Annotated in this window: 39 protein-coding genes and 4 pseudogenes (1 of these 43 running past the window's edge); 23 read left to right on the plus strand and 20 right to left on the minus strand. The window is 39.1% G+C overall.

Annotated features, from left to right (window positions below; genetic code table 11):
- Positions 1-209: 209 nt before the first annotated feature.
- Positions 210-2,000 carry a hypothetical protein gene (locus FTT75_RS06045; RefSeq protein ID WP_257230340.1) on the plus strand — a complete coding sequence of 597 codons (1,791 nt, stop codon included), beginning with the start codon at positions 210-212 and terminating at the stop codon, positions 1,998-2,000.
- Between the two features lie 92 nt (positions 2,001-2,092).
- Here the strand turns inward: FTT75_RS06045 and FTT75_RS06050 are convergent, their stop codons facing one another.
- The 4 genes from FTT75_RS06050 to FTT75_RS06065 all read right to left on the minus strand — a co-directional run bounded on the left by FTT75_RS06050 (position 2,093) and on the right by FTT75_RS06065 (position 7,882).
- Complete coding sequence (locus FTT75_RS06050) at positions 2,093-2,962, minus strand: phosphoadenosine phosphosulfate reductase family protein (RefSeq protein WP_004668057.1); 870 nt, start codon at positions 2,960-2,962, stop codon at positions 2,093-2,095.
- Positions 2,955-6,404, minus strand: a complete 3,450-nt coding sequence (locus tag FTT75_RS06055; RefSeq protein WP_180186069.1) for a hypothetical protein — start codon at positions 6,402-6,404, stop codon at positions 2,955-2,957. Before FTT75_RS06055 ends, FTT75_RS06050 begins: the two co-directional genes overlap by 8 nt.
- Before the next feature lies 1 nt (position 6,405).
- Positions 6,406-7,290 carry a DUF4007 family protein gene (locus FTT75_RS06060; RefSeq protein WP_180186070.1) on the minus strand — a complete coding sequence of 295 codons (885 nt, stop codon included), beginning with the start codon at positions 7,288-7,290 and terminating at the stop codon, positions 6,406-6,408.
- Between the two features lie 328 nt (positions 7,291-7,618).
- Positions 7,619-7,882, minus strand: coding sequence for a hypothetical protein (locus FTT75_RS06065; RefSeq protein WP_180186071.1), 264 nt, complete (start codon positions 7,880-7,882; stop codon positions 7,619-7,621).
- A gap of 309 nt (positions 7,883-8,191) precedes the next feature.
- Here FTT75_RS06065 and FTT75_RS06070 point away from each other — a divergent pair, with 309 nt between their 5' ends.
- From FTT75_RS06070 to FTT75_RS06090, 5 genes are all read left to right on the plus strand, one after another.
- Positions 8,192-8,683 (plus strand): hypothetical protein, encoded by a 492-nt coding sequence (locus FTT75_RS06070; RefSeq protein ID WP_180186122.1) that lies wholly within the window; start codon positions 8,192-8,194, stop codon positions 8,681-8,683.
- A gap of 2 nt (positions 8,684-8,685) precedes the next feature.
- Positions 8,686-10,869, plus strand: coding sequence for a hypothetical protein (locus tag FTT75_RS06075; protein ID WP_005094674.1), 2,184 nt, complete (start codon positions 8,686-8,688; stop codon positions 10,867-10,869).
- A complete protein-coding gene (locus FTT75_RS06080; RefSeq protein WP_180186072.1) occupies positions 10,866-13,829 on the plus strand; it encodes a tyrosine-type recombinase/integrase in 2,964 nt (987 codons plus the stop codon). The genes FTT75_RS06075 and FTT75_RS06080 overlap by 4 nt, the downstream gene beginning before the upstream one ends.
- A 389-nt stretch (positions 13,830-14,218) precedes the next feature.
- Positions 14,219-15,613: a GntP family permease gene (locus tag FTT75_RS06085; RefSeq protein ID WP_373686580.1), complete on the plus strand. Its 1,395-nt coding sequence runs from the start codon at positions 14,219-14,221 to the stop codon at positions 15,611-15,613.
- 58 nt (positions 15,614-15,671) lie between these two features.
- Positions 15,672-16,133, plus strand: coding sequence for a MaoC family dehydratase (locus tag FTT75_RS06090; protein ID WP_180186074.1), 462 nt, complete (start codon positions 15,672-15,674; stop codon positions 16,131-16,133).
- 110 nt (positions 16,134-16,243) lie between these two features.
- On the opposite strand, the gene FTT75_RS06095 is transcribed toward FTT75_RS06090, so the two are convergent.
- From FTT75_RS06095 to FTT75_RS06145, 13 genes and pseudogenes are all read right to left on the minus strand, one after another.
- Positions 16,244-16,945, minus strand: coding sequence for an IS1 family transposase (locus tag FTT75_RS06095; RefSeq protein ID WP_004282344.1), 702 nt, complete (start codon positions 16,943-16,945; stop codon positions 16,244-16,246).
- 72 nt (positions 16,946-17,017) lie between these two features.
- Positions 17,018-18,718, minus strand: a complete 1,701-nt coding sequence (gene dld, locus FTT75_RS06100; RefSeq protein ID WP_180186123.1) for a D-lactate dehydrogenase — start codon at positions 18,716-18,718, stop codon at positions 17,018-17,020.
- 231 nt (positions 18,719-18,949) lie between these two features.
- Positions 18,950-20,095 carry an FMN-dependent L-lactate dehydrogenase LldD gene (gene lldD / locus FTT75_RS06105; protein ID WP_180186075.1) on the minus strand — a complete coding sequence of 382 codons (1,146 nt, stop codon included), beginning with the start codon at positions 20,093-20,095 and terminating at the stop codon, positions 18,950-18,952.
- A gap of 3 nt (positions 20,096-20,098) precedes the next feature.
- Positions 20,099-20,842: a transcriptional regulator LldR gene (gene lldR / locus FTT75_RS06110; RefSeq protein WP_180186076.1), complete on the minus strand. Its 744-nt coding sequence runs from the start codon at positions 20,840-20,842 to the stop codon at positions 20,099-20,101.
- 17 nt (positions 20,843-20,859) lie between these two features.
- Positions 20,860-22,524, minus strand: a complete 1,665-nt coding sequence (lldP, locus tag FTT75_RS06115) for an L-lactate permease (RefSeq protein WP_180186077.1) — start codon at positions 22,522-22,524, stop codon at positions 20,860-20,862.
- 1,075 nt (positions 22,525-23,599) lie between these two features.
- Positions 23,600-23,710, minus strand: a pseudogene (locus tag FTT75_RS16020) (HNH endonuclease); the annotation flags it as partial.
- Positions 23,711-23,985: 275 nt separating this feature from the next.
- Entirely contained in the window at positions 23,986-24,771 is a 786-nt protein-coding gene (locus tag FTT75_RS06120; RefSeq protein WP_180186078.1) for a 3-hydroxybutyrate dehydrogenase, read from the minus strand.
- 37 nt (positions 24,772-24,808) lie between these two features.
- Positions 24,809-25,080 (minus strand): annotated as a pseudogene (locus FTT75_RS06125) (GntP family permease); the annotation flags it as partial.
- Between the two features lie 11 nt (positions 25,081-25,091).
- Complete coding sequence (locus FTT75_RS06130) at positions 25,092-26,321, minus strand: transposase (protein WP_180000912.1); 1,230 nt, start codon at positions 26,319-26,321, stop codon at positions 25,092-25,094.
- Between the two features lie 118 nt (positions 26,322-26,439).
- Positions 26,440-26,609 (minus strand): annotated as a pseudogene (locus tag FTT75_RS06135) (GntP family permease); the annotation flags it as partial.
- Positions 26,610-26,904: 295 nt separating this feature from the next.
- Positions 26,905-30,207: a DEAD/DEAH box helicase gene (locus tag FTT75_RS06140; protein WP_257230341.1), complete on the minus strand. Its 3,303-nt coding sequence runs from the start codon at positions 30,205-30,207 to the stop codon at positions 26,905-26,907.
- Positions 30,208-30,488: 281 nt separating this feature from the next.
- Positions 30,489-30,792: pseudogene (locus FTT75_RS15965) on the minus strand (hypothetical protein); the annotation flags it as partial.
- Positions 30,793-31,448: 656 nt separating this feature from the next.
- Positions 31,449-33,149, minus strand: a complete 1,701-nt coding sequence (locus tag FTT75_RS06145) for an NAD-dependent malic enzyme (RefSeq protein WP_074383716.1) — start codon at positions 33,147-33,149, stop codon at positions 31,449-31,451.
- Positions 33,150-33,515: 366 nt separating this feature from the next.
- Between FTT75_RS06145 and FTT75_RS06150 the strand changes: the two genes are divergently transcribed.
- The 17 genes from FTT75_RS06150 (at position 33,516) to FTT75_RS06230 (ending at position 53,849) form a co-directional block, all read left to right on the plus strand.
- Complete coding sequence (locus tag FTT75_RS06150; protein WP_005094689.1) at positions 33,516-34,478, plus strand: alpha/beta hydrolase; 963 nt, start codon at positions 33,516-33,518, stop codon at positions 34,476-34,478.
- Between the two features lie 347 nt (positions 34,479-34,825).
- Positions 34,826-36,337 carry an aldehyde dehydrogenase family protein gene (locus FTT75_RS06155; RefSeq protein WP_100329688.1) on the plus strand — a complete coding sequence of 504 codons (1,512 nt, stop codon included), beginning with the start codon at positions 34,826-34,828 and terminating at the stop codon, positions 36,335-36,337.
- 405 nt (positions 36,338-36,742) lie between these two features.
- The gene (gene ribBA / locus FTT75_RS06160) at positions 36,743-37,858 is read left to right on the plus strand and encodes a bifunctional 3,4-dihydroxy-2-butanone-4-phosphate synthase/GTP cyclohydrolase II (protein WP_005105068.1); all 1,116 of its coding nucleotides are present in this window, start codon (positions 36,743-36,745) and stop codon (positions 37,856-37,858) included.
- A gap of 18 nt (positions 37,859-37,876) precedes the next feature.
- Positions 37,877-38,347, plus strand: coding sequence for a 6,7-dimethyl-8-ribityllumazine synthase (gene ribE, locus FTT75_RS06165; protein ID WP_004280926.1), 471 nt, complete (start codon positions 37,877-37,879; stop codon positions 38,345-38,347).
- Positions 38,348-38,351: 4 nt separating this feature from the next.
- Entirely contained in the window at positions 38,352-38,801 is a 450-nt protein-coding gene (gene nusB / locus FTT75_RS06170) for a transcription antitermination factor NusB (protein ID WP_004728813.1), read from the plus strand.
- 18 nt (positions 38,802-38,819) lie between these two features.
- Positions 38,820-39,737 (plus strand): thiamine-phosphate kinase, encoded by a 918-nt coding sequence (gene thiL, locus FTT75_RS06175; protein ID WP_180186079.1) that lies wholly within the window; start codon positions 38,820-38,822, stop codon positions 39,735-39,737.
- Entirely contained in the window at positions 39,715-40,236 is a 522-nt protein-coding gene (locus FTT75_RS06180; RefSeq protein WP_180186080.1) for a phosphatidylglycerophosphatase A, read from the plus strand. The genes thiL and FTT75_RS06180 overlap by 23 nt, the downstream gene beginning before the upstream one ends.
- A 20-nt stretch (positions 40,237-40,256) precedes the next feature.
- A complete protein-coding gene (gene glmU / locus FTT75_RS06185; RefSeq protein ID WP_180186081.1) occupies positions 40,257-41,621 on the plus strand; it encodes a bifunctional UDP-N-acetylglucosamine diphosphorylase/glucosamine-1-phosphate N-acetyltransferase GlmU in 1,365 nt (454 codons plus the stop codon).
- A gap of 11 nt (positions 41,622-41,632) precedes the next feature.
- Positions 41,633-43,471, plus strand: a complete 1,839-nt coding sequence (gene glmS / locus FTT75_RS06190) for a glutamine--fructose-6-phosphate transaminase (isomerizing) (protein WP_180186082.1) — start codon at positions 41,633-41,635, stop codon at positions 43,469-43,471.
- 154 nt (positions 43,472-43,625) lie between these two features.
- Positions 43,626-44,429, plus strand: coding sequence for a TnsA endonuclease C-terminal domain-containing protein (locus FTT75_RS06195; RefSeq protein WP_180094616.1), 804 nt, complete (start codon positions 43,626-43,628; stop codon positions 44,427-44,429).
- Positions 44,413-46,575, plus strand: a complete 2,163-nt coding sequence (locus FTT75_RS06200) for a Mu transposase C-terminal domain-containing protein (protein ID WP_180094618.1) — start codon at positions 44,413-44,415, stop codon at positions 46,573-46,575. The genes FTT75_RS06195 and FTT75_RS06200 overlap by 17 nt, the downstream gene beginning before the upstream one ends.
- Before the next feature lie 33 nt (positions 46,576-46,608).
- Positions 46,609-48,291 carry an AAA family ATPase gene (locus tag FTT75_RS06205; protein ID WP_180094620.1) on the plus strand — a complete coding sequence of 561 codons (1,683 nt, stop codon included), beginning with the start codon at positions 46,609-46,611 and terminating at the stop codon, positions 48,289-48,291.
- A gap of 2 nt (positions 48,292-48,293) precedes the next feature.
- Positions 48,294-49,826 (plus strand): TnsD family Tn7-like transposition protein, encoded by a 1,533-nt coding sequence (locus FTT75_RS06210; protein ID WP_180186083.1) that lies wholly within the window; start codon positions 48,294-48,296, stop codon positions 49,824-49,826.
- Positions 49,827-49,937: 111 nt separating this feature from the next.
- On the plus strand, positions 49,938-51,536 hold the full coding sequence (locus tag FTT75_RS06215) for a Tn7-like element transposition protein TnsE (protein WP_180017877.1): 1,599 nt from the start codon (positions 49,938-49,940) through the stop codon (positions 51,534-51,536).
- Between the two features lie 275 nt (positions 51,537-51,811).
- Complete coding sequence (locus tag FTT75_RS06220; RefSeq protein WP_373686581.1) at positions 51,812-52,090, plus strand: transposase; 279 nt, start codon at positions 51,812-51,814, stop codon at positions 52,088-52,090.
- 39 nt (positions 52,091-52,129) lie between these two features.
- Positions 52,130-52,321, plus strand: coding sequence for a hypothetical protein (locus tag FTT75_RS06225; RefSeq protein ID WP_180186068.1), 192 nt, complete (start codon positions 52,130-52,132; stop codon positions 52,319-52,321).
- A gap of 157 nt (positions 52,322-52,478) precedes the next feature.
- On the plus strand, positions 52,479-53,849 hold the full coding sequence (locus FTT75_RS06230; protein ID WP_180186084.1) for a phosphomannomutase CpsG: 1,371 nt from the start codon (positions 52,479-52,481) through the stop codon (positions 53,847-53,849).
- Between the two features lie 72 nt (positions 53,850-53,921).
- On the opposite strand, the gene galE is transcribed toward FTT75_RS06230, so the two are convergent.
- The 3 genes in view from galE to FTT75_RS06245 are tightly spaced (each overlapping or abutting the next) and all read right to left on the minus strand, a layout consistent with a single transcriptional unit that may run on beyond the window.
- Positions 53,922-54,938, minus strand: coding sequence for a UDP-glucose 4-epimerase GalE (gene galE / locus FTT75_RS06235; protein ID WP_180186085.1), 1,017 nt, complete (start codon positions 54,936-54,938; stop codon positions 53,922-53,924).
- On the minus strand, positions 54,931-56,598 hold the full coding sequence (gene pgi / locus FTT75_RS06240; protein WP_180186086.1) for a glucose-6-phosphate isomerase: 1,668 nt from the start codon (positions 56,596-56,598) through the stop codon (positions 54,931-54,933). The genes galE and pgi overlap by 8 nt, the downstream gene beginning before the upstream one ends.
- Positions 56,598-57,671, minus strand: partial view of a nucleotide sugar dehydrogenase gene (locus FTT75_RS06245; RefSeq protein WP_180186087.1) — the 3' portion only. Its footprint extends 183 nt past the window's final position; the window shows 1,074 of its 1,257 coding nt (coding positions 184-1,257); its start codon lies beyond the right edge, outside the window; it ends in the stop codon at positions 56,598-56,600. The genes pgi and FTT75_RS06245 overlap by 1 nt, the downstream gene beginning before the upstream one ends.

Consider the following 57,671-nt stretch of genomic DNA (forward strand, 5'->3'; position numbering starts at 1 on the left):
TGTTCAAATGGCGATTCAGCGTTTAATTGGTTTTGGGAAAAAAGAAGAGTTTAAGGAAATTTTGGCAATTTTAAGAAAGCAGAATCCTGATAGGATAAGGGTTCTGTGAAATTTGTCGTGTACAGAGTAAAAGTTTATATAACTTTATAGAAACAACATTTGCGATTAAACCTGACTTAGATTTAAAAACGCTGTATCAAAAACTCGTGATGCCAAGTTATGGTTTAAATGACTGTTCATTTGCGCTCATTCTAGGTATCTACCTTGCGCAAGAAACACCACAATATAGAATCCTTCATCAAGGTAAACCAAAGAATCTTGCTGAATGGCTGAACTTAGTTCTGAATAAAAAAACAGGGACTTTACTCAATTTAGATATTTTGGCACATACTCAATTACAAAAAATGGAAATGAGTACACGTGATGAATGGAATCTACTATTCAAACAGTGGAGCCAAGAGTCAAATCCTAAGAAAATGATTGATATCTTTCAATCTATTGAAAATAAAAAGAAAGTAGACCCGATTCCGTTAGATTTAGAAATTCAATATAATTTGTTATTCGATAAATTCAAAACAACCTATGAAGAGCATAAGAAACAACAGGATAGATTTGATGCTACTTTTACCCAAATGCTAAGAGGTCTTGAAAGCTCAGATATCCGAGACTATAGCAAATTATTACAAGCAACTTCAGCTTTAATTAAATTTGCCAAAGACCTTGATCTCAAAAAAAGTCATATTGAATTACCAACAAAATCAACCTCTTTAGTTGAATACATTTCACAAGGCAAAAACACATTATCAGTCAAATTTAATCGTTTTTTTGATAATCTTGTTCTAACCTCACATCATGAAATTATTAACTTCCGTGAAAAATCGGAACAATATCAACGTGCTTTTATCACCTTACAAATGCAACAAGAGGCAAATAAAGTACAAGATAAAACAGCTCAACTGATTCAAAGAATTGAAGAAAAAGAACGTTTTAAGTATCTCTTGCAAGATATTGAGAGCTATATTCATACTTCACCAAATAAAACAATGAAAAAGAAAGAGCTTGAAACATTAATCAAAGAAGGTGATCGTCTTTTAATTGATATTGACAATAAACCCTCTATTTTTGATTCAGTACAAACCCTTGTTGAAAAACAAAATGGAATTCGGACTGTACAAAATGATTTTAGACAAAGAATTACTGATGTCAGTCAACAATTTGCAAATTTGTATGGTGGTTTTAATGAATTAAATGACCTCAAAATTCGGTTATTGGATGCTGAAGAATTATTAAAATTCTTTGTATCAACAGAGGAATATGACGAGATTTTAAAAATCCAAAAACAGCTTCAATTCGCTTTTGATCGTACGCAATCCTGGATTACCCAAGGTTTACCGAGCCAAAAAATGTTCGCTTTTTTAAATCAAACGATAGTTAAAGATCAGGAAGCTATGATGGCTTATTTGAGTGAACAACAGATTGATGCAGAGTGGGATTTTATTGAGGAAATTTTTGAACCTATTCGTAATGGCTATGTTAAAAAGGCACGATCAACAGCTGAACATTGGTTAACACAAACACAAAATGAACTTTCTTTCACACAGCAGGATATTTCTATTCTGCGGAAACTCGTTGATAAAGTTGAAGTGGCACCAGAAATTTTTGATGAAGATCAAATAATTCTTTTGCACTCTTTAAAGGATGAAATTCGTCATCAATTTAATCAATGTCATATGCAGATGTTCCAACGTTGGTTTGTAAATCTTGAAAGTGAATTTATGTCAACATCTCAAAATCAAACAGGGTTAATGCAATTACGTACTAAACTCAAAAATGTTCCCCACATAATTTTGCCATTATTAGATGAACAAGAACAAAAGATCATCACATTGCAAAAACAAATAGCTTCTGCTTTAGATCTTATTTCATTAGAGGATTTAGCTGAACGGATTAATACCCTAAGTCCAGACTTAAAACAAAAACTACTAAAAATGTTAAATTAAATAAAGCCCGTACTCAGCTAGATACTGAGTACGGGCTTTATATTATTTCTATCTAAATCAATATGAGACTGAGATTTTTATTTAGTACTAGCCTATTTATAACATGTTACACATGCCCCACCACCTTCAATATCATCATATACGGCATCCAAATCGACCATTTCGATTAACTGATCATCATGCAATATATTACGACGGCGTTTTTTCTTAAACTTTTCCATCTTTTTTTCATGGTCTGCTTTAATTTGAGCAATACGTTCAGGATCTTCAAGGGTACTTAATGGTGTGTCTTTTCCCATCCAATAATAAGTTTCACCATTCGCTGATTTGTCATCTTCAAACTGCTTCTCATACGCTTTTGCTTCTTCAAATTTTTCAGGATGGCGCTCTTTTAAACGTACCCATTCAATTTTCCGTTGATAGAAACAAAATGTGCACCCGCTGCGCGAACGCCACTCATAATATTTTGGTAATCCTAAACCTGTACTTTCTAAGAGAGCAATAATATCTTGCTTCACTAAACCATCTTCAGCAAATGGCATCTTAGTCGTCAAATATTTTTGGGTAGGAACATATCCTTCACGCCAAGGTTCATCTGCACGAATACCAACATAGCTAATAATTTCATAGCCATCATCTAAAAATGGTTTAACCCACTGCTCAAATGGAACCAATTTCATCTGTACCGTACACCAACGTTGATGTCCTGAAGGTAGGAAATGATTGTATTCTTTTAACCAATAATCAAAATCTTTATCAGAACCTAAACGCAAAATTGGCTTACCTAAATAAGACTCTAACTGATTAAGATATTCCATGACCTCAGGAAGTTCTTTTCCTGTATCCGTAAAGAAATATTCGATATCTAGTTCAGGATAGTGATCTCTCATATATACCGCGAGAGCTGCACTATCTTTTCCACCCGAAAGACCAAGGACATGCTTTACTTTTCTGTCAGACATGTTCGCCTCCTTTCTCAGAATGTGCTAAATCTAGATACTCTTTTAATAATTCATATAAAAGAATCGCTTTAGTATCTTTATTTAAATCACGACTATCTAGATATTCTTTAAATGAACCTATCGCAGACGATACTTTTTCCTCTGTTTCAGAGGTAATGCGTACATCCCTATTATATTCCTCAAAGCCTTGAGATGTATTCACAATTATCGCTAAATGTTTTTGCTCTTCTAACGTATTTAACTCAGGATGACCATTTTTGACAAAAAAGCAGAGTTGTTTAAATCGCTGTGCATAATTTGAAATATTTTGAGATGCCTTCTTAAGACTATCATCTGTCCAATCTCGCTCAGGCATTTGAGACAACAATGTAATAACATTGCTGATCCATTGTTTAGATGCTTCATTACTTTTCGTTAAATGAAAGGCAAATTTTTGTAACTGCCAATCCGCAGCGGAATGACTAATAATCTCCGCTTGGGCAAGTAGTTCAGGTGTCAAATTTCCTAATTCATGGATTAACTCAGCTTCGAATTTTTGTAATAAATGAGATTTAGCCTGATCTAACTCTAAAAACAAGTTAGTCATATCTGATTGAATAGAATCATTTTTTGCGTGTCCAGCATCTAACAAATCATATAAATCATCAAATAACAATTTAAAAGGATCATCTGCTGTTAAAATAACAGCGCGCAATTTTTGTGTTTTTTCACTAAAAAAATTAATATTACGTGAATGCTTAACCCATTTTGACTTTTTCATTAGTGCAGAAACAATAAAACGAGCTACTTGTAATGCTGAAGCCTCTATCGGTTTTCCATAATTTGCCTCAATACTATTTGCTAAAAGATCAATAAACTGTTGTTTCTCAACCTGACCTTTTACATATTTTACTGCGATTTCATGAGGACGTTTGATCAACTTATTGATGAATTCCTCATCCATATCACTAATAAAACGGAACTCATTCGTTACATCTTGATCATAAAATGCAAGAGTGTCTTTCTTAGCTTGCAATAGAGCGAGTGCAAATATAGGTAAAACACCCTGTGGTAAACCAAAGGGTTCAACCGTCCATTGTGCTTTATCATAAAAGTCTGCAAGGGTGATTAAACCTTTACTTTCTTTAATAACCTTAAACCCGTCTTCCAACAGAATATGCGAATTTGAGTCTTTCGCCTCATGCTGTTTTGGAATTACAAAAGCCCATTGCTGTGTTTCAGTATTAAACTGATGAAGACCTAATCGCTTCAAACAAGACAAATAAATTGCTTTCTCAGCCGGAAATTTCTCAATACCAAGGTTTTCCATTTCTGAACTATGAAGCATTTTTTCTAAAAGTTTTCTTCGCCCCGAAGCTGCGGAACTGGAAATTTCATTTCTAACTACGAGTTCATTAAATATTTTAGGACATCTATTAAACATATTATCTGATATATCAGATGCGATAACAGATAGCTGTTTCTTCTTGTATTGCTTACCTAAATGATACCAATTAACAGAATCAAAAGACTGGTTAAACAATTTATCTAATTGCTGATAAACATGATTATATCGTACATCAAACTCTTTGTTTGATGATGAATCAAACATCAACATAATTTGGTCTTTCTTGATCTGTTGTAATACAAACAGCTCTCTAGCCCAAATATCAATTTCTTTATAATTTTCTGTTTTAGCTAAAATATATTTTGGGAATTTTTTAGAGATCTCTTGAATGTCCTTCTCAGATAAAGACTCTTGAGCTAAAAGAATAAAATTAGCAACTGCCTTATTCACACTATTATTCGCTATAGTGTGTAAGTTAGTTAATGAATGAATTAAAAATTTCCCCATCCATCGCATAATTCCTTTTTCTTGATAATGCCTTTTTGCCAGTACAATATTTTCTTTATAACCAGTCAAATCCAAATAGTTTTGATTTTCACTCAAGCTTTGTAACTTTGAATTTACCAATTCTTGGATATTAATAGATGAGGAGTTCACAACTACATAAGATTTTGTTGTATTCAAGAATCTTAAAATTTTCCAATCCACTAAAGTGTCTAAATAGACATCTATCAATTTCCCTTGAGTTTCATCACTATAAAAACTGTATTTCAGTAAGTCTCTAGTAGGATAAATACCTAAAGACTTCCCGAAAATATTCATCATAGCTATAGATTTAATAAGGTTAAAACATAATTGTGCTTGTGCAATAGTCTTATTTTCCTCATTTAGTTTCTTACTAGCTAAAGTTAGAGACTGCTCAACAATACTCCAATCATGTCCCTCTTTTGAACTCAAAATTTGGTGTTCTAAGTTATGACTTAGGTAATCCCATAAATCAACAATTGAATACTTTTGTTCAAGTAAAGTATTTGCATCAAAGAATTTTCTTAAACTATAAGGCTCTGCGGACATCAAAAAGCTGAATATACTTCGTTCATTTTGACTAAAACTACTTTTAGCAACGGCGCCTAATAAAACTGACGTCAGAGGATGTAATGGCAATGAGTTATAAAAATACTCTTTAACTTTTGGACTATGATCAAGCAATCTAGAACCAATAAATTTTTGGACATTATTGATCAACTCTTGATTATTAGCCTGAATTGCATCTGGCAAAGCTATTTCTGTTCTTTTAATCGTCTTTGAAACAAGTGCTATAGATTCATCTAAGGAAATTCGATATGAAATATCAATGTATCTACCCTGAATTTTCGACCACTCTAGGGCAATTTGATGATTCAACCCCTTCGCATAATCAGCAAAAGACTGATGTAAAATACCAACAAATACGAATGGACACTCTTGTGTAGATAACTGTTTAATTTTTTCAGCCAAGTCTTGAAAGAAATGTAGATTTCCTGAATTTCTCGCAAAAGTTTCTAGTAATTTACCCATTTCATCTAAAATGAATAAAGTTCCAGAAATCTTTTCCTTCAAGCAATTAAAAATATTGATAATAAAACTTAATAACTGCTCTTCATTCTTTACATCAGTTTCTATATCAATATTTTTTTTAAGGTAATTTAATAGTCCAGCAATTTCTACAGCATTTAAAATAGCTTTTCGCAGAAGTGTAATTGGTTCCACCACACCAGCTACAGCTTTAATTACAAGCCATGGCTTAGTATTAATATATTTTGTACAGAAAACTTTTTCTAATTTGGTATCCAATTCTGAATCATTTATTAATTTTTTAACAGCATCACGTACTTCATTATTAGAATGAATGTACCCTGTTAATATTGCAGCTAAAGTAGATTTACCAGTACCATAACTCCCCGTAACGGTGAACGTAGAGCTTGTCGAAGATGCTAGTGTTGATAAGGCATTATACGCTGTGCCATGGAATACGATTTTTTCAAAAAAATCCTTAGAGACATCAACATCTAAACGTGTAGAAAGCAGATGATTGACATTAACTTGGTAATATTGATTCAAATTATGTGCTTTCATCTCAGTTCGTCTCACTATAAATTTTTTCTAAAAGATTATCTAAATTTACTGCTCTAATATCATCACAAGCTAAGCTCCTGATTCCTTTACTATCTGACCAATAAAAACGTGCATCTAAGTTTGCACATTGATTTAAATAACTATCTATACCAAAATTATTAATTCTAAATAAACGTCCCGGACTACCTGGCATGGTCAAAATACTGTCAACACTAATAGTTGATGAATCTGCAAAATATATCTTCCAAAAATCAACTAAACAATATAAAAAAACCTCAGTCTTAATATCTTTATGCTCAGTAAAATCAGAAACATACCCATTTCCAGACATTTCATAAATCAGCTTCAATTCATTTAAAGGGGATACAAAAGATTCCTCTCCCTTAAATGTTTTATTCAATTTCTTTGCATAGCATAAAATGAAACAATCAAAATCCTTTTGAAGCGTAGCAATCGCAGATATTTTTTGATTTTCAGCTAGTAGCCAATCTTTTAATTCATTTACCAAATTTTCTTTAGTGAAATATTGAGAATTAGAAAAGTTGAAATACCATCGAGCAAAAGTTAGTTCTGAATAATTTTTTTGAATAAAATAATGCAATAACCAATTTGATTCAGGTTTTTCTAAGAAGGGATCTAAGTTTTCGATAATTTTTGTTATATCTGAAAGATATCTGTCTTTTGAAGACTCATCATTTAGAGGCTTTAATCCCGTTATCTCAGTCCAGTACTTAATACTGTTGACCATATTTTTTCCGACACCTAGGTCAACAACCAAATTTTCTTCATTTTTTTCTTTATAATTTAATGAATTATACGACTTATTAAGCCATCCATATCTTAATGCAAAAGTCTCATGACCTGAAAAGCGCAGTGTAAAACTCATAGTCTAGTCGTCTTAAAAACAGATTTACTGGAAGATTTTCTCCAGTAGCTTATAGATCATTATAATTTTATTCAAGGAATAACTTGATTGATACGACACAACCTGTCTTTCTAAGCAGTACATTTAAGCATTAATATGCTAATCCAAGATATTTATACATCTGCTCTCAGGCAAGTAAAAAAATAGTATGAACGTTCACAGTAGGCTACTTACACTTTACTTACAACTAAAATACCTTAATCCATTGAAAATATTTATAAAATATTTCTACTATTCCCAACGCTCATTCAAAAACTTAATCGCTAGATTCATAGTAATGTTATTAAACCTACTTCAACCCAAACCCATCTAAGGTTGAAGGGTTAAAATTTTCATCAAACATAAACTCATCTGCTCGCTCTTTTTTTAATGTCGCCAGGGCATAAAAGAAACATTTTTCACATAACTGCAATTCATATCTTTCCCCGTCATGCTTGGAACCATAGCCCCAATGCGCCGATAAAGTGCCAAACTCCAGTTTCGTTGATTGGTTGCATACATCACATACAACATCTGTAACGACTTCTACCTGTTTCAGTCGTTTAATTTCCATATACGGCTCCCGATATCAATCAAGTTAAATTCGTCTACATACTTATCAAAAATTGATTCCTGTTTGGTTTTAATTACCATTAAAAAAAGATTAAAAACACTATATATAGTGAAATTTACAATTTAATAACACAATATAGGGTGCGTAATCCTTGACTCCCCTATAAAAAGTACGTGAATATTATAGTTTATTTTTCAGCCACTTGGCATAAATATGGGGAGACATCAGCATATGTCTATAAAAAAAAAAGCTATTGAAAGTCATCGTGTATCTTCAAAAAACTTAAAATTAATGTGTTATCCAAAATGTATGCATGCGTACCAAATCTGGATAGCTTTATTTTTCCAACTGAGTGATAAACAGCAAAGCTATCACTTGAATTTAACTTTTAAACAGAATATCGAAATCCCGCTCCTTACCACTAAAACACCTGATCACTATTTTTTTAGTAGTCATTTCAGCTGGATCTATGCTTATTTTTACAATAAGAATAAAAATGAATTTAAGTTCAGAGCTTATGAGAAAAATAATTCCTACCAATTCACCATCCAGGCTTTAAGCGAAGTTAGGGCCTTACTGTGTTCCGGATTACATCACTCAATTCATGGCTTAGATATCATCGCATATTGGCTAAATGAACAATACTTAGCCGCACATCTTCAGGAAGTTTTCGGTCAGGAAGTTTTAACTATCAATTACCTACGAGAATTATCAGGACTGTCTAAATCCAAAAGTCCAGTGAGTTCTATTTCAAATTATGCCGACCCACTGTCATTAGAAAAAATTCTGGCGGGAATTTAATCATGAATGAATATCGTTATTTAGAAGATACTCAAGAATTAAAGCTTGAACCATTTCGAGACTTCTATCAAGCACTGGCGGAAGCAAAACTGGAAAATGATCAGGACTTCTTTAAGCTCAATGATTTCATCCGACCAGCTGAAATCGTTAAACTAATTAAAATTATGAATCAGCATCCTACTGATCTATCGATTAGTAAGTATCCATTAGCTCATTATCTCCTGGCGCTGATCAACACTCCATCAGCATATCAATCAAATGCACTGAAATGGGCCATTTTCAATACTCAATGCATTGAATTACTTGATAGCAAAGAACATGCAGCTACTGTAGCTAATCTTTGTAGACGTTTTCGTTTAGCCAGTACAAAGCAGGAATACCATTGGCTTTACAATTTTTTACCGTCTCTTCCGATCGAATTAGACGATCTTGTTGAATTTCTAAAAGAAGCTGAAACTGAGAATAGAAAATTATTTGACAAATCCAAAGAGAGTTTAAAGAAAACCGAAATAGGCCAATTGGCAGAAATCCGCGTTATTTATACGTATACCTATACTCAATCAGAACGTCAAAAAAGACACCGTCAAAGTAATCCAGGCATCCAACAAGAATCTCCCCAAACAGATATTTACAAGACATCAAGAACTACTCTTGATGATGAGCAAACGTATCAGACCAAGTTTGAACAGGGTACAGCTAAACAATCACGCGAAGATAAAATCATTGAAACAGTTGAAGATCATAACTTTGAATTTAATGGATTAGAGCAACATTCTGTCACTGCTCAAATCGTAAATCTGAAAAGTAAAATTCTGCATCAAAACAAGAATGAGCTAATGAACAAGCCAAATCCTCGGGTTTTCGATTTACCTACTGCACGGCACGTTATGCAAGTTTTATTTGAAGAAGCAGAAAGTTCTCCCATTCATGCTTTACTTCTATTTTCAGTACTCAGCCTTACTTATTATAAAGATCTGCCAGTTTTCCAAAAAAACTCACGAATCACTGCAAAAAATAAAAAGGTTTTACTGAAGCCTGACACGTGTTTCTTCAAACAAAGCTTTGAAGTCTCTAAATTCAAAGATTTTGTTTTAAAAGAACATATGCTGAATACCATAAACTCTTTTACGATTCCCTTGCCTCAAGTTTACTTTAAAAATATTTTTCAACTAAAAAAGTGGGATCATGCAAAAATTGATTCAAAGGTACAAGAGCATTTACGTAGCATCAATAAAGAGCTGACTTTCCAGCTAACTCAACAAAATCTCCCACGTTTACTCAGTGACATTACATTGAATGAGCTAGGTTATGAATTGGAAAGTAAGTTACTTAGCGGCGTAAGCCTTCAACACTATATTCCATGCCATTACTCTTCAACACAGATCATAGATATTCTCGATATTTATAGCCAAACACTTTATCTAGTTTGCCCGCACCTCAACAGTAGTTATATCGAAGAATTTAAATCTCCTATTACTTTCGGTAGTCAGCAAACACCTGATCTGCCACTGGTTAAATCTTTATTTAAACAGCTTGATGAACAAGTTCGGGGTAATCCAAATCCTTTCAAAACACTGAAGTATTATTCAATTTGGCTTTGGCATATTTGCATGATTATGACCTCTGCCCGACCAAGTGAGTCCTTCCCGCCCAATCTAGATTATATTGACCTCGACAATCAATTGATGGCTGTTGCAGATAAAGAGCAGCGTTATTCGGGCACCATTGGACGATATCTACCGTTTAACGATTATCTTCGTGATGAAATACAGCATTACCTAAAATATTTAAAACACTTTCTCTACCTCACGAAAGCCTATCTGTCCAATGAACAAGTACAAGCAATCCATGAGATCTTCGAGGGTGAACGCCCCTTTCTATTATTTTACGATCCACAAGGATATATCCGAAATTTAGAACTTTCTGATATTCAAAAATACTGTACAGAAATAGCCCTTCAGCGCAATTGGACCCGCCACTTTGCTCGTTATTTTTTTGCACAATACTGCAATGAAGATGTAGTTAAAGGCATCTTTGGTCATGACGAAGCAATGCAGGGACTGTTTGATCGTTATTCGGGTTTTCAGGCAACTGATTACGATCATATTCGAGTGGCACAAGACAAGCTTGTCGAAATATTAGAACTTAAAAGTATGTCGACATTCAACGGGATCATGATTAAATGAGCAGACATCCACACTCCATAAAACGACAAAAAAAACTTATAAAAAATAAGGAATTTCTTCTTAAATTATTTAGTGAGAAATGCCTAGAGCTTACACCTGGAAACTATTCCGATGTATATAGACAAGTCGATAATCAACTTTTGGAAAAGTACAAATCTAATACTCGTAGTCATAAAATGGCACGCTTAGAATTCGCGAAATATATCAAGCGTTTTAATCGTTTATCAAATCAAAACTACCCTATTCCTGCAACACCTGTTAGTCATGAAAGCCCCCCACCTCAGCAAAATATTGAGACTTTAAAACATGGTAAAAGGGTGACTCAATTTGCCAAAAATTTGATTGCTCACTGGACAGGACATAATGACTTCAGTCCAACTCAATCCCTCGCTTTTTGTTTGATCAGCACAATATTATTCAATGGCATTTATAATGAGAACGAACTACAAAAGTTTTTAAAAATCATTTTAAAAACAAAGAAATTTCAAAGCTTCTTAGACTCGAATCATATTGTTTCTCTAGAGATCCCAAATCCAAATTTCGGTAATCAGCGTATTAATGACCTTGAGTTTTCAGTCAGCTATACCAAAACATTTGTGCTGCACGATATTGTGAAATGCTGGATCTACAGACTAAAACATCAAAAATTTGATTTATTTTCGGACATTTATAATGCAGAACAACTGATTAATGCTTGTATTATCGAATGCTTTCCTAAAGAAAAAGTACGTTGTAAGGACCTGTTAAAATACGGTTTTTACTATACACAGTTCCTGAAAAACAGCGGACTGGATCAAATGTCCATTTGTATCTTAAAAAATGAAATTTGCAGTTCAAGTCCTCTTGAAAAACAATTAGCAGCTTATTTTGTTCAGGTTGAACAAGCTAATCCTAATAACAATAAGATTGAGAATACTTGTGAAAACCATCAGGCTCCCTCTATAACCAATATTTCTATAGATATAGCTGATGCTTTAGCAGAAATACGTCGAGCTATTCGTGCAAAAAACTATAGCGATCGACTCATAGAATTATACGCCAAGGAACAACCTCCAGCCTTGGAGCGTTTGCTGCTGTGGAGCATTCTACGCTCAAAATTAACGGATTCCCAACTAGACCTTCTCAATCATATTATTCAGCAGCAGCAACGATTTAAGCGCAAGCTTATACAAGCAGATTTTCAGTCAATTAAGCAGAGTTCTCTAAATACCATGTTTTCACAGTTTGCCGTCCATTGGCTACAGGCAACGCAAGACAAAGATATTGCATCATTTTCAGATGCTGACTTTGAAGATATGTATGGAGAAATGCTTTTATTAAAGAAAGAAACGAATCGAGCGACTATACAAAAACGTCTACAGGAATTTCATCACAAACAGAGCTTGTTCTTTAATGCTCCGGCTGTCGATCTGGATAATTTAATCCAACCAAAAATCTGCAAAACCGCACTGATCTCACCACATCTTTTTCACGGCATGTTACAGCGGCTCGAAACTAATCAAGGTATTTCGGTTCAAGATAAAAATATGTTTAAACTTATTTTTATTCTGGGTTTCAGAGCCGGACTACGGATTAATGAAACATTAAATATTTTTGCCCGTGATCTGTTTATTACTGAAGATGCTGTGATGTTAACTATCCGAAATAATCGCAGTAAAAATCAAAAAAGTTATTCAGCTTACCGTAAGATCCCTCTTCATCATCTGCTTAAAGCAGGCGAATTACACGCATTCAAAACGTATAGTGAGAACAGACAACGAGTTCTAAAAGCACAAGGAAAATCACTTGCACAACCGCTGTTTCTAAAACAGTCCTTAAAAGAAACTCATGAAAATGAAGTAAATTCTCTATTAAAACAGTTAATCCAGTCATTTTTCGGTGAGCACAATTTTACTTATCACAGCCTGCGTCATTCAGCATTTAATCATCTTTATCTGATTTTAAAACACTCACCGCTTGCTGATGCATTTACAGACTATACGCCAAATGAGCAACTCCGCATCCGTTATGCCTTGCAACGAAACAGAAATACTCAACAGATCTGGTACGCCCTTTCTCATTTTGCCGGGCATCTAACCCCTGAAACGACCTGTTCAAGCTATCTGCATTTAATGCACCTGGCAATTAGCTACCAACTGAATCAAATCGAAAGTCCACTCCCTAAAGAAGCCTATTTCAATATTCTAAAACATGATGCTGCTGTTAAATACCCTGTTCAACAACGTGCAATCAGGTCGTTCTTATTTGATCAACTCACTAAAGACCGTTACAAGCAACATGATCATCAATATCAACCAGGGCACCAGCGTTCCACTGATCCACTCGTACTGGGAGCACATGATTCCGAAATGAATTTTGAACTATTGCATCACATTCTTGTAGTTGAAAAAGAAGAGAATCTTTTATTACCTGAAGCTATTCCTTTGCAAGTAGCAAAAAAATTACGTGCTAGAGCCCTGCATTTGAAAACTTCCTGTCTAAACCAAAAAAAATCTTCCCGCCTATTTACTACAGACTTTTTAAGAAAATCTCCTGATGCACTGGTCACCATGTTGCCCACCAATCAGGAAGAAAAACAGATCATTCATAAGGTTCAGGAACGCTTCACAACAGTACATCATCAATATGAAAAACAGCTCAATACGATCTATTCAATTTATCTTGAAAAAGTTCAGCCCAATTCAGCCCAGTTAATTTTTGAACTGAATGAAAAACGGCAACTGAAGAAACTTCTTTCTTTTATTCATAGTTTATTTCCGAAAAAATATCTTCATTTAGAACTCTCTCAACAGAGCAAGACAGAGCTCAAAAAGACATTACAGGATTTAACATTACGGGCAGAAAACTTCAGCCTGAATGAAAATGAAAGGCGAATTAAATTCTGCTTCAAAAGTAAAGATGCAAAAGCACTTGGGGTATTCAAGTTACTGATGTATCTCATGATAGTTTCTCATCTTTAAGCTGTTTGTAATAAAAATTTAAACTCTGAGCAACGATAATCAAATAGTATAAACTCTAGGGGCTTTGTTGCACAAAGATTTCCTAACTATATGATTTTATAGGATTTGATTGTTTTTCAGTCAGGATTTTAATTTAATAAAATCAATGGCTTATATATTTATGCAACAAAACCCTTTCAATCTACGCATAATTCAGAAACTGAAAAGTGTATAACAATAGTTATTAATCTAATAATCAATTGATTAATTTAAAATCACTATGCTAGGGTGAAACTGGCTTGCATCACTGCCTTAGCGTCAAAACGGTGTCATCTCAATAAGGCAGCCATGATTCAAGGCCTTTTAGAAAAAAATGTTATGGATAACAACAAAATAAATAACAGGGAGAAATAATGGGCACTTTAGCAATCCTCATCTCATTGGCATTACTGATGTTTTTTGCCTATCGGGGTATTTCAGTACTGATTTTGGCACCAATTATGGCGGCTATTGCCATCTTGCTTTCTGGTGACATGGTATACATGATGCCACAGTACACTGAAACCTTTATGGCGGCTTTGGGCGGCTATATTTTAAAATTCTTTCCTATTTTTTTATTGGGCGCCTTATTTGGACAATTAATGGTTGATTCAGGTTCTGCATCTAGCATTTCAAACTGGATCATGAAGAAATTAGGGCATAACCGAGCCATTTTGACCGTGGTATTAGCGTGTGGTGTATTAACTTATGGTGGAGTATCACTGTTTGTAGTGGCTTTTGCTATTTACCCCATTGCCAAGTCCATGTTTCAAGCGGCAAACATTCCAAAGCGATTAATTCCAGGTGCCATCGCTTTAGGCTCATTTACCTTCACCATGACAGCTCTACCAGGTTCGCCTTCCATTCAAAATGCGATTCCGATTCCTTTTTTTGGTACCAATGTATTTGCTGCCCCTGGTATTGGCATCATTTCAGGTTTGATCATGTTTGGTTTGGGCTGCATGTGGTTACAAAGCCGTGCCAGTAAAGCCTCTAGAAATGGCGAAGGATACGGTATTGATACCCAAGAAGGAGAAAAGTTAGAAGACGGAGTAACCTCTAAAGGTGAAATGCCAGTATTCTTGGCATTTTTACCATTGCTATTGGTCATTGGTGTAAATGCTTTGTTCACCTACATTCTTTTTCCAAGCATGGACTTCAGTTCGCTCAAAGAACTCTATCCAAAATTAGATCCTACCAAACAAACAGGTTTGTGGGCATTGATTATTGCCTTGGTGGTCGCATGTTTAAGCTTGATTTTGTTACGCTTGGGCAAATGGAACAACTTAAAAGAAACCGTGAACAAAGGTGTGTTGGGTTCGATGTTGCCAATTTTCAACACAGCTTCTGAAGTAGGTTATGGTGCAGTCATTGCATCATTGGCGGGCTTCGTGATTATCCGCGACATGGTGTTAAATGTATCAAGTAATCCATTAATTTCAGAAGCCATCGCCATGAATATCTTGGCAGGCATCACCGGTTCTTCTTCTGGAGGTATGTCGATTGCCTTATCGACTTTGGGTGCCGATTACCTAGCCATGGCGACTGCTGCTAGTATCAACCCTGAATTATTACACCGTATTGCGGCATTGGCGGCAGGCTGTCTGGATACCTTGCCTCACTCAGGCGCGGTCATCACCTTACTGGCTATTTGTGGCATGACGCACAAACAATCTTACGGCAACGTGGCCATGTGTACGGTTGCTATCCCAATGGTATCGGTTATTGTAGCGATTACTTTGGGTACGCTTTTCGGCTCATTCTAATCCCCCCCTATTTACAGGATGCTACAAAGCGTCCTGTATCCATTTTTAAGGATTAAATATGAAATTGGCTCACATAGATGACTTTCATGTAGGTTTATCACATACCTTAACCCGCACTATAGACGCAGAAAAAGTGGCTCAATTTATCAAATTATGTGGTGATAAGAATCCCATACATCATGATGAAATTTATGCCGCACAAACAAAATTCAAACGCCCTATTGCACACGGTTTTTTAACCGCCAGTTTTTTCTCACCTATTTTTGGCTTGCACCTTCCAGGCCCTGGTGCAATTTATGTCAATCATAATTTGCGATTTTTAAAACCGGTTTATGTGGGTGACAGTGTTGATGTTATCGCTACAGTAACCAAAGTTGATCATGAACGGAAACGGGTTTACTTTGACACCATTTGCAACATAAATGGCGAAAGGGTGATTGAGGGCGAAGCAGAATTATACGTACCTAGCCCCACAGAAGCAGGGCAAGCGGCATTGGATGCAGCGACAATAAACGTTTAGCTGCATTCAATAATTTCAAACCCTTTACACATAGATTTAATCCTTTATTGGTGCATGAATAACGGAGGATTAGGTCCATATTTGGTGGTGTTTTAAAAAGTATGCTGACATTAAATGAAGCCATTATTGATGTAAAAGAAGGTTAAGTCGAAGGCTTTAAAATGGTTTTCAAGCTTTTTGGAGAAATTACAACTTCTTCTAAAACCACGCCTTATTCGATGCCTTATTTTGCAATTATTACCTTCAATTCCTACAGTAAAAAACTTACCAATACTTTGCTTGCAGTTTTTAAAAGCAGTGATGAAACTGTCCCAATGATCACTTGCAATTCGGGTGTAGTGAATACCTAATTGTTTAAGCTTTGTCTTCAACCTTTGGACTGTAGCTAAATCTCTCTTACCCCAAACATAAGCAACAATCTCACCTGTTTCTCGATGGTAGGCGTAAATAAGCCATTGTTTATTATTTTTATTTCCAACAAAAGTCCAGAATTCATCTACTTCGAGAGATTCATAATGACTTTGTTTAGGCTGAATTTGATAGGCCGATTCAGTTAAAGTCCGTAAGACTTTACCGATACTAATGCGCTCAACTTCAGCGATATCTCGTATACCGCTGCCTCTGACCATTAACTGTAATATTTTACGAGTAATGCCAGAATTACATCCTAGATAGCTCAGAGCATGGTCACCAATAAACTGACGTTTGCAGTCTTTGCATTGGTAGTTTTGTTTCCCATCTACTTTGATGCCATTTTTCTTTATACTGTCACTGAGGCAGGTTGGACATTTGATTTCTAGAGTTATTTGCATTTCTCTATTTTATCAAAATTCAACCTGCTTTTTTTTAGCATACTTTTTGATACACCACCAAAATCCTTTCTATTACTTCCAATATTTAAGCTTAGATGTCTGCCCAATACCGACATTAAAACTATTGGTTGGATCAAGTTTTTTATAATGATTTTTCAGCGCAGGCTTAGCTACATATAAATGTCCAACATTATGCTCTGCTGGATACTCAGCGCCACGATTATCTAATAAACGCCACATTGCATGTTCCATAGCTAAAGGATCAACATCTTTTTTAACAATGTAATCTTGATGGAATACATGACATAAAAAATGTCCGTAATATAGTTTATGTAAAATTTGTTCATCCATTTCTTTAGGTAGGGTTTCTACCCATTCACGATCATTACGGCGAAGTGCGATATCCAATGCAACAATATCTTCAACTTCTGATCGGTGCGTATCTCGATAACGAATTGCAGCACCTGCGACTGCAAAACGATGTAAAAATGCTTTCCGCCCTTCATCTTCATCACAAAGGAAATAATCACCAGTTTCGTGATGATCAAAGTAGCTTTCTAAAAATTCCTCTACCGCAGCAACATCTTGATCTTCAATACGTAGTACCAAATGATGCTCATATAGATTTCGAAATGCATTCATACGCTTCGGCAAGTGTGAGGGTAGAAATTTTGTCAGCAATTGCAGAAATTTATCAGAAAGACTTCGCATTTTCATTTTTTCAAGATAACCATCTATTTTATCTTTCATCGCAAACGCAGCAGGCACTTTGGCTGTACCGAACTTCTCAATAAACATAAAAGTATCCTTACCATATTCAGCACCAATGTCATAAGCAACACGATGAATATACTCACCAGCAATAGGAATACGCGGCAAATCTTTTAGTAAAAAACGACGGATTTCGGTTAAATCTTCTTTGCGATTACTCCCCACATAAAACACTTGGCTTGAAATTCTCTCAAACGTATCTAGACGCACCGCAAACACACAGACTTTACCCGCTGAGCCCGATGCTTCGAATAAACGGGATGGATCAGCATTAAAACGTGCCGGTGTGTTTTCATCAATTTTCGCCACATCTTTAATATAACGATAATCTGATGCACAACACTGACTCTCATTTTCGATGTCGGCAATTTGATATTTTTGTTGTTCCAAATTCGATAAGATTTCCTCAGAGGAATGACCCAAATTCACACCTAAATGATTGACTAATTCAAGCGAGCCTTGATCATTCACTCTCGCATATAATGCAAGTTCTGTGTACGCAGGCCCACGACGCACCAATGCTCCACCAGAGTTATTACACACGCCGCCTAAAACTGAAGCGCCGATACAAGATGAACCAATGACTGAATGAGGTTCACGATTAAAAACTGCTAATTCTTTTTCTAAACGATCCAAAGTCGCACCTGGTAAACAAATGACTTGCTTACCTTCATTGATTACTTGAATGCCACTTAGACGACGGGTACTCATCAATAATACTGGACGGTCATAATCATCGCCGAATGGAGTTGAGCCACCTGTGAGTCCTGTATTAGCGGCTTGCATGATTACGATACAACCTGCATCAACCGCTATTTTAAGCACTTTCCATTGTTCGACTAATGTCCCAGGAACAACGACAGCTAAGACTTTTCCTGTACCGTAACGGCGGCCTTGACGATACAAACGAGTATCTTTCTCATCAGTCAGCACATTATTTTTACCAACAATATCAATAAGTTTTTGAATAGTATGTTGAGAAGAGGATTGAGTGTTTATCATTTTTAAGTCTTCTATTTTATAAATGCCCAAATAATGTAATTTTCTCTCCTAGGTATCTTTTAAAACACGGCTTTAAAATTCAGCATAAGTGAAGATTAGAAGAGATTCTTTCTAAACTATCGAAACCTCTTTTTTCAAAAGGAAGCTTTTTTTACCTAAATTATTCAGATAAGAATCTCTTTTTTCCAAGGAAATTTGGCAGAGATTTACTAAAGTGGGTTATTAAATTGCTTACTCTTTTTCTAACTTGACCAAGCAATCCGATGTAATATCTGCAATGGTTCTTGCACCAGTCAATGTCATTGCCACACGCATTTCTTTCTCAATCAAATCTAGTAAATTACTTACCCCAGCACCGCCGGCAGCACCAAGTGCGTATACAAATGCACGACCAAGCATGCAAATATCTGCACCCATAGCCAACATACGTACCACATCAAGACCGTTACGAATCCCTGAATCTGCTAAAATTTTGATATCACCTTTGACCGCACTTGCAATTGAAGGAAGCGCACGGGCAGAAGACAAAACACCATCAAGCTGACGACCACCGTGATTGGAGACCACAATTCCATCTGCTCCGAAACGTACCGCATCCTTGGCATCCTCAGGATCTAAAATCCCCTTAATAACCATGGGACCCTCCCAATAATCACGAATCCACTCAAGATCTTTCCAAGAAATTGAAGGGTCAAAGTTATTTCCCAGCCAACCGATATAATCTTCCAGACCTGTCGGCTTACCTAAATATTTCGAAATGTTACCCAAATCATGCGGACGACCCAATAAACCGACATTCCAAGCCCAGTGTGGGTGCATACACGATTGCATATAACGACGTATTGCAGCATTTTTACCACTCATTCCTGAATGTGCATCACGATAACGCGCACCTGGAACAGGCATATCGACTGTGAATACTAAGGTAGAACAGCCTGCGGCTTTAGCACGTTCCAAGGCATTTTTCATAAAACCACGGTCACGTAGTACATACAGTTGAAACCACATCGGACGTTGAATCGCAGGTGCCACTTCTTCAATTGGACAAACTGAAACTGTTGATAAGGTAAATGGAATGCCCTTTTTATCTGCGGCAACCGCGGCTTGAACTTCACCACGACGCGCATACATACCCGTTAGACCTACAGGTGACAATGCCACTGGCAACGCCAAATTTTCACCAAACAATTGCGTTTCTAAGCTCAGCTCAGACATGTCATTTAACACACGTTGACGTAAAGCGATTTTTGATAAATCGTCTACATTACGCTTTAAAGTATATTCCGCATAGGCACCACCATCGATGTATTCAAATAAAAATGGCGGTAAACGACGTTTCGCAGCTTCACGATAGTCATTTGCAGAAGAAATAATCATAACTTATGTCCTATTTAATCGACTCGAACGTTGACGACGAGCTTCTTCTTCATCGATCATACGTACGCGTTGAACAACAAATTCAATATGCCCACAAGCTGCCTTACGTGCAGTCTCTGAGTCTTGACGTTCAATTGCGTCCATCACCTCAAAATGCTGGTCATGCAATTGTTCAAAATGTTGTGGTGTGGTGTAGACTTTACGTCGCCCCAACATCACATTGTCTTGTAATAAATCAAACAAACTACGCATCATTTGGATCAGCACTAGATTGTGAGATGCTTCTGCAATCGCTAGATGAAACTTTGCATCCGCTATTGCTGCATGAGCATCATCACCTAAAGCCTGAAAATGGCTAATCTGCTCAAAACACTGACGAATATTGATTAAATCATTGGGGGTGGCACGTTGTGCGGCATACCATGCTGTACCACCTTCAAGCACCATACGAGCTTCTTGTACATCAAAACGATATTCAGGATCTTGATCCATTAAACCGGATAATGGCTCAACGATTTGATGCTGTGACCAATGTGCAGGCAATTGCTTTAAATAGGTACCTGCACCCGCTTTACTCTGAATAATTCCTGCGGTAATCAGTTGTTGAATCGCCTCACGTAAAGAGCTACGGGATACACCCAACTGTTCACAGAGTTGGCGTTCAGCAGGCAATCGCTCTCCGACTTGCACATTATTTTTTTCAATCAATAGACGTAAACGCTGTACCACTTTGTCGGAGACTTTCATTTTTTTCCTTGGCCCGTTTATGGAATCATCCACGGGAAAACATAAGCTTGTAAGGTCACAATAATACCAATCATGATCGTAAAGATAATGCTGTGTTTTACTGTAAATCTGAATAAATCAGATTCTTTACCAACTAAACCCACTGCCGCACAAGCAATCGCAATCGATTGAGGGGAAATCATCTTACCTGTTACCCCACCGCTGGTGTTGGCAGCAACTAACAAAACTTCAGGCACACCGATTTGCTGTGCTGTAGTTGCTTGTAATGCTGAAAACAATGCATTAGCTGAAGTATCTGAACCTGTAAGAAAGACCCCGACCCAACCTAGGAATGGCGAGAAAAAGGTGAAAGCTTGACCCGTATGTGCCAGTGCCAAAGCAAGTGTTGCGGACAGACCTGAATAGTTTGCAATGAACGCAAACGCTAGCACCATACCAATCGAATAAATTGGTGTTTTCAGTTCATTCACTGTTTCAAAGAATGTCGAAACTGCCTCTTTAGGTTTCATTTTTAAATAAATAATCGTGATTAGTGCCGCCAACATAATCGCTGTACCCGTTGCCGATAACCAATCGAACTTATAAATCGCATCATAATCTTTAATTTCAGGCACAACAGGCGGCAGCTTTTGAATCAATTGATGCAAATACGGCACTTTAATCGAAATTACAAAATCACTTAGTGCACCATCCTTAATAAATAAATCTTTAAAAGGTTTGATGCTCCAGACCGTCACCATTGCTGTAAGTATCAAAAATGGAGACCAGGCTTTGGCTATCTGTCCCACACTATATTGTTTACGAGCTTGCTCGATAATAGTTTCATCTACCTGTATATCTTTATCCTCAAAACGAAAAATATGTTTTGGTTTCCAATACTTAAGCAAGATAGTTAAACTGACCAATGATGCAATTGCAGCAGTAATATCGGGTAACTCAGGCCCAACAAAATTTGATGTTAAATATTGCGCTAAAGAGAAAGATAAGCTTGCAACTAAAATAGCAGGCCAAGTTTCTTTAACTCCACGCCAACCATCCATGATTGCCATGATCCATATCAATACGATTGGCACCATAAAGGGTAACTGACGACCCACCATTTGACTGATCTCCATGGTGTCAACACCTGAAACCTGCCCAGCCACAATGATCGGAATTCCCATTGCACCGAAAGCAACAGGTGCAGTGTTTACTATCAGGCATAGCCCAGCTGCATATAAAGGCTTAAAACCGAGTCCCACCAACAGTGCCGCAGTAATTGCGACGGGTGCACCAAAACCTGCCGCACCTTCTAAAAATGTACCAAAAGCAAATCCTACTAATAACATTTGCAGACGTTGATCTTCTGTAATTGACAGAATGGAGGAACGAATAACATCGAACTGTCCTGTTTTTACTGAAATCTTATATATAAAAACTGCACCGATAATAATCCATGCAATTGGCCATAGTCCGTAGAAGAATCCATAGACCATTGAGGCGAATGCCATTCCGATTGGCATTTCGTATAAAAATAATGAGACCAGAAAGGCTAAAAAAACGGTAATTGTAGCGGCTACACTACCCTTCATGCGAAAAATAGCTAACGCTAAAAAAAAGAAAACAATTGGAACTAGCGCAATAGCACTCGAAATCCAAATATTGCCCATAGGATCATAAATTTGTTGCCACTGTTGAAGCATTGTCTACTCCTTGAAATGCTTAACTACTAGATTGAACAAGTTCATTATACTTATATGTAAAATTGGTATGACCAATTTAGATAATTAAGAAATAAAACGTACACTTTAAAGCCATTATATTAGTAACAATAACCCAAAAATACAAGAAACATAATTTTACTTAATATTTGGTATGACCAATTTTGCAATCTGTTAAAATCTTATACGTTATTAAAAACTTAAGAGGGGGGTATACAAATAATCCTTACTCACCGCATAATTGCAGTTGGAATAGAGGTTCTATAACTTTAGTCGTACAATGAATTGAATATATATACATACTAAAATTTCCAACTTTCAGCAGCTTTGTTGTGCAACCCAATGTTTAAAGACTTATTCAGTAATTTCATTTTGTAAATAAGTAAGCCTGCACCTAAACTTTATCTATATCTAATTCATCATTTTCCGAAAAAGCCTGAGTGAATTAAGGAAATAACTTTCCTCTTGTTGAATTGCAACGGCATAACATAAGGAAAGCTGTGTGTCGACGTATTAAATTTTTTCAATATCACAATCAAAACTCACCAAAGCATCTTCTAAAATAGGAATACCTGTTTTGAGTGTGGTTCAATTACCGAGTTCAAAGCACTGCGCAAAGCTGAATTTACTTAAGACAAATGTATCTGGCATCCGTTCATGCTGTGTGCTCAGTATTTTATTGAAAGGACTTTATTTTAAAGAAAATATGCAGGTAAGCGAAAAAATTGAGATGGTGACAGCAGAATTCACTACTTAACTTATTAAAATCTCTTATAAATTTAATAAATTGATTCAGTTGATTTATCCTTTATTGATCTATTTTAGTTGTTCACTTTTAAGTGTCACACGATCTAATGAGGGTGGCGGTAAAATGAGCCTCAATTTAAGTCATGGAATTATTGGCACCTGTTCTCCACTACTGTCTTAGAAAGGTTAAACGAATGCATATGCCTGAAGAAATAAAGCACCACGAAGGTGCTTTATTTCTTATTTATATTCAAATTCTTAAAAATATTTTTTTGAAAATTAATTCTTTTAATATACCTGGACTAATATTTTACCCCCCCAACCTAACGAAATACTCATTCTCTAACGCCTGCTTATACGCCCAGTCGGCAACTCGCCTTTCAGTTAATTCGCATTGTAGTATCACTAAATACTCTAATTGGTGGAAATGCTATTTGGATACAGCACTTTATAAAGCCACCAAAAGGGCTGTAAATAATTTTGTGTAATTTCTTCAAAAAGGAAATGAACCGCTCCAAGTCGGTCGCAGACTAATTCTCCTTAACATGAGTTCGAAAAAACTTCTACTTTTACCATTCTTTGCTAGATTTTATAGTTAACCGTGATTTGAATCTATAGAAAGCTCATCTCGCTAAAACAGCCTAGGATCTAAACATCTAAGGTTGTTTCATAGTCTTAACTAAATATAACTTAACCTTATTGTGTGGTATAACCACCGTCCATTACCACAGCTTGTCCTGTCACACCGCCCGCCTTATCACTGGCAAGAAAAATTGCATAATCTGCAATTTCTTCCACACTCAGTAAGCGCTTTTGTGGCACCATCGCCAAAATTACATCTTCTAATGCAGTTTGTTCACTGACATTCCGTGTTTTAGCCAAGTCATGAATTTGACCGCGCACCAATGGCGTATCAACATAACCCGGACACAAAGCATTCACTGTGATGCCATCACAAGCGCACTCTAAAGCAGCGACTTTGGTCAAACCAATCACACCATGTTTGGCACTGTTATAGCCTGCCTTACCAGCAAATCCGATTAAACCATTAATCGAAGCCATATTAATTACACGACCAAACTGCTGTGCTTTCATGATTGGAAATGCATATTTGATGCCAATAAAAGAACCCACTAGCATGACATTTATTAGCTTTTGATATACTGCCGTTGGAAAGTCTTCAATCACGGCAACATGTTGAAAACCTGCATTGTTGATCAAAATATCCAAACGGCCGTAAGTTTTTTGAGTCAGTTCAATGGCTGCTCTATACGCCTCTTCATCTGTTACATCACAAGGCGCAGACAACGCATCAAAACCTTCTTTTTGAAGTGCAAACACAGTTTCAGCACACTTTTCTGCATTCATATCGGAAATAACAACTCTGGCACCTTCATTGGCAAATTTCTTTGCAATTTCATGTCCAATACCACTGGCTGAACCTGTAATAAATGCGACTTTATCTTTTAATAGTTGACTCATCATATACTCCGTTGTCTTATTCTTTCATTCTAAATTCTTAAACAATACCAAACCAAGTAAAGCAGGGATGGTTTTAATGATCATAATGGCAAAATATCTTTATAGGATTGTTTATAGGTTAAGCCTGTGACCGCAAGTAAGGTAATAACTGCGCCATTATGCGGTAAGGTATCCCTACCGCCTGATGCCATCGTAACAATACGCATGACTTCAGGTAGAATGCACATCGCTAAAATCGCAGCATTGTACTGATCCGCTCATACCACCAGAGGCTGAACCAGTGACCCCCGCCAAAACCGTCATAGGTATCTACACATTTTTTATAAATTGAATGCGATCTGAGCAATCGCATTCAGCTCATCAGACGAATACTCTGACAACAACTGAAGAGTGTTCAATAGTATTGAAAGCCCTGCCAGTATGGCAGGGGCACTTTCTAATTTTCTCCTTTTCTGTTGCCTACCTGAAATTCGGGTGAGAAATGCCCGAATTCTTATATTCTGCTCATCTGTACCACGCTGTACTCGCCATGTCAGCACACAAGCCATACTACTGATCAGTAGCCTTCTCAGGATTGCTTGAGGTGTCGTTTGTAGCCATGCCTCAACGTCATGTCCTGCCTGCTTAAGCAATTTAAAATAACACTCAATTGTCCAGCGCCAGTAATACCATGTACTCAATTCTGCTGTATCTATATCCATTGCAACATTACTCAGCAAACACCATCTCGCCACAATTTTACCGTCACAATCCTTAACGACAGAAACAACCAGCCTTGCATCGACAGCATCTCCCTGCTCAGGAGCAACCCGCTTCCCTGAGCTATCTTTCTGCTTTGGTTTTGCTGCGCGTGTTATGCGTATATGGGTCTCACCCACATGTAAAGTATGCTGATTGCCTTTGTAAGAAATATTTTTGATTGAATGCGTTTCTATCTTTTCTGCAATCTCGCCAACTTTGTATGTCTGACCGTGATACTCAACTCGATGACCTTCTTTGGCCCGAATCAGCCATTTGAAGCGATTCTTGCTCATCGCTCTTAGATGGGCAATTGAGTCACCTTCACGATCAATGATATGAACTTTTGTTTTCTCAACCGGATACTGTTCGATCGTTTTGATTTGTTCTGCGAGTGAATCCAAATGGGTTTTTCGCTCGCTGTATTGTTCACTGAATGTGGAATAACAGCCTGATGCGTCAGATAGCGTTTGAGCCAATGGTGCAATGGGAAGCCCCGATGCCGCATCAACCAGTAGACTGCTTTGCAGTTCATAGCCTGAATCATATTGATGGGTTCTTTGAAGACGCTGAGTTTTATTGTTATGTTTCACATATTGCAGTTGAGACCAATCATGAATAATCAGCGCATAAGGGTGAGAGGATTGATCAATCTGTTCAAATGCAAGTCGCTGTATTGGCTCATTCAATTGCTTGAAAGAGACTTTTTCATTATTGAGAAATCGCCAAACTGCCTGGGTGGTTGCAAAACTGGACTTCTGGGCAGAGGCCATTTCCTTAATTGCAGGGGCAAGTGAAGCAAGAGGATTCATATTAAGCTTTACGAGGGCGTTGTATCGTCTGACGAGACGTGTATCAAGATGGGAGATATTAAATTGAAGAGCATGCTCTTCAATTTAACCCAAAACTTGGGATTTGTGTAGATACCTATGCCAAAACCGTAGAGGTTTTCGCAATAGCCACGGTATAGGCTGCAAGTCCAATCGCATTGAAATCAAAACCGTTTGGGTACAATTCTTTAATCGCAGTTGATAAAATTTATTGGTCACAGCAACTAAAATCAGCGGTACGAAAGCCAGCCACTGACAGGCGGTAGAACCGATTCAATAAAATCACTCAAAAAATATTACCTGAGCAGATTCGATCAGAAACCCTCCAGATGATCCAAGGCTGGATTGAGCATAATATTCATTTACTGAATCAAATATAAACTATCCGTATAATGATTAATCAACATTATATTAAATCGCATATTGTTATTATTCATCATAAAAATCCCTATCAAAACATAGGTGACTTTTACAAACTAAAATGTCTAAAATAAAGTGACCAAAATAACATTAAATGATCTAAATTCATCAAAAATTCGCCCTACCAAAAACCAAATACTACCAATTAAATCATATACTTATAATTAATGTAATTTAAGGGGAAAAATCTCGGTGACCTTGCCAAGGTTGGGGTTATTTTTTCTTCTATGCTTTGGTTGGTAATCAGCTTATACACAAATACCGGCTTGTCCTGTCCAATCCGCCACGCACGATCTGAAGCTTGATCTTCAGCAGCAGGGTTCCACCATGGATCATAGTGAATGACCGTATCCGCTGCTGTCAAATTCAAGCCTACACCTCCAGCCTTCAGGCTGATTAAAAACACAGGCACTTGCCCAGACTGGAATGCAGTAATAGCTTCATCTCGTTTCTTGGTTTTTCCAGTCAGTTTCACATAACCAATTTTTGCATTATTGAGTTGCTGCTCAACCAATTCCAGCATTGAAGTAAATTGCGAAAAGATGAGAATTTTTCTTCCTTCTTCGACCATCGGAACGATCATATCCATCAACTGTTCAAGTTTGGCAGAGTGTGCCTGCCTGGTTTTCACTGAATCCAGCTTTAGTAAGCTAGGATGGCAGCACACCTGACGTAGCTTCAGTAAGGCATCTAAAATTTGAATTTGACTACGTTTAAAGCCTTTTTCTGCCACAATTTTCTGAATGCTGGCTTGCATCGTGGCACGAACAGCCTCGTATAGCTTGGATTGCTGTTCATTCATATCAATATTGACTTCAATCGTGGTTTTTTCTGGCAATTCTTTGGCAACGTCAGTTTTCAAGCGACGTAAAATAAAGGGTTTAATGCGGTTTACCAACTTTTGCCTTAACTGCTGATCACCGCGTTTTTCAATCGGATAGCGGTATTTTTTATTAAAGATTTCTTGTGAATATAAAAATCCTGGCATCAGAAAATAAAATAGTGCCCACAGCTCACCCAAATGATTTTCCATAGGTGTACCGGTTAGACATAGGCGATGTCGTGCTTTTAATTGCCGTACCACCTGTGCAGCTTTGGCACGCGGATTTTTGATATTCTGCGCTTCATCCAAAATGAGTTGATGATATTCATATTGCTTCAGTTGCTCTTCATCTCTCGCCAAGAGCGGATAGGTGGTTAACACAATGTCATATTGTGAAATCTGCTCAAAATACTGATGGCGGTCGGGGCCCTGTAGCAGCAGTACCTTGAGCTCAGGTGTAAATTTTTCCGCTTCTTTGAACCAGTTATGCATCAGCGATGTGGGTGCAACAATTAAGGCGGGGCTGTCCTGCAAATGACCAGCCTGCTTTTCCATGAGTAAATGCGCTAAAGTTTGTGCTGTTTTGCCCAAGCCCATATCATCTGCCAGAACCCCGCCATGCTGGGTTTCCCTTAAAAACTGTAACCAGCCTAAGCCCTGCTGCTGATATGGGCGCAATTCCCCCTGAAAACCTTGTGGTGTCGGCAGTTGTTGCTGATAGCCTTGTTTGAATTTCTGTACAAATTGCTGCAGCTGGTCACTGACCTGCCATGTCATCCCAAGATTATGCTGTAATTCCAATAGTTGACTCGCATCATAGCGATCGATACTGCGCTCTTCTTGCTGTAAAATGCTCTGCAGATGCAACAATACCGGCTTAATGTCCCTGGCGGATAGAGCCAAATCAGGTTGATCCACTGCAGTTTTCAGGGTGAAAATTTGGCTGTCATCAAGATCATTAAAAGCCTGCGGATCAAGTAACTCAGGCTGCTGTTGCACCAAAACTGCGATTACATCAAGCAGGTCATAGCAATTGCCTGCACTGTCCTGAACGGTCGCCCCGATATTGAACCAGTCCTGCTGGCTTTCAGATTCAGTGATGGAAATATTTAAATTTTCTACATATTGCAGATTAAATGGGCTGTGTTCCAGATGCTCTATCTGCCAACCCATCGACTCAATTTGATTGATGGGCATCAGCTGTTTGATCCAGTCTCCATAGAAAGCAAAAACCATAGAATCGAGACGTTGTTTATCCAGTTTTAATGGCTGATCATAGCTAAGATCTTTCACCCACTCCAGCGATTCGACTGACAGCTGTAAACGCTGGATTGCCTGTTGTTCCTGAATTAAGTCCCGAAGCTGTCGCACTATTTTTCCATGCTGCTCACCAATAAAACTGTCACCTGATGTACCTGCTTTTATTCGCCCACCTGCATAGGAGAATTCAATTTCAGCACAAACAGACTCCTCTAATTTCCAATCAAATTTACCTAAAACACCAAAGCGTAAAATTGGCTGGGGGCTACCCGCTAGTATCTCAACATGCTGAATAGACTCAGGCAGAGGCAGGTTCCCCACATCTGAATGTTGATGAGTCAACTGCTCAAATTCACTCAATAATGTGGAGGGTAGATCCGGCATCTGCAAAAAATGGTAGAGTAGATTTGCCGTATATTCACCATATAACTGACCCACGGTGTTCTGTTGAATATCGACATAACATGGTGGCTGGCTGGCAAGAATGTAGATATGTGGATTTGATTTTAAATCGAGTCGAATATCACCATTGACCAATTCAATATTTAAATGCTCAGTCTGTTTTTTGACACCTTGTTCCCATATAAATTCGATGTTGTAGCCTTGCTCTGACCATTTAAGTGCGGCATGGTTCTTTTTTTGCCAATAAACATCGCCACTTTGAATAAAAGACTTGAAGTGCTCCAATGAAATCCCGGAAATATCAAGATTACTCTGATAAAAGCGCTCCTCGCTGTTTATTTTGGCGTAATAATAAACCTGGTTAAATAATTTTCGTTTTTGTTCCGGTAAAGTCAGATGTTTTCTGGTGATATTTTCATATTGCGTATAATCACTTTCACCGGCAATCGAGCCATTTTTATTGCGTCTGGCCTTCTGCACCACAAGGGTCAATTTCTTTGAGCTGACAGACTGATTTAACAGGTAAATTAAACATGTGTTTGTTTGGGCAAGCTGCTCAGGTTCAGTCTGTTGTAAATACCGTTTAAACTCATGCAACCAGCGTTGCGCCTGATCATACCCCTGTTGGCGGTTTGCGATTGCCCATGGTGATCGAGATTCCGCATAACGCTGCTGGAATTCCTGGCGATATTCCTGAAAGAATAACCGCGCTAAAGCAGCAGCATGTTTACAGTTATATCCAACCGGACAATTGCAGTCATCATCAACTAAACGGTCTTTTTTAAGATTATAGGTAATCGCGGTATCATAATAATCTGTTCCTTCAATTTGGGCATACATTGTGACACCATCTTTTTCCTCAAAGAACTCAATCGTTTCCCTATCAATGTGTTTAGCATAGCTAAGACTGCGCTGAATAGTTATGGTGCTGAAGCGGGATAAAAAATTGGTCAATGAGGACATAACAACTCGTCGGCTAAAAAGGCGATAAGATTATACTGCTAACTTTTCAAACATATATGAATGCAACGTACCGGATTTGTCGGAGAGCACTTTTCCGGAGAAAATGTCTCGATGAAAAATACAAAAACATACCCAAGAAATCAAAGATAGAGCTGTTCAACTTATCATTGGATCAGAAATATTTGAATCCGCAGCATCCAGTTAAAGTACAATTCCTCTCAGATCAGCAACGTATCAGAAACTGGAATCTGAGATTAAAAAAATTATACTTCATCTGTAATCTATTTTTTAAAAAGAGCATCCCCGATTTTATAATGACCATTTTCTGGTTTAAAAATAATTTGTTTTTTGATAAAGAACGTAAGGCCGATTGAATATTTGATACTGTAATGCTGTCTACACCGATAGAATCAGCTAGATGTGGTCTAAATTGAATACTATAAAGTTCAACTTGTGATTCAGCTATGGCTTTTAAGAGCAGCTGTTCTAATAACTTAACTCTCCCCCTAATCCCGAAAAGTCACGATGCCCTATGGTATCGGCTATAAGCTGTTACTTTGCAAAATTTATAGCCAGCATCCGGTTTCTTCAACTGCTCCATTACGACAGAAGTATTTTAAGGGTTGGATTGAGCACGGCCTCTTGCCAGAATTAAAAGAGAAGAGTGTGCTGATCATGGATCATGCGACGTTCCACAAAGGAAAAAGTTTAGGGTTAAAGATATTAATATCTTATTTAAAGATTATTGTGTGGAGTTATTTAGAGTTTAAGCTATAGGTGAAGTCGTGGATATTTCTCGATAAGCGATTGTAAGAAATTGATCTTTAAGAAGCTCGATCTTTTTTTAAGATGGCGAGAAAATTATTGACTCGATTTGTGAGGTTGCCAGCCGATTCATCAGAATTGCTCATGATCTATTACTTGGAAAAATTCAAGCAGAAACTCTCCACATGATCCAAAACAAAGAGAATAAAACTACATTAAATGACTAAAATCCCAGCCAATAAAAATTAAAATATTTTACATTAAATCATATATTTAAAATTAATATTATTTAATAAAATAAATCTCAGCGACTTTATCAAAATTGGAATCAGAGAGCTCGAGTCTCCTTTCCCGCTCCAGATTCAAAAAAGCCCTGATCGAAAGATCAAGGCTTTTTTTATGCATTGTCTATTTTAACCAATAAACGCTGACCAGCCCATAACGAGTGCTTAGTCAGAGCTTTTCTTCATTTAAAATTAGAAAGTGACCCGCTGATAATCACGATATTGCGGTGTCCAGAAATTATGCTCAATCGCTAACTGCAAGTCCTCAATACTTACTTTAGGCGCCACCCCATCCTCAATGGCAGCAAGGGCGACTTTCAACGCAATCTGCTTTGAAATAGACTGCAAATGATCGAGACTCGGCAATAAATCCGCTTGTGGGTCTTGCAACTTAGGCGAACAATCCGCCAGAGCATTACTAGAAGCCATCAGCATATTATCTGTAACACGCTTCGCACCCGAAGCAATCACCCCCAACCCAATTCCGGGGAAAATATAAGAATTATTGCACTGTGAAATATGATGGATTTTTTCCTGATAATTCACCGGTGCAAAGGGGCTACCTGTGGCAATCAGCGCTCTACCCTTAGTCCATTGCAAAATATCTGCCGGTACTGCTTCTACCTGTGAAGTCGGATTGGATAAAGGGAAAATAATTGGCTGCACGCTATTCTCAGCCATAGCTTCAACCACTTCCTGCGTGAATAATCCCGGTTGCCCTGAGACACCGATCAGTACTGTTGGCTTGGCATGCTTCACGACATCTGTTAATGAAATCATGGCTTCAGCATCTGCCCAACTTTCTACATGTTCAGCAGGCTGTGCCAATTTACGCTGAAAATTCAGTAAATTCGGCTGGTTTTCAGTGATCAGACCAAAGCGGTCAACCATAAATATCCGTGCACGTGCTTCGCTATCGCTCAAGCCTTCCGCAATCATTTGTTTAATGATCTGTTCCGCAATCCCGCAACCAGCTGAACCAGCCCCCAGAAATGCCACCACCTGATCTTTCAACTGCTTACCTGCTGCACGCGAAGCGGCAATTAAACTTCCGACCGAAACCGCAGCGGTTCCCTGAATATCATCATTAAAGCAGCAGATGCGATCACGGTATTTTTCCAGCAAAGGCATGGCATTTTTCTGCGCAAAGTCTTCAAACTGAATCAATGCATCCGGCCAGCGCTGCTGAATGGCCTGAATTACCATTTCGACAAAAGCATAGTATTCATCGCCGCTGATCCGCGGTTCACGCCAACCCATATAAATCGGATCATTCAGCAATTGCTGATTATTGGTGCCGACATCGAGAGTGATCGGTAAGGTATACGCTGGGCTGATTCCACCACAGGCAGTATAGAGCGCCAATTTACCAATCGGAATCCCCATTCCGCCAATCCCCTGATCGCCTAGACCCAGAATACGTTCGCCATCGGTAATCACAATCACTTTCACGTTCTTTTTATTAATATTGTGAATAATCTGTTCGATCTGATCGCGATCCGGATAGGAAATAAAGATTCCGCGATGACGGCGATAAATATCAGAAAAGCGCTGACATGCCTCCCCCACAGTCGGGGTGTAAATAATCGGCATCATCTCGCTAAGGTGATTTTCAATCAGGTGATAAAACAGGGTTTCATTGGTATCCTGGATATTACGCAAATAAATATGCTTGTTGATATCACTATTAAAAGCACAATATTGCTGATAAGAGCGCTGACTCTGTTCCTCAATGGTCTCGGTCACATGAGGAATTAAACCATGCAAATTAAAGCTTCTACGCTCTTCTTCAGTAAATGCAGAACCTTTATTGAGTAACGGGAGTTCTAATAAGGTATTTCCGGCATACGGAATATATAAAGGGCGTTTACTGTTCAAATTTTCTCTGGGCATTATTTAACTCTTCTAATCAATCCTCGGCACTTCGCCGAAAACAATGACATCACTATCGTTATTTTATATAGCCTATCCTGATTTTAGCCTTTTGGGGTATTTAGTAAATTGATAATACTTTTAGCAGGATTTTATAATCTGATAACGTAGCGTGATAGGAGAGATTTTGGTTAATTTTGTAATAAATTTCTTTTATCCATCAAAAATGCTTGTTCTATTTTAAAATCTCACTGATTTAAAATGGGTTATGGCCTATTTAAATAGTGTTGATCTTTTTCATACTGCTAAGGCAGAAGATTGATTTGACAAAAAGTTAAAGCTCATCAAGGATAAAGTATAAATTCAATAATATAAATGAGTATAAAAATGAGTGAATTCCAGCCCCTTTATCAAGCTGATATTTTAGGCATCGGCTATGAGCAAGCCACCTTGAGCTTTCCAGATGACTATGAGGGCAAAGTTGTAGCAACCCTGATACGTAAAAAAGCAGCGCAGCCTACTCCTAAAGCAGTTTTGTATATTCACGGATTTATTGATTATTTCTTCCAGACTGAAATGGCGGAACGCTTTAATCAGCAGGGTTTTGATTTTTATGCGCTGGATTTAAGAAAATATGGCCGTTCGATTCTACCGCATCAGAACTATTATAATGTGCATGAGCTGTCTGAATATGATGCAGAAATTAGCCAGGCACTGGATATTATCGCAAGCGAGGGCCATGATGCTGCCCTGCTCTGTGGTCATTCTACCGGCGGCCTCATCACCACATTGTACGCGGCACATCACCCTAATCATCGGTTAATCAAAGCACTCTGGGTCAACAGTCCATTTTATAACTTTAATATGAATCCGATAAAACGTGCGCTCGGCATCCCGCAGTTAAGCAAACTGGCAAAAAAATTTCCCGACCTTAAATTTCCGAGTGAGTTAAATAAATGGTATGCCACCAGTCTGCACAAGGATTTAAAAGGGGAATGGGACTTCAGTCTGGACTGGAAAAAGACCCGCTATCCAAGGGTACGGATCAGTTTTATTCGTGCCATCTATGAAGCACAAAAAGAAATTCATCGCGGCATCGAACTCGATATTCCGGTTCTGGTCATGCATTCGCATCAGACTTTATATCCCAAAAAATGGGGCAAGGCAGCGCAAACTAGTGATGTGATTTTGGGAGTTAAAGACATTCAGAAATATGCCAAAAAAATTAAAGCTGATGTCACGGTTCAAAGCATTCAGAATGGTTTACACGATCTGGTACTTTCAGACAAATCTGTACGTGAACAGGTCTACCAGCAGCTGTTTCAATGGCTCAACAGCAAAGGATTATAATGCCGGCAAACAGGAAAGATGATTTTAGGCTCCTGTTTTCTGTTAAGTGTTTTGATTGAATAAAATGGCCCTCCTGAATGTAATCCGCAACCATCAGAAATACATGAATCCTTCGATTTTTTAAGCGCCTGTTAAATGCTTATTTCTTAGGATAAGCTTCGATTAAATATAAAATTTAATTCCTATACTTCATATTCCAAATGTTGTCTTTTGTAGCAAGCGTGTAATCAAAGCACCACCTGTCTTTTTCCCTCTTTATAGTAGAGCTGACTGCTGAAACTGTAGCATTTTCAATTGAGAAAATAGGGTCAGCGTGTACCAATAACAATCATATAAAGGAATAGATTATGCGTTATGCAGACCCCAATACTGACGGTGCAAAAATTCAATTTAAAGCCCAATACGACAACTTCATTGGCGGCGAATGGGTCGCTCCAGTTAAAGGCGAATACTTTGACAATATCTCTCCGGTAGATGGCAAAGTCTTTACCAAAGTGCCGCGCTCTTCTGTAGAAGACATCGAATTGGCCCTAGATGCAGCGCACAAGGCCAAAGCACAGTGGAATAAGTCCTCGCCCACCACCCGTTCCAATATCCTGCTAAAAATTGCAGATCGTCTGGAACAAAATCTGGAACTGCTGGCGGTGGCAGAAACCTGGGACAACGGCAAGCCGATCCGTGAAACCTTAGCGGCCGATATTCCGCTATGTATTGATCATTTCCGTTATTTTGCCGGCTGTATCCGCGCTCAGGAAGGCGGCATTTCCGAGATTGATGAAGATACTATTGCCTACCATTTCCATGAACCATTGGGTGTGGTGGGTCAAATCATTCCGTGGAACTTCCCGATCCTGATGGCGGCCTGGAAACTCGCACCCGCCTTGGCAGCAGGTAACTGTATCGTGCTGAAACCTGCGGAACAGACCCCGGTCAGCATTTTAGTTTTAGCTGAACTGATTCAGGACATTTTGCCACCGGGTGTACTGAATATTGTCAATGGTTATGGTATCGAAGTCGGTCGTCCACTCGCGACCAATCCGCGCATTGCCAAGATTGCCTTTACCGGTTCAACCGCAGTCGGTCAGCAAATCATGCAATACGCCACCGAGAATATTATTCCGGTAACACTGGAACTTGGCGGAAAGTCACCGAACCTGTTCTTTGCCGACATTATGGATCAGGAAGATGATTATCTGGACAAGGCACTGGAAGGCTTTGCCATGTTTGTTCTGAATCAGGGTGAAATCTGTACCTGTCCTTCTCGTGCCTTGGTGCAGGAAAGTATTGCCGATGAGTTTCTGGCGCGTGCGGTAGAACGGGTACAACGCATTAAAACCGGTCATCCACTCGATACCGACACCATGATTGGCGCACAAGCTTCGCAGGAACAGCAGGATAAAATCTTAGGCTGTATTGCTACTGGCCGCGAAGAGGGTGCGCAGATTCTGACCGGCGGTGAAGCACGTCAGGAAGTGGGACAAGGTTTTTATATTGAACCGACCATTTTCAAAGGCACCAATGACATGAAAACCTTTCAGGATGAAATCTTCGGGCCGGTGCTGGCGGTGGCGACATTTAAGGACTTTGATGATGCCATTAAAATCGCCAATGACACCATTTATGGTTTAGGAGCAGGTGTGTGGTCACGTTCAGCACACACCTCTTACCGTGCAGGACGCGCGATTCAAGCGGGTCGGGTCTGGACCAACTGTTATCATATTTATCCTGCACATGCGGCTTTCGGTGGCTATAAAAAATCAGGGATTGGCCGTGAGAATCACAGAATGATGCTGGATCATTATCAACAGACCAAAAACCTGCTGGTGAGTTATTCAACCAAACCGGCTGGTTTCTTCTAAGTATGAATTTTCTCAAAAGCGAACTGCGGTTCGCTTTTTTTGTTTTATTCAAGTTTTTTAATATCTGGTAAATTTTTCTGCTCTTGATCGTTGACCAGCAAAATAAAAGTCTGAAAATCACAAAAACAGGAATAAAACTGTATAAAAAACAAATTAATACTTTAACTTAGAAGGACTTCGCCTAAGTTTTTCATTTTTTATGCATTTTGACTGTTCAAAAAACCTGCATAAAGCCCTGGCTTTCATTTAAAGTCGGCTTTCCATGATTCCAAAGACTGTGTATAACATTGAACCACTATAGGGAAACTAATAAGCATAGGCAAAATTGCTTAAAAAGCGTTAGACTATGTACCCAATAATGTCATGATTCGGTCTGATCAAGATCAAAAAAGAAGGTGAAGGTTGATGCCGCTCAATACTGTTGAAGAGCTTGTAGCAGATATCCGTGCAGGAAAAATGGTCATCCTGATGGATGATGAAGATCGTGAAAATGAAGGCGACTTAGTGATTGCTGCCACGCACGTACGTCCTGAAGACATCAACTTCATGATCACCCATGCACGTGGTCTGGTCTGCCTGACTTTAAGCAAAGAGCGTTGCCAGCAGTTGAATCTGCCTTTGATGGTCGATGCAAACGGTGCCCAGCATGGAACCAATTTTACCCTGTCAATTGAAGCGGCTGAAGGTATTTCTACCGGTATTTCTCCAGCTGAACGTGCGCACACGATTCAAACCGCTGTGGCTGCTCATGCCAAACCGGCAGATATTGTACAGCCAGGACACATCTTCCCGCTGATGGCACAGCCAGGCGGTGTATTGCACCGTGCCGGTCATACCGAAGCAGGTTGTGATCTTTCCCGTTTGGCAGGACTGGAACCGGCTTCGGTGATTTGTGAAATCATCAATGAAGATGGCACGATGGCGCGCCGTCCTGATCTTGAAGTGTTTGCTGAAAAGCATGGCCTGAAAATCGGAACGATTGCCGACCTGATTCATTACCGCATGACCAATGAACAAACGGTTGAGCGTATTGATCAGCAAAGTATCGATACTGAATACGGCAGCTTTGACCTGTACCGCTATCGTGAACTGGGTAACCCGGATATCCATCTGGCCCTGGTTAAAGGTGAGCCTAAAGAGGGCGTGACCACGGTGCGTGTACATGGTTTTAACCCGACCCGCGACTTGCTTAAACTGAAGAAACAGGATGGCGAACCGGCCTGGAACCTGGATCGTGCCCTGAAAGAAATTTCCAATAGCGATCGTGGTGTACTGGTCTGGATTGGCCAGCGCCATTTACAAGATTTGGGCCCAGCATTAGATACCCTTAAAGCACCAAAAAATGTAAAATCAAATTCTGCACTGTCTCAGCAGTATCAGACCATTGGTGTGGGTGCACAAATTTTGCGTGATTTAGGCGTTGAAAAAATGAAGCTGCTGAGCTCTCCATTGCGCTTCAATGCCCTGTCAGGCTTTAACTTAGAAGTGGTGGAATACATCACCGCACAACAAACATCTTAAGAAATCATCGAGGTTGTTATGGCTGTTCGCCGTATTGAAGGTATGTTACATCTCGCGAACGAAGACCGTTATGCGATTTTAGTTGGTCGTTTTAACAGCTTTGTGGTTGAACATCTGTTAGAAGGTGCCATTGATACATTGAAACGTCATGGTGTATCAGAGGATAATATCACTGTTGTTCATGCCCCTGGTGCCTGGGAACTTCCTGTAGTTGCGAAAAAACTGGCAGCTTCAGATCGTTTCGATGCCATCATCGCGCTTGGCGCCGTGATTCGTGGTAGCACGCCTCACTTCGATTTCGTTGCAGGCGAATGTGCCAAAGGTTTAGGCGTGGTTGGCCTGGACACTGGCTTACCTGTCATTAACGGTGTACTCACTACGGACAGTATTGAACAAGCGATTGAACGCTCTGGAACAAAAGCAGGCAATAAAGGTAGCGAAGCTGCCCTGACTGCGATTGAAATGGTTAACTTGTTAAAGGCTATTTAACGCTATGTCGCAAACACTTCAAGCAACTTATGCAGCAAAACGTAAAGCACGTCGCTTTGCTGTACAAGGAATTTATGAATGGCAAATGAGCCACAATCCGGTGCATGAGATTGAAGCACGTACGCGTGTGGAAAATGCCATGCATAAAGTGGATCTGAGCTATTATCATGAATTGTTGACTCAAGTGGTTGCCAATCATGAAGCATTGGATGCGCTCTTAATTCCGGTACTCGATCGTGAACTTTCAGCACTGGATGGTGTTGAACTCGCAACCTTGCGTCTAGGCGCGTATGAACTCAAAGAACATCTTGAGATTCCATATCGTGTGGTTCTAGACGAAGCGATCGAGTTGGCTAAACATTTTGGCGGTGCCGACAGCCACAAATACATCAACGGTGTATTGGATCGTTTAGCGACAACTTTACGTGCAGCAGAAAAGCAACAAGCCAACTAATTAAAGTCGAATTGTTGTATGGCTGAATTTTCGATTATCGACACCTATTTCAATCGCAAGAATACCCATTCTGTCGATTTAGGCGTCGGTGACGATTCAGCCTTGCTCACCCCTCCGCCTCAGCAACAACTGGTCATCTGTGCCGATACACTGGTTGCTGGACGACACTTTCCTCTCGATACAAATCCGCATGCCATTGGCTGGAAATCGGTTGCTGTTAATCTTTCCGATATTGCCGCGATGGGTGCAAAACCGCATAGTATTCTTCTGGCATTGAGCCTACCCCAAATTGATCATGACTGGCTCAAAGCCTTTAGTCAGGGTTTGTATGATTGCTGCGATCAATTTGGCGTGAGTTTAATCGGGGGTGATACCACCCAAAGTCCGCATCTCACTTTATCTGTGACAGCCTTAGGCTGGGTCGATATTGGCCAAGCGGTGCCACGCTCAGGTGCAAAACCAGGTGATCTGATCTGTGTCAGTGGAACTGTCGGCGATGCTGCTTTTGCCTTAAATCATTTAGGTCATCCGCTACAGAAACGTCTGGACTATCCGACGCCACGCTGTCAGCTCGGTGCCGCCTTAAAAGGTTTGGCGCATAGCATGATTGATGTCTCGGATGGTTTGGCCCAAGATCTTGGACATATTCTCAAAGCCTCGCAAGTCGGTGCCAAGCTACAACTGGAACACTTACCGATCAGTCCTGCCCTGCAGGCCTTAAGCGAGGCACAAAAATGGCAGTATGCACTGGCCGGTGGCGACGATTATGAATTATGTTTTACAATAAGCCCGCAAAATTACGAAAAATTATTGCAAAAACAACTTGATGTTTCGATTAGTATAGTCGGCACAATTCAGCAGCAGCACGGCTTAACTTTTGAAAAAGATGGCGTAGATCATTTGCTTCAATTTAATGGGTATCAACATTTTGCATAAACCTGCGATCAATTTTAAAGCCATGTCATGGACCGACCGACTGATTGTGTTTATTGGCGTTGGCTTCGGCTCAGGACTGATGCCTAAAGCACCGGGGACCTTTGGTTCGGCCTTTGCACTTTTATTTATCCCGATTTGGCTGCATCTTGATTTTCTAAACAGTCTTTTTGCCATTGCCATCATGTCCCTGATTGGCATATATATCTGCGGGCATACTGCCAAGGTCATGGGCGTTCATGATGATGGCCGCATTGTCTGGGATGAATTCGCCGGACAATCCATCACATTTTTACCCCTGATCTATCTCGGCCAGATGAACTGGCTCTGGCTGCTGGTCGGTTTTGCCCTGTTCAGATTATTTGATATCTGGAAACCGTGGCCGATTCGGGTCATTGACCGTCAGGTCGACGGCGGTTTTGGCATCATGCTGGATGACATCATTGCTGGCCTGTGGGCGGCTCTTTGTATTTTGCTTTATTTTTACTTCACCGTGGCATAAGCCATATTTAGGATTAGAACATGTCAACGACTGTTATTATTCTTGCTGCAGGTAAAGGCACGCGCATGCGTTCAAGCTTACCGAAAGTATTACAACCGCTTGCAGGACGTCCTTTACTGGGTCATGTCATTGACACAGCAAAAAAATTAAACGTAGATAATATTATTACCATTTACGGGCACGGTGGCGAGCAGGTTCAAGCTGCTTTTACAGCGCAAAAAATTAAATGGGTTGAACAGAGCGAACAACTGGGGACCGGTCATGCCGTACAAATGACTTTACCTGTCCTGCCCCAAGACGGCGTATCGTTGATTCTTTCTGGTGATGTACCCTGTATTAACCCGTTCACCTTGCAAAAATTACTCGATGCCACTGCAGAAACTGGCATTGGTCTGGTCACGCTCACCTTGCCAGATGCCAATGGTTATGGTCGCATCGTGCGTAAAAATGGTCAGATTCAGGCCATTGTTGAACATAAAGATGCAACGAACGAGCAACGTCAGATCCAAGAAATTAATACTGGCATTTATGCGGTCAGCAATGCCAAGTTGCATCAATGGCTGCCAAATTTAAGCAATGAGAATGTTCAGGGTGAATACTATCTGACCGATATTGTGGCGATGGCTCTGGCCGATGGTATGCAGGTTGCTTCGGTAGAACCTGAACAAGCCTTTGAAGTTGAAGGCGTAAATGACCGTGTGCAACTGGCAGCATTAGAACGTCAGTTTCAGGCATTTCAGGCCAAACAGCTGATGCAGCAAGGTGTACATCTGATTGATCCGAGCCGTTTTGATTTGCGTGGTAATTTAACTGTCGGTCAAGATGTACAGATTGATATCAACGTGATTATCGAAGGTGATTGCGAGCTGAGCGACCATGTTGAAATTGGCGCTGGCTGTATTATCAAGAATACCAAGATTGCAGCTGGCACCAAGGTTCAGCCATATAGCATTTTAGATAGCGCCATCGTTGGTGAAGATACTCAAATTGGACCTTTTGCACGACTCCGTCCGGGTGCACAACTGGCCAATGAAGTGCATATCGGTAACTTTGTTGAAGTTAAAAATACCACGATTGGTTTAGGCTCTAAAGCCAACCACTTTACCTACCTGGGTGATGCTGAAATCGGTGCCGGTTCTAATATCGGTGCAGGAACCATTACCTGTAATTATGATGGTGCGAACAAGTTTAAAACGATTATTGGTGATCAGGCCTTTATTGGCTCGAACAGTTCATTGGTGGCACCTGTAAAAATTGGCAATGGCGCCACAGTCGGTGCAGGCTCAACGATTACCCGTGATGTGGAAGACAACAGTTTGGCAGTAGAGCGCTCTAAGCAATTTGCCAAAGAAAACTATCCACGTCCGCAAAAAATCAAGAAATAAGGGGAATAAATATGTGTGGTATCGTTGGTGGCATTGCAGAACGTAGCATTACCAATATTTTGATTGAAGGTTTAAAACGCCTGGAATACCGTGGTTATGATTCAGCAGGTTTGGCACTCATTAACAACAGCCAAGTCCTACGTGAACGCCGTGTCGGTAAGGTTGCGAACCTTGAACAGGCTGTGAATGAATCACAGATTAGTGGTTCACTTGGCATTGCGCATACACGCTGGGCGACCCATGGCAAACCGACTGAAGAAAATGCCCATCCGCATATTTCTGAAAATGTGGCAGTAGTCCATAACGGAATTATCGAAAACTACCAAGAACTCAAAGATGATCTTGAAGCTTTGGGCTATGTGTTTACCTCACAGACTGATACAGAAGTGGTTGCACATCTGATCAATGATGCGCTGAAATCTACCTCGAGCCTGTTAGAAGCTGTGCGCCAAGTGGTTCCGCAACTGAAAGGTGCCTATGCACTCGGTATCGTACATACTGACCACCCTGATGAACTGATTACCGTACGTGAAGGTTCTCCGCTCGTCATTGGTGTCGGTATTGGTGAAAACTTTATCAGTTCTGACCAGTTGGCTCTGCTCCCGATTACCAACCGTTTTATCTACCTGGAAGAAGGTGATATTGCCCGTTTGACCCGCACCAGCATTGAAGTCTTTGTCGATGGTCAACTGGTCGATCGTCCGGTCAAGGAACTGGATGCTGCGGTCAGCAATGCCTCTAAAGGTGAATATAAGCACTACATGCTCAAAGAAATTTATGAGCAGCCTGAAGCGATCAAACAGACCATTTCCCAAGCCTTAAATGGTAATGACTTGCGCGAAGACTTCCTTGCCAGTGCAGAACAGGACTTCGCAAAAATCCAGCAAATCCAGATTATTGCCTGTGGTACCAGTTATCATGCCGGCATGATTGCCAAATACTGGTTTGAACAGCTGATTGATCTGCCGTGTCAGGTCGAGATTGCCAGCGAATTCCGTTATCGTACGCCAGTCATTGTGAATCACACACTCTATGTGTGTATTTCCCAATCCGGTGAAACTGCCGATACCTTGGCTGCATTACGTGATACACAGAAACGTGCGGCGGCCAAAGGGCTAGACATCACTACGATGACTATCTGTAATGTCGCTACATCATCGATGGTACGTGAGACCCAGCATAGTCTGTTGACATTGGCAGGCCCTGAAATTGGTGTGGCGTCTACCAAAGCCTTTACCACCCAGCTTGCTGCTTTAATGCTGTTGGTATTAAAAATTGGTTCGGTCAAAAATAGCATTTCTACAGAACAGATGACGAAGATCAGCACAGAACTCTGGCATTTGCCTAAAGTGATTCTGGACACTTTACGTCATGATAATGAAATTTTAGGTCTGTCTGAGCTGTTTGTTGAAAAGCAGCATTGCCTGTTCCTGGGCCGTGGCACGCACTTCCCGATCGCACTGGAAGGTGCACTCAAGCTGAAAGAAATTTCCTATATTCATGCTGAAGGCTATGCTGCAGGTGAGTTGAAACATGGCCCATTGGCACTGGTCGACAATGACATGCCGGTGGTGATTCTGGCACCGCAAGATGACATGCTGGATAAACTGAAATCCAATATGGAAGAAGTTCAGGCACGTGGTGGCGAACTGTTTGTCTTTGCCGATGAAAACAGCGGCATTAAAGCCAAAGAGCGTCAGCATGTGGTACATATTCCGGCAGTCAATGCAGTGCTGGCACCGATTGTATATAGCATCCCGGTGCAGTTACTGTCTTATCATGTGGCAGTGCTGCGTGGTACAGATGTCGATCAGCCACGTAATCTGGCAAAATCGGTTACGGTAGAATAATTAAAATTGAATCAGGGCTGGGGATTGTATTCAAGTAATAAAGTATCATCTTGAGTAATATAGTTTCATCCTATGTAATAAAGTATCATCCTATATTGCCTAAATATTAATCGCCTGTTATTCTAAATTAATAAAGAATAATGGGCGATTTGTTATGGCGACAGAACATCAGCAGAACCGCTGGATTAAAGAAGGACGTGGACAAGGCAATCTAAAAGATTATAAGCCGTGGATTACTATACGGGATGTTAGTTCAAAAGGTCGTTCTCACCGAGTTTTTGGTCATACAACAAAACGTACCCATCATTTATTATCTGATTTAGAACTTGCGATTTTTCTACTTTTAGACTGGAATCCTTTAATTACTGATATTAGAGAGCAATTTCCCTTACCTCTCAATGCTACGCTGGAAATATCAGAACAAGCTAAAATCTCTCACCCAAAAGTTAGAGATACTCTACAAACTATAAGTTCAAGTTTTTATGTTAATAGTCAAACTGCTGATCAACCAAATTTTGCCATTCGAACTAAATACACAAATGACTTACAGAATGAGAGAATCATCGAGAAACTAGAACTAGAGCGTAGATATTGGAAAAGTACAAAAACACCTTGGTATATCCTTACAGAAAAAGAAATTCCTTTAGTTATTTTGAATAACATCAAATGGCTTTATCCAGCCATGAGAGAATCTAGTACTACAATTTATGATCAGTTAAATTCGTACATTCATATATTTACACAATATCCTGAACTCAATTTAATCGATTTAAGTAAAAAAATAGATCAATCATATAATTTACCAATTGGTGCGTCTTTAGCAGAGCTTCGAGAACTACTTGCTCAACGTTATTTCATTTTTGATATAACCAAAGACTATAAAAAGATTAAGGCTTCTGAGATTAAATTAGGGAATTTTGAAATATGGGAGGAAATTCGCCATGTTTCGAATCAATGATGTATATAAGTTTCACGGTGAAGACTACCGACTTCTTAAAATCACTCCTTCTCATATTATATGGATTGATCTAAACCACCCCCATGCAAATCCCTTTTTAATTGAAAAAGAGGAATTACTTACAGCCATAGAGGCAGGTGAAGCAGAAATAATTGAGGATCCTTTTGCCGATATTGTCTTAATTAATGTAAAAGAAGGCTCTGTACAACAACAAAAACGTGATATGGGAATGAACATTATAGATTTACTCATTTCTAATGAAAATTTCTATGATCCGTCTATACGCTTTAGCCTTGTTAAAACAATTATTGAACAGCACAAAACAACCCATCAGACTATTTATAGATTGGCACGTCGATATTGGCAACGAGGTCAAACACCAAATGCCCTTATTCCCAGTTATAAAAATTCTGGTGCTAAAGGTACTAAGCGTATTGCAAAAGATAAAAAATTAGGGAGGCCAAGAAAATATACTGAAGGTGTTGGTGCATTAGTTGATCAGAATATTGAAAGGTTATTTAGAATTATTATAAATAAGTATATGTTAACAAAGGATAAATACTCTTTAGGTTATGCTCATCGTAAATTTTCTACGATGTATCATACATTATTTCCAGATATTCCTGATAGCGAAATCCCAACTATCTGGCAGTTTAAATATTTTTATGATCGTGATTTTCCCAAAGTAACTCAGCTGACTGCTCGAACTAATCCAATTACTTATGCAAAAGACATCCGAGAGCTCTATTCAACTGTAAACACCCAAGTCTTAGGACCTGGATCTCGCTATGAAATTGATGCAACCATTGCAGATATTTATCTTGTATCAGATTCTGATCGTGCTTGTATTGTTGGACGGCCGACTATTTATCTAGTTGCTGACGTATTTAGTAGAATGGTAGTGGGTTTCTATATTGGATTTGAAAATGCTTCCTATGTGACTGCCATGCAAGCTCTACAAGTTGCCATGACAGATAAAGTTGAGTTGTGTAAACAATATGGTTACGAAATTACACACGATGACTGGCCGTGTATTGGATTACCTGATGCCATTTTGGCAGATAGAGGTGAATTATTAGGACATCAGATTGAAGCTTTAGAATATAAATTTTCTATTCGTATCGAGAATACCCCGCCTTATCGTGGAGATTTAAAACCTATTGTAGAGCGTTATTTCAGAACTATTCAGGCAACATTTAAGCCTTTTGCTTCTGGTGTAGTACAACAGGCTAAAGAGAAAAAACGTGGGGGGTCTGACTATCGGTTAGATGCGACACTTACGATAACTGAATTTAAGCAGATCATTATCGGTTCAATCCTTACACACAATACGTCACATCAATTGACAACTTATGATCGTGATATAGATATGCCTAGTGATCTTCCTTTAGTTCCTATTCATTTATGGAATTGGGGAATACAACATCGCGTAGGTCAATTAAAACAGGTTTCTGAAAAAGCATTACGTGTTGCTTTATTACCTAAAGTTAAAGCAACCTTATCTGACCTTGGATTAAGAGTGTTTGGAGTATTTTATCATTGCCCTGAAATATATGAACAAGGCTGGATGCATCGTAAAAAATCTATTTCTCGTCCACAATCATTTCAAGTAGCTTATGACCCAAGTAATGCAGAAATAATTTATGTGTTTTATGAGGAGCATAGTCTAGATTATTGGGAAGCAATACTTTCTCCAAGATCAAGAGAATTTATAGGCTGTAGTTTTTGGGAAGTTTGGCAAATTCAGCACGAACAAAAGAAAGTAGAAGCCGCTCAAAATCTAAAAACCAATAGGTCTCAAGCATATATTGAAGAACGTATTGAATCAATTATTGCACAAGCAGATAAAAACAAACCTTCTTCTACATCCAGTAAAAAACAACGTTTGACTAATCTTCGTGAAAACAAACAGGCTGAAAAAGATATTGAACGATTGAAACAGAGAAATAATAGTCAAAAATCATCAAAAAATGCTTTGACGGTTCTAGAGCACCCTGAGTCATCTTCAAAAACTGAAAATAATATTCTCCATATGCCTAAGTCGAAACAATTCATAAACTTAGAAGATGATGAAGATTACAGACTTCGTTTTGGAGTTTATCAAGATTTACTAGATGATCTTGAAGATTCTAATGATGAAAGTTGATATTCACGAAATATAAATAGGCAGGATACGATTATGAACAATAAAAATAACCATGCAGTGTATACAGCAAGTCCAGTTGCTGATTATCAGGGGAATCCTTTTATCGAGGCATTACCTGTAATTTTTGAGGCAAAAGATACAATCCAAGCCATTAAAGGCACTATTGAATTTAAATTATCCGATAGACAACTCCCCAATAATACTCGTGCTCATATTATATCGCAGTTATTAAATAATTTTTTTCACCCTATTAAACGACATTTAACATTAGAACAAAAAATTTCTATTATGTTGAGAAAAGGCTATGTAGGACGAAATATTACTACAGGTGATTTAAATCGGCATTTACAAAATAGTTTTGAACATATTAAAAGCAATGATTTTAATGCTTCTCGCCATACAGATTTAATATCAACAGCACAGAGTCTAGTGTTTATTGGCTTCTCTGGTAGTGGCAAAACAACCACATTAAATCGCATTCTTAAAAATTACCTACAAAAAATTTACCATCCTGAACATAATTTCACTCAACTGGTCTATCTAAAAATAGACTGCCCATATAATGGCTCACTTAAATCTCTATATTTAAGTTTCTTTAGTGCTGTTGACCGTGCTTTAGGAACTAATTATGAACAACAATATACTCAAAAAAGACATAATGAACAAAAGCTCTTGCAACTTATGGGACACATTGCCCATCTTCATGCAATCGGTCTTTTGGTGATTGATGAAATTCAACACCTCATGGCAAACAGATCTAAAAATTCTGATGAAATGTTAAATTTTTTTGTGACTTTAGTGAATGTTTATAGCTTGCCAATCATTATGGTAGGAACACCTAAAGCAAGTAATATATTTGAGCGTGATCTGCGCTCCTCACGTCGAGCTGTAGGTTTTGGTTCAATCCACTGGGAACCTATAAAAAATGAGCCTGCAATAAAAACTACAGATGGAAAAATTCGAAAATCTGAGTGGATGACATTTACAGATGCTCTTTGGAAATATCAATGGTTAAGAAAAGCTGATCTCTTACTCTCAGAGGAGTTACGACAATGCTGGTTTGATCTAACCCAAGGTATTTTAGATGTAACTGTTAAGCTTTTTGTCCTTGCACAAATACGGGCAATTGAGTCTGGTTTAGAACGAATTACTGTAAAATTGCTCCAAAATACATATCAAGAAGATTTTAAACCAATTCATCATATTATAGATGCTTTACGTTCAGGTGATGCTCGACGGATTGCACAATATCCTGATTTGATCACACCTGAAATTGACAGACAATTATTAAAACTCTTTTCCAAAATCGAAGAAAGTGCAATTGAGCAAGAAGATGAGCTTGCTGAATATCAAGGACATGACGAATCTATTCGCTTACACAATCTATTACTAGAACTTGGTTATGAAACTAAACTTTTGATACCAATGGTTAAAAAGATATTTACCGAATATCCTGATAAACACTTGACCGAGTTACTTCCCATTATTATGGACTGGTTAAAGCAAGATATAGATCCAATAAAGGATTCCTCATTATCCAAACCCAAAACATCCAAACCTAAACTGCTTAAATATGATCAATGGCATACATTGGATTCAGTTGATTTACGTTTTCAATTTTCACAAAAAGAGAATGACCAAAGTTTTTATGATCATCTAAAAACCCAAACAGATCTGATCTTTGATATATCTCATTGGATAAAAGAAGTGAGTTAGATATGCTAAATTTTCCTATGCCTTATGAACATGAGCTGATTTATAGTACAGTGGCTCGTGCTGGAATCCGCTTGGCATTTGAAAGTCCAAAGCAATTACTGGATGCAGTGTTTCAAAATAGACAGGTTATTGCTACGGTTGATTTACCCTGTCATCTTAATGCGATCGTTAATCAGTATTCTGAAGAACAATTGAGTCTACAAAATATAATATACAAACATACATTATTTCCTATATATGCGCCATTTGTACCTGAAACAAGACGACAACAATGTTTCAAATGGATGGCTAATATTTCACAAGGCTCAATACATCTTTCTTTGGGAATTAATGCTTCTCGAATCCCTATTATTCACAAACTACGCTACTGTCCAAAATGTTTGAAAGAGCAAGCGCTTCAAAAAGGTGAATTCTACTGGTTGCGTTTATGGCAAATACAGGGAGCATGCTGTCCACAACACGGTAAACTTGTCGAATCAACACTAGATTTAAGATCATTACATCGACATGACTTCATTGTACCTTCAGATATTTCCTGTACTGAATGGAATCAGGAATCGGCAACAAATGATGAACTTTTTATTAGCTCAAAATTAATAGAGTTGCTATGTATACCACCTTTTGTATCATCAAGTTATGAACAGTGGACAATATTCTATAATGAACTAGCTAAACGAAATGGCTGTATACGTGGGCAAAACCAAATTGCTTTCGACCAAATTTTAGAAAAAATATCATTACGGTGGTCACAAAAATTTCTTAGGCAATATCATTTAGATGACTTAGCATCTGAAACCAGTTGGCTACGTCATATTTTTAGAAAGCATCGCAAAAGCTTTAGTTATTTGGAGCATATTATTGTAATCGAAGCTTTTTTAAATACTGACTGGTCTTTTGCAGATATATTCACTCAAGTTAAATCCTTCCAGAAAGTAGTCTCTCAACAAAATAAACAAATAAAACCACAAGATACTAATTTTGAAATAATCAGAGCTGAGAATCGTGAAAAATGGGTAGATTTAGTACAAAACCATGGGGTTAAACCCGCTCGTCACCTGCAGGCAGCTCTTTATGCATGGTTATATCGAAACGATAAAGATTGGCTATTGCAGACCAACCAAAACTTCCATCAGAAGTTTATTCCACAAGGGACTAAAATTGATTGGCAAAACCGCGATCTTTTGTATGTAAGGCAACTTATCCAACTTAAGAATACTTTAATCTGGGATTTAGATAGTCCGAGACGTTCTACAAAATGGTGGTTGAAACAGACGTCTACTTCAAATACATTAGAAAAAAACCTACATAAACTTCCCCTAATTAGACACTTTCTAGAGCGATATTGTGAAGATATTAGCTGTTATCAAATCAGGCGGCTAACAAAAGTTTTTATAGCGAGTAATCTCAACAGACAACCACTTCCTCAGTGGCGCATTCTACGAAAAGCTGGATTAAGTGAAGAACGAATGACATCTGAAACGAAAAAATTTCTAGAATACATCGTTCATGAATTCTCTAACATTATTCAAAATTAATTTGATTAAATCATTACCTTAATGAAATTAAATTTTGAGATTTCAATAAAATAAGCTTTAATATATAGTCATTTTTGTAAATCAACCAATGATTAAAATGGTAAAATCCTGATGATAAAAATTAAAAATTTTCCTAAAAATTCGAGAATTACTTTTTTAGGTTCTATTTTTAAAGACATAAAGAATAGCGAATGGAATATCACTATTGGATTAGAAAATGATAAATATTCAACAAAAGATCAGAAATATATATTAAACCACGCTCGTTTTTCTAATATGCCATTACTGGCACGCAACCGACGTTTCAATCAGACTGAAACCTTTACTCCTTTTAATGAGTCTACGATCACTATTAAAATAGATGATTTACAAAAATGGGATGTTGTAACTAATCAATCAAATCAGTATCATTTCAGCCATATTGTTAGCGATATTCATGCAAAACTAACTGATATTGAAATCGTTTTACCTCAGATAGAGCTTGCTAGAGTATTATTCTTCCATAATGCCTATCTATCTCGTGGTGCATTGGATCAAGGCCGTCTTACTCGGGAATTTGATATTATAAAGGAAGATCATCAAACTCTGATCAATATTCCTGTACTCTGTAACTTCCCAATGTCCCAATTTAATAATATAGGGATGCGCCGCTTGCTCGCATGGATATTACTCGATACAGAAGCACGAACATCTTTTGAAAGCATCTCCAAGAATTTTTTAAGTGAGAAATTGCAGACAAAATTCCGGGAATTTTGGAACTTCAATTTTGTGCCACCGTCCTTAAAGGATACTGAAATCACATTAAAAGTATATTTTAGTGCGAAGCAAAATAAATATTACGTAAATGAAATTCTAGCAATATCAAACTTACCTAGTGAAATTAATCATACGGTCATTTTTTGTAGTCCAAAATTTACTGTAAAAAATACTCAAGTAAGTTCTGGAGGTTCTTCAAGAGGCAGTAAAACTCCAAGAAATGAAGACCCTATAATTGATAATGAGAAAGAAGCTAATAGTGATAAGCCAACGGTAATTATTGATTCACAAAAAATAATAATGTCACTCGCATCACCTTTTGAAACCCAAAAAGCAATAATTAAACGTTCTGGTAAAAAAGGTAAAATTAATAACGATGATATAAATATATTACCTGAACCTCATGTAGGTACAGGTGAATCTAGTATTTTTGGTGAAATTGGCCGAGGAGAGTTTGAAAATTGTCAAGATGAAAGTGATGATCTTGAACTATTCATGAAACGATTTGAAGCATTTCAAGCTATGATTGAAGAATTCAGATCACAGCATCATATTCCATCAAAAGTTAAATTTACCATTTCTAAGCTTCCTGCTGTGAATCGATCCAAACTACACCTGACCGATGATGGTATCCTTCGATGTATCGCCGAAGTACAACTAGAATTTCAAAATAAGCAATTTATCATTCTAGAAATTGATACTAGCGACAACCGAAAATCACTGTCTACATTAATTATTAAGGTTAATAATACGGAAATCTGGGATCAACATTTTCCAAAATTTAAAGAAGATATTATTAAACGCTCTTTACGTTGGCCTACCGCAGAATCCTTAAATAACATTGGTATTCCCAAAGGTGTTAACCATCCAAAAAATAAATTTGAGATCACTATATCCGATAAAGAATTTAAAGATTGGAAAAACCGATTTATAGAAGTTTTAAAATCTACTTAATTGATATTTCTATAGTATAAGAAATTGAAAAATATCTTTTGTTAATTGGATATTCCTTCGTTTCATGGGACTTAATCTTGCACCTATCTGTACATCAATAACATAAGTACTTTGATCTCTAGATTATATTTCCTTATATTTAGGATGATACTTTATTACTGATTTTTTTATGGAGTTGAGGATACAGCATGATTTACGATGATACTTTATTTTCAAAATGATAAATCATGCACTATATAAATCAATTAGTTAACACAAATTTAGGGTGCAACTTTATTACTAGCTTACAACCATGGAAAGATACAAAGAGTAGCTCGCTAGAGCGAAATGAATTACTTCGAACAATTAAACGTTTAGGCAGGACACTATGGAAAAAATGGTCAGGCTATCATCGGCGAAGTTTGGTTGAAACTAAGATGCATTGCATCAAATTATTAGGAGATAAACTCAGTGCAAGGAGTTTTGATAGCCAAGTGAATGAGATCCATGCACGTGTAGCAGTCCTTAACAGATTTACGGAATTAGGTCGCCCACTTACCCAAGTTACGCCTTAAATTTGGCTCAATTAGGGGCGCTTTGCATTTCAAATCTTTGTGCAACAAAGCCCTTTGGGTGCCAAATTCAGCTATGACTTTAGCCCGCACGTCACCGGGTTTATCGAAGGTCAGGTGTTCCAGCGCAATTTTGTTGGTGATATTCCCTTCCTCTATAATGGTGTTACCGCTTCACGTTTAGACAAACGTTATGGTTTAGCCTCAGTGGGGATCACCCTACACAGTTTCTAAACTGCCTTTAGTGATAGGGTTATAGCCAGCCTGATTTTAAACCCTAAAGCCTCTGTAATTTTTTATGGGGGTTTTTGTTTTTTAATCTTGCCACATTATCTTTATACTATTTCAATAACTTAAAATTTACCTTATTTGAGGAATTCCGAGAGATCATATGAATAAACTGACCTGTTTCAAAGCCTATGATATTCGTGGCAAACTCGGCACTGAACTGAATGAAGAGATTGCCTATAAAATTGGTCGTGCTTACGGACAGATCTACCAACCGAAAACCGTGGTGATTGGCTGTGACATCCGCCTGAGCAGTGAGGGCTTAAAACAGGCGACTATTCGCGGTTTAAATGATGCTGGAGTCAACGTGCTGGATTTGGGCATGACCGGGACTGAAGAAGTTTATTTCGGCGCATTTCATCTCGATGTCCAAGGTGGAATTGAAGTGACGGCCAGTCATAATCCGATGGACTATAATGGTATGAAACTGGTGCGTGAAAATGCCCGCCCGATCAGTGCCGATACCGGTCTTAAAGAGATTCAGGCCTTGGCAGAATCAGGGGAATTCGTTGAGGTTGTCCAAAAAGGTCATACTGAACAATATAATATCCTGCCAGAATTTATCGATCACCTGATGACCTATATCGATCCGGCAAAAATCCGCCCGATGAAACTGGTGATGAATGCTGGCAATGGTGCCGCAGGTCATGTAGTGGATGCGATTGAACAGAAGTTTCAACAGCTACAGATTCCAGTTGAATTTATCAAAATTCACAATGAAGCCGATGGTAACTTCCCGAATGGCATTCCGAATCCAATTCTGGTTGAAAACCGGGATAGCACCCGTGATGCGGTAATTGAACATGGCGCGGATATGGGGATTGCCTGGGATGGCGACTTTGACCGCTGCTTCCTGTTCGATGAAAAAGGTCAGTTCATAGAAGGTTATTATATTGTTGGCCTTCTGGCGCAGGCATTCCTGCTGAAGCAGTCTGGTGAAAAAATTGTCCATGACCCGCGTTTGGTCTGGAATACGCTGGATGTGGTGGAGCAGTATCAGGGGATTACCGTCCAATCAAAATCAGGTCATGCCTTCATTAAGGATGTCATGCGTGAACATAATGCAGCTTATGGCGGGGAAATGAGTGCCCATCACTATTTTCGTGATTTCGCTTACTGTGACAGCGGCATGATTCCATGGTTACTGGCTATGGCTGTACTGTCTGAAACAGGAAAATCCTTATCTTCTCTGGTGGAGGAGATGATCGCCAAATTCCCATGCAGTGGTGAAATCAACTTTAAAGTCGCCGATACCCAAGCGACCATCCAAAAACTTTTCGATCATTATGCCAATCAGCAGCCGGAGATCGATCAGACCGATGGGGTCAGCCTTAATTTTGGTGCATGGCGTTTTAATGTGCGGGCATCGAATACTGAACCGCTATTGCGTCTAAATATTGAAAGCCGTCGTGATCATAATCCACGACCAATGCAGGACTATGTCGATGAATTGACTCAGCTGATCCAGAGTTAAGCTTTTGGTATCAAACACAATAAAAATGGGAGCAATGTTGCTCCCATTTTTATTTATATCGCTATAAAGATTTTAACGATAGCCATTCGGATTCTGCTTCTGCCAGTTCCAGCTGTCAGCGAGCATGTCCTCTAAACCATACTGAGGTTGCCAGCCCAACTCTTGGACTGCACGGGTATTGTCTGCAAAACAGGTGGCCACATCGCCTTCGCGACGAGGGGCTAATTCAAATGCAATCGCAACCCCATTTACTTGCTCAAAAGTATCTTTAACTTGTAGCACTGAAATCCCATTCCCTGTACCAATATTCCAGGCACGGCAACCTTGCGCAGTTAGACGATTATTGAGAGCACATAAGTGTGCATTGGCCAAGTCGACTACGTGTATATAATCGCGCACACCAGTCCCATCCACCGTGTCATAATCATGACCGAAAATAGATAGCTTTTCACGACGACCGACTGCCACTTGAGTCACAAAAGGCATCAGATTATTGGGAATACCTTGTGGATCTTCGCCAATCTGGCCACTTTTATGCGCGCCGACCGGATTAAAATAACGTAATAAGGCAATCGACCAACGTTCATCTGCCACAGACAACTTTTCCAAGAGCTGTTCAACAATAAGTTTGGTATAGCCATAGTTATTGGTCGGCATTCCGGTAGGCATTTCTTCGTTTAAAGGTGAAGGATTATTTTCGCCATAGACCGTGGCTGAGGAACTAAACACCAGTTTAAAAACCTGTGCGCGCTGCATCGCCTGAACCAGGCTGATTGAACCGGCAATATTATTGTCAAAATAAGCCAATGGTATTTGCTGGCTTTCTCCGACCGCTTTCAGACCGGCAAAATGAATCACGGCCTCAATCGAGTGTTGCTGAAATACCTGATCTAATAATTGAGCATCCCGGATATCCCCTTCAATAAATGTCAGGCTTTTCTGGGTCAACTGTTGCACCCGATTTAAAGACTCAGCAGCGCTATTGCACAGATTATCTAAAACCACCACCTCATAGCCGGCATTTAATAACTCAACACAAGTATGCGAACCAATATAGCCTGCTCCACCGGTGACCAAAATTTTAGCCATGTGACTTTCCTAATAGAATTTTAATTAAACCTTGGGTTGAACCATCCAGACCATCCAGATCACTCTGTTCACCATTCAAAATAGGCAGCAACTGGTTGGCAATTTCCTTACCTTTTTCCACGCCCCACTGGTCAAATGGGTTGATATTCCACAGCACCGATTGCACAAAAACTTTATGTTCATATAGAGCAATCAGCATACCCAGACTATAAGGATTCAGCTCTTGCATCAACAGCGTACTGCTCGGCTGATTGCCTTCATACTGCTTATAGGCCGGCAAGCTCGCCAGTTCAGCCTGATCTAGGGCTTCATTGCCAAAAGCCAGTAAACGCGACTGCGCCAGACAGTTGGATAAGGCCAAATGATGTTGTTCTACCAATGCTTCGGCACTGTCTACATAAGTATATTGCTGGCTGTTATAACGCTCTACCGGTGCAATAAAATCACAGCTGACTGACTGCGTGCCCTGATGCAATAACTGATAGAAGGCATGCTGGGCATTCGGTCCTACTTCTCCCCAGATGATCGGGCAGGTATCGAACTGGGCTTTTTCGCCATTGCGCTGAATTGACTTGCCGTTGGATTCCATTTCCAGCTGTTGCAGATAGGAGGCAAAATATTTCAGCCGGCCATCATAAGGCAGAATTGCATGGGTCTGGATATCCAGAAAATTGGTATTCCAAGCTCCTAATAATCCCATCAATACCGGAATATTGCGTTCAAAAGGCTGGTACTGGAAATGCTGGTCAACGGCATAGGCACCCGCCAGCAGCTGCTTGAAGCCTTCAATCCCGATACTCAAGGCAATTGGCAGTCCGATACAGGACCAGAGTGAATAACGCCCGCCGACCCAGTCCCAAAGCAATAACTGGTTTTCGGGCGCAATGCCCCATGCGGTCATTTTTTCCGGCTTGGTTGATACTCCAATAAAATGATGCTTAAGAATATAAGGATGTTGACCTAAGGCCTTTTCCAGCCATAAGCGTACCGTCTGGGCATTGGTCAGGGTATCAATGGTGCCGAAGGATTTGGAGGAAATAATAAACAGTGTCGTTTCCGGACGCAGCTGATGCAACAGCTCGGACAGCTGACTGCCATCCATGGTCGAAACAAAATGTACATTGAGTGGCTGGGCAGACTGGTATTTAAAATCAGATAAAGCGTGCGTGACCATTAAGGGACCCAGATCTGATCCGCCCACACCAATATTGACCACATCCTGAATCACTTCACCGGTAGCACCGCGGCGCTGCCCGGCATGAATCTGTTCCACTAGGGCATACATCCGTTCCAGCTGGGCATGTACATCCGCCGCCAGATCCGCATGCTGCTGATCCTGGACTGGCAAGCGTAATGCCCAATGCATGGCAGCACGTTGCTCGGTATAATTAATATCCTGATTTGAAAATAAAGACCCGATCCAGGATCTTAGGTTTTGTGCATCTGCCCATTCAATCAGGCCCTGCATCACCGTACTGTTCATTCTGTGTTTACTATAATCGAAGACCAGCTGTTCAAACTGAATTGAATATTTGTTAAAACGCTGGGGGTCTGCGGCAAACAGTTCTCGTAGATGCACCGCATCAAGTTGTTCTTTGCTCGAGGCGAGTTTTTGACACACAGTTTCAGTATTTAGATCTGGTTTAAGCTGACTTAACATTAACGTCCCACCCCAATATAATTAAAACCACGCGCCTTGATATAGGCCGGATCATACAGATTACGCCCATCCAAAATCAGGGGATGCTGCATCAGTTTAATGAGGTGTGGATAATCTGGACTACCATACTGTTTCCAGGCAGTCATCAAACATAAGGCATCTGCACCTTCAACTGCCTGATATTGATCTTCACACAGGATTAGATCCTGCCGTGTCCCATAGACTTTTTTAATATTGGCCAATGCTTGCGGATCATGCAGTTTGACCGTCACCCCTTGCGCCCATAATGCAGTGAGCATGGCATGCACTGGAGATTGCTGGATGCTCGGGGTATTTTCTTTAAAGGCTGCGCCCCAAATCGCCACCACTTTTCCCTGTAAATCGCCACGGAAATAATTCCATAGTTTGCGGAACAGTAATTCTTTTTGTTGTTCGTTAATCTCCCAGACCTGTTCCAGTAACTGGTTTTTTACCCCTGAATCTGCTACCGCATGCGTTAAGGTGCGGATATCATGCGAGAAGTTCTCTCCACCAAAACCGACTCCCGGAAACAAATAGGCGGAACCAATCCGGTTATCCGCCGCCATGCCTTGGCGCACCTGTTCAATATCAATCCCAAGTTTTTCTGCCACGCTGGCCAGATCATTCATATAACTGATCCGGGTGGCCAGCATGCCGGAAATACTGAGTTTGGTAAATTCGGCATCCAGTACCGGCATAAACAGATACTGCTGCGCACGCGGAAACAAGGGGCGTAACAGCTCTCTGATTTTAGCCTGTGCATCTGCATGATCACAGCCCACGATCAGCTGGCTGGCCTGAACAAAACTACGCAGGGCATTACCTTCCTGAATAATATCAGGCAGATAAATCCAGTCATCATTCGGCAGCAGTTGCTGGAAGCGTTGAGTGCCATGCAAGCCAAAAGTCGAAGCATTAATCATCAGCTTCGGATGAGCAAAACAGGCATGCCGAAGGGTATCCAGCATCTGAAATGCCTGCTGCTCTTCGGTGGCATTAAAACTAAAGAAAAAAACATCCTGATTAAAATCCAGATGCTGAAAATCGCAACA

Origin of the sequence: Acinetobacter sp. YH01008 (genome assembly GCF_013420435.1) — a bacterium.
Taxonomy (GTDB): Bacteria; Pseudomonadota; Gammaproteobacteria; order Pseudomonadales; family Moraxellaceae; genus Acinetobacter; species Acinetobacter pseudolwoffii.

Bases quoted from the DNA above. Each gene is read 5' to 3' on its own strand.
- FTT75_RS06205 (WP_180094620.1), top strand. From the start codon at position 46,609: ATGAACAATAAAAATAACCATGCAGTGTATACAGCAAGTCCAGTTGCT.
- FTT75_RS06045 (WP_257230340.1), top strand. From the start codon at position 210: ATGCCAAGTTATGGTTTAAATGACTGTTCATTTGCGCTCATTCTAGGT.
- FTT75_RS06055 (WP_180186069.1), bottom strand. From the start codon at position 6,404: ATGAAAGCACATAATTTGAATCAATATTACCAAGTTAATGTCAATCAT.
- FTT75_RS06050 (WP_004668057.1), bottom strand. From the start codon at position 2,962: ATGTCTGACAGAAAAGTAAAGCATGTCCTTGGTCTTTCGGGTGGAAAA.
- glmU (WP_180186081.1), top strand. From the start codon at position 40,257: ATGTCAACGACTGTTATTATTCTTGCTGCAGGTAAAGGCACGCGCATG.
- ribBA (WP_005105068.1), top strand. From the start codon at position 36,743: ATGCCGCTCAATACTGTTGAAGAGCTTGTAGCAGATATCCGTGCAGGA.
- FTT75_RS06070 (WP_180186122.1), top strand. From the start codon at position 8,192: ATGCATGCGTACCAAATCTGGATAGCTTTATTTTTCCAACTGAGTGAT.
- FTT75_RS06065 (WP_180186071.1), bottom strand. From the start codon at position 7,882: ATGGAAATTAAACGACTGAAACAGGTAGAAGTCGTTACAGATGTTGTA.
- FTT75_RS06195 (WP_180094616.1), top strand. From the start codon at position 43,626: ATGGCGACAGAACATCAGCAGAACCGCTGGATTAAAGAAGGACGTGGA.
- FTT75_RS06215 (WP_180017877.1), top strand. From the start codon at position 49,938: ATGATAAAAATTAAAAATTTTCCTAAAAATTCGAGAATTACTTTTTTA.
- FTT75_RS06090 (WP_180186074.1), top strand. From the start codon at position 15,672: ATGAAATTGGCTCACATAGATGACTTTCATGTAGGTTTATCACATACC.
- nusB (WP_004728813.1), top strand. From the start codon at position 38,352: ATGTCGCAAACACTTCAAGCAACTTATGCAGCAAAACGTAAAGCACGT.
- FTT75_RS06120 (WP_180186078.1), bottom strand. From the start codon at position 24,771: ATGAGTCAACTATTAAAAGATAAAGTCGCATTTATTACAGGTTCAGCC.
- galE (WP_180186085.1), bottom strand. From the start codon at position 54,938: ATGGCTAAAATTTTGGTCACCGGTGGAGCAGGCTATATTGGTTCGCAT.
- FTT75_RS06150 (WP_005094689.1), top strand. From the start codon at position 33,516: ATGAGTGAATTCCAGCCCCTTTATCAAGCTGATATTTTAGGCATCGGC.
- FTT75_RS06080 (WP_180186072.1), top strand. From the start codon at position 10,866: ATGAGCAGACATCCACACTCCATAAAACGACAAAAAAAACTTATAAAA.
- FTT75_RS06155 (WP_100329688.1), top strand. From the start codon at position 34,826: ATGCGTTATGCAGACCCCAATACTGACGGTGCAAAAATTCAATTTAAA.
- FTT75_RS06140 (WP_257230341.1), bottom strand. From the start codon at position 30,207: ATGTCCTCATTGACCAATTTTTTATCCCGCTTCAGCACCATAACTATT.
- lldD (WP_180186075.1), bottom strand. From the start codon at position 20,095: ATGATTATTTCTTCTGCAAATGACTATCGTGAAGCTGCGAAACGTCGT.
- FTT75_RS06180 (WP_180186080.1), top strand. From the start codon at position 39,715: ATGGGTATCAACATTTTGCATAAACCTGCGATCAATTTTAAAGCCATG.
- FTT75_RS06075 (WP_005094674.1), top strand. From the start codon at position 8,686: ATGAATGAATATCGTTATTTAGAAGATACTCAAGAATTAAAGCTTGAA.
- lldR (WP_180186076.1), bottom strand. From the start codon at position 20,842: ATGAAAGTCTCCGACAAAGTGGTACAGCGTTTACGTCTATTGATTGAA.
- FTT75_RS06130 (WP_180000912.1), bottom strand. From the start codon at position 26,321: ATGAATCCTCTTGCTTCACTTGCCCCTGCAATTAAGGAAATGGCCTCT.
- FTT75_RS06210 (WP_180186083.1), top strand. From the start codon at position 48,294: ATGCTAAATTTTCCTATGCCTTATGAACATGAGCTGATTTATAGTACA.
- FTT75_RS06145 (WP_074383716.1), bottom strand. From the start codon at position 33,149: ATGCCCAGAGAAAATTTGAACAGTAAACGCCCTTTATATATTCCGTAT.
- dld (WP_180186123.1), bottom strand. From the start codon at position 18,718: ATGATAAACACTCAATCCTCTTCTCAACATACTATTCAAAAACTTATT.
- pgi (WP_180186086.1), bottom strand. From the start codon at position 56,598: ATGTTAAGTCAGCTTAAACCAGATCTAAATACTGAAACTGTGTGTCAA.
- thiL (WP_180186079.1), top strand. From the start codon at position 38,820: ATGGCTGAATTTTCGATTATCGACACCTATTTCAATCGCAAGAATACC.
- FTT75_RS06060 (WP_180186070.1), bottom strand. From the start codon at position 7,290: ATGAGTTTTACACTGCGCTTTTCAGGTCATGAGACTTTTGCATTAAGA.
- ribE (WP_004280926.1), top strand. From the start codon at position 37,877: ATGGCTGTTCGCCGTATTGAAGGTATGTTACATCTCGCGAACGAAGAC.
- glmS (WP_180186082.1), top strand. From the start codon at position 41,633: ATGTGTGGTATCGTTGGTGGCATTGCAGAACGTAGCATTACCAATATT.
- lldP (WP_180186077.1), bottom strand. From the start codon at position 22,524: ATGCTTCAACAGTGGCAACAAATTTATGATCCTATGGGCAATATTTGG.
- FTT75_RS06095 (WP_004282344.1), bottom strand. From the start codon at position 16,945: ATGCAAATAACTCTAGAAATCAAATGTCCAACCTGCCTCAGTGACAGT.
- FTT75_RS06200 (WP_180094618.1), top strand. From the start codon at position 44,413: ATGTTTCGAATCAATGATGTATATAAGTTTCACGGTGAAGACTACCGA.
- FTT75_RS06230 (WP_180186084.1), top strand. From the start codon at position 52,479: ATGAATAAACTGACCTGTTTCAAAGCCTATGATATTCGTGGCAAACTC.